Annotated in this window: 48 protein-coding genes and 2 pseudogenes; 25 read left to right on the top strand and 25 right to left on the bottom strand. The window is 75.0% G+C overall.

Annotated elements, in window-relative coordinates; all coding sequences use genetic code 11:
* Positions 1 to 357: 357 nt before the first annotated feature.
* Entirely contained in the window at positions 358 to 2,625 is a 2,268-nt protein-coding gene (locus ACY1JF_RS29910) for a serine/threonine-protein kinase (RefSeq protein WP_462708397.1), read from the bottom strand.
* A gap of 214 nt (positions 2,626 to 2,839) precedes the next feature.
* On the bottom strand, positions 2,840 to 3,223 hold the full coding sequence (locus ACY1JF_RS29905; RefSeq protein WP_462708396.1) for a ferredoxin: 384 nt from the start codon (positions 3,221 to 3,223) through the stop codon (positions 2,840 to 2,842).
* A 135-nt stretch (positions 3,224 to 3,358) separates the two neighbouring features.
* Here ACY1JF_RS29905 and ACY1JF_RS29900 point away from each other — a divergent pair, with 135 nt between their 5' ends.
* The 3 genes from ACY1JF_RS29900 (at position 3,359) to ACY1JF_RS29890 (ending at position 4,606) form a co-directional block, all read left to right on the top strand.
* The gene (locus ACY1JF_RS29900) at positions 3,359 to 3,763 is read left to right on the top strand and encodes a ChaB family protein (protein WP_462708395.1); all 405 of its coding nucleotides are present in this window, start codon (positions 3,359 to 3,361) and stop codon (positions 3,761 to 3,763) included.
* A 36-nt stretch (positions 3,764 to 3,799) separates the two neighbouring features.
* Positions 3,800 to 4,159 (top strand): DUF6479 family protein, encoded by a 360-nt coding sequence (locus tag ACY1JF_RS29895; protein WP_462708394.1) that lies wholly within the window; start codon positions 3,800 to 3,802, stop codon positions 4,157 to 4,159.
* Between the two features lie 96 nt (positions 4,160 to 4,255).
* Positions 4,256 to 4,606, top strand: a complete 351-nt coding sequence (locus ACY1JF_RS29890) for a hypothetical protein (protein ID WP_462708393.1) — start codon at positions 4,256 to 4,258, stop codon at positions 4,604 to 4,606.
* A gap of 320 nt (positions 4,607 to 4,926) precedes the next feature.
* Here the strand turns inward: ACY1JF_RS29890 and ACY1JF_RS29885 are convergent, their stop codons facing one another.
* Positions 4,927 to 6,249 (bottom strand): MFS transporter, encoded by a 1,323-nt coding sequence (locus ACY1JF_RS29885; RefSeq protein WP_462708392.1) that lies wholly within the window; start codon positions 6,247 to 6,249, stop codon positions 4,927 to 4,929.
* A 103-nt stretch (positions 6,250 to 6,352) separates the two neighbouring features.
* A complete protein-coding gene (locus ACY1JF_RS29880; protein ID WP_462708391.1) occupies positions 6,353 to 8,344 on the bottom strand; it encodes a LamG-like jellyroll fold domain-containing protein in 1,992 nt (663 codons plus the stop codon).
* A gap of 186 nt (positions 8,345 to 8,530) precedes the next feature.
* On the opposite strand from ACY1JF_RS29880, the gene ACY1JF_RS29875 reads away from it, so the two are divergent.
* Positions 8,531 to 9,478: a methionyl-tRNA formyltransferase gene (locus ACY1JF_RS29875; protein ID WP_462708400.1), complete on the top strand. Its 948-nt coding sequence runs from the start codon at positions 8,531 to 8,533 to the stop codon at positions 9,476 to 9,478.
* 72 nt (positions 9,479 to 9,550) lie between these two features.
* Here the strand turns inward: ACY1JF_RS29875 and ACY1JF_RS29870 are convergent, their stop codons facing one another.
* Positions 9,551 to 10,282: a glycoside hydrolase family 75 protein gene (locus ACY1JF_RS29870; RefSeq protein WP_462708390.1), complete on the bottom strand. Its 732-nt coding sequence runs from the start codon at positions 10,280 to 10,282 to the stop codon at positions 9,551 to 9,553.
* 350 nt (positions 10,283 to 10,632) lie between these two features.
* Here ACY1JF_RS29870 and ACY1JF_RS29865 point away from each other — a divergent pair, with 350 nt between their 5' ends.
* Complete coding sequence (locus tag ACY1JF_RS29865) at positions 10,633 to 11,637, top strand: fibronectin type III domain-containing protein (protein WP_462708389.1); 1,005 nt, start codon at positions 10,633 to 10,635, stop codon at positions 11,635 to 11,637.
* A gap of 450 nt (positions 11,638 to 12,087) precedes the next feature.
* Positions 12,088 to 12,639, top strand: a complete 552-nt coding sequence (locus ACY1JF_RS29860) for a hypothetical protein (protein WP_462708388.1) — start codon at positions 12,088 to 12,090, stop codon at positions 12,637 to 12,639.
* An 11-nt stretch (positions 12,640 to 12,650) separates the two neighbouring features.
* Here the strand turns inward: ACY1JF_RS29860 and ACY1JF_RS29855 are convergent, their stop codons facing one another.
* The 6 genes and pseudogenes from ACY1JF_RS29855 to ACY1JF_RS29830 form a co-directional block, all read right to left on the bottom strand.
* Complete coding sequence (locus tag ACY1JF_RS29855) at positions 12,651 to 13,205, bottom strand: PadR family transcriptional regulator (protein WP_462708387.1); 555 nt, start codon at positions 13,203 to 13,205, stop codon at positions 12,651 to 12,653.
* Between the two features lie 31 nt (positions 13,206 to 13,236).
* Positions 13,237 to 15,252: an oxidoreductase gene (locus tag ACY1JF_RS29850; protein WP_462708386.1), complete on the bottom strand. Its 2,016-nt coding sequence runs from the start codon at positions 15,250 to 15,252 to the stop codon at positions 13,237 to 13,239.
* Positions 15,253 to 15,352: 100 nt separating this feature from the next.
* Complete coding sequence (locus ACY1JF_RS29845) at positions 15,353 to 15,727, bottom strand: hypothetical protein (protein ID WP_462708385.1); 375 nt, start codon at positions 15,725 to 15,727, stop codon at positions 15,353 to 15,355.
* A gap of 110 nt (positions 15,728 to 15,837) precedes the next feature.
* Complete coding sequence (locus ACY1JF_RS29840; RefSeq protein WP_462708384.1) at positions 15,838 to 16,731, bottom strand: hypothetical protein; 894 nt, start codon at positions 16,729 to 16,731, stop codon at positions 15,838 to 15,840.
* Between the two features lie 392 nt (positions 16,732 to 17,123).
* Positions 17,124 to 17,930, bottom strand: a complete 807-nt coding sequence (locus ACY1JF_RS29835; RefSeq protein ID WP_462708383.1) for a putative protein N(5)-glutamine methyltransferase — start codon at positions 17,928 to 17,930, stop codon at positions 17,124 to 17,126.
* A gap of 160 nt (positions 17,931 to 18,090) precedes the next feature.
* Positions 18,091 to 18,396: pseudogene (locus ACY1JF_RS29830) on the bottom strand (hypothetical protein); the annotation flags it as partial.
* A gap of 347 nt (positions 18,397 to 18,743) precedes the next feature.
* Between ACY1JF_RS29830 and ACY1JF_RS29825 the strand changes: the two are divergent.
* From ACY1JF_RS29825 to ACY1JF_RS29805, 5 genes are all read left to right on the top strand, one after another.
* Entirely contained in the window at positions 18,744 to 19,205 is a 462-nt protein-coding gene (locus tag ACY1JF_RS29825; RefSeq protein ID WP_462708399.1) for a MarR family winged helix-turn-helix transcriptional regulator, read from the top strand.
* A 103-nt stretch (positions 19,206 to 19,308) separates the two neighbouring features.
* Positions 19,309 to 19,914 (top strand): sulfite oxidase-like oxidoreductase, encoded by a 606-nt coding sequence (locus ACY1JF_RS29820; RefSeq protein WP_462708382.1) that lies wholly within the window; start codon positions 19,309 to 19,311, stop codon positions 19,912 to 19,914.
* The gene (locus ACY1JF_RS29815) at positions 19,907 to 20,671 is read left to right on the top strand and encodes a ferredoxin reductase (RefSeq protein WP_462708381.1); all 765 of its coding nucleotides are present in this window, start codon (positions 19,907 to 19,909) and stop codon (positions 20,669 to 20,671) included. Before ACY1JF_RS29820 ends, ACY1JF_RS29815 begins: the two co-directional genes overlap by 8 nt.
* Positions 20,672 to 21,047: 376 nt before the next feature.
* Entirely contained in the window at positions 21,048 to 21,632 is a 585-nt protein-coding gene (locus ACY1JF_RS29810; RefSeq protein ID WP_462708380.1) for an Rv1733c family protein, read from the top strand.
* Between the two features lie 224 nt (positions 21,633 to 21,856).
* Positions 21,857 to 22,825, top strand: a complete 969-nt coding sequence (locus tag ACY1JF_RS29805) for an acetylxylan esterase (protein ID WP_462708379.1) — start codon at positions 21,857 to 21,859, stop codon at positions 22,823 to 22,825.
* 7 nt (positions 22,826 to 22,832) lie between these two features.
* Here the strand turns inward: ACY1JF_RS29805 and ACY1JF_RS29800 are convergent, their stop codons facing one another.
* Positions 22,833 to 23,555 carry a class I SAM-dependent methyltransferase gene (locus tag ACY1JF_RS29800; RefSeq protein WP_462708378.1) on the bottom strand — a complete coding sequence of 241 codons (723 nt, stop codon included), beginning with the start codon at positions 23,553 to 23,555 and terminating at the stop codon, positions 22,833 to 22,835.
* Positions 23,556 to 24,141: 586 nt separating this feature from the next.
* Here ACY1JF_RS29800 and rho point away from each other — a divergent pair.
* Positions 24,142 to 25,281: a transcription termination factor Rho gene (gene rho / locus ACY1JF_RS29795; RefSeq protein ID WP_462708377.1), complete on the top strand. Its 1,140-nt coding sequence runs from the start codon at positions 24,142 to 24,144 to the stop codon at positions 25,279 to 25,281.
* Between the two features lie 157 nt (positions 25,282 to 25,438).
* Positions 25,439 to 26,278, top strand: a pseudogene (locus ACY1JF_RS29790) (D-alanyl-D-alanine carboxypeptidase family protein); the annotation flags it as partial.
* A gap of 59 nt (positions 26,279 to 26,337) precedes the next feature.
* Here ACY1JF_RS29790 and ACY1JF_RS29785 read toward each other — a convergent pair.
* Entirely contained in the window at positions 26,338 to 27,714 is a 1,377-nt protein-coding gene (locus ACY1JF_RS29785; RefSeq protein ID WP_462708376.1) for a glycosyltransferase family 87 protein, read from the bottom strand.
* Positions 27,711 to 29,117 carry a polyprenol phosphomannose-dependent alpha 1,6 mannosyltransferase MptB gene (gene mptB / locus ACY1JF_RS29780; protein WP_462708398.1) on the bottom strand — a complete coding sequence of 469 codons (1,407 nt, stop codon included), beginning with the start codon at positions 29,115 to 29,117 and terminating at the stop codon, positions 27,711 to 27,713. Before mptB ends, ACY1JF_RS29785 begins: the two co-directional genes overlap by 4 nt.
* Positions 29,118 to 29,326: 209 nt before the next feature.
* Between mptB and ACY1JF_RS29775 the strand changes: the two genes are divergently transcribed.
* Complete coding sequence (locus ACY1JF_RS29775) at positions 29,327 to 30,397, top strand: fatty acid desaturase family protein (RefSeq protein WP_462708375.1); 1,071 nt, start codon at positions 29,327 to 29,329, stop codon at positions 30,395 to 30,397.
* Between the two features lie 16 nt (positions 30,398 to 30,413).
* Here the strand turns inward: ACY1JF_RS29775 and crcB are convergent, their stop codons facing one another.
* The gene (crcB, locus tag ACY1JF_RS29770) at positions 30,414 to 30,788 is read right to left on the bottom strand and encodes a fluoride efflux transporter CrcB (RefSeq protein ID WP_462708374.1); all 375 of its coding nucleotides are present in this window, start codon (positions 30,786 to 30,788) and stop codon (positions 30,414 to 30,416) included.
* Positions 30,785 to 31,249 carry a FluC/FEX family fluoride channel gene (locus ACY1JF_RS29765; RefSeq protein ID WP_462708373.1) on the bottom strand — a complete coding sequence of 155 codons (465 nt, stop codon included), beginning with the start codon at positions 31,247 to 31,249 and terminating at the stop codon, positions 30,785 to 30,787. The genes crcB and ACY1JF_RS29765 overlap by 4 nt, the downstream gene beginning before the upstream one ends.
* 257 nt (positions 31,250 to 31,506) lie before the next feature.
* Between ACY1JF_RS29765 and ACY1JF_RS29760 the strand changes: the two genes are divergently transcribed.
* A complete protein-coding gene (locus ACY1JF_RS29760; protein WP_462708372.1) occupies positions 31,507 to 31,905 on the top strand; it encodes a MarR family winged helix-turn-helix transcriptional regulator in 399 nt (132 codons plus the stop codon).
* 7 nt (positions 31,906 to 31,912) lie between these two features.
* Here the strand turns inward: ACY1JF_RS29760 and ACY1JF_RS29755 are convergent, their stop codons facing one another.
* Positions 31,913 to 32,311: an SseB family protein gene (locus tag ACY1JF_RS29755; protein WP_462708371.1), complete on the bottom strand. Its 399-nt coding sequence runs from the start codon at positions 32,309 to 32,311 to the stop codon at positions 31,913 to 31,915.
* Between the two features lie 352 nt (positions 32,312 to 32,663).
* On the opposite strand from ACY1JF_RS29755, the gene ACY1JF_RS29750 reads away from it, so the two are divergent.
* The 7 genes from ACY1JF_RS29750 to ACY1JF_RS29720 all read left to right on the top strand — a co-directional run bounded on the left by ACY1JF_RS29750 (position 32,664) and on the right by ACY1JF_RS29720 (position 40,813).
* Complete coding sequence (locus ACY1JF_RS29750) at positions 32,664 to 34,427, top strand: glycoside hydrolase family 35 protein (protein ID WP_462708370.1); 1,764 nt, start codon at positions 32,664 to 32,666, stop codon at positions 34,425 to 34,427.
* A 99-nt stretch (positions 34,428 to 34,526) separates the two neighbouring features.
* The gene (locus ACY1JF_RS29745; RefSeq protein ID WP_462708369.1) at positions 34,527 to 35,570 is read left to right on the top strand and encodes a LacI family DNA-binding transcriptional regulator; all 1,044 of its coding nucleotides are present in this window, start codon (positions 34,527 to 34,529) and stop codon (positions 35,568 to 35,570) included.
* Positions 35,571 to 35,658: 88 nt separating this feature from the next.
* Positions 35,659 to 36,924 carry an amidohydrolase gene (locus tag ACY1JF_RS29740; protein WP_462708368.1) on the top strand — a complete coding sequence of 422 codons (1,266 nt, stop codon included), beginning with the start codon at positions 35,659 to 35,661 and terminating at the stop codon, positions 36,922 to 36,924.
* A gap of 117 nt (positions 36,925 to 37,041) precedes the next feature.
* Positions 37,042 to 38,487: a glyceraldehyde-3-phosphate dehydrogenase gene (locus ACY1JF_RS29735; protein WP_462708367.1), complete on the top strand. Its 1,446-nt coding sequence runs from the start codon at positions 37,042 to 37,044 to the stop codon at positions 38,485 to 38,487.
* Between the two features lie 274 nt (positions 38,488 to 38,761).
* Positions 38,762 to 39,181 (top strand): CBS domain-containing protein, encoded by a 420-nt coding sequence (locus ACY1JF_RS29730; protein WP_462708366.1) that lies wholly within the window; start codon positions 38,762 to 38,764, stop codon positions 39,179 to 39,181.
* A 112-nt stretch (positions 39,182 to 39,293) separates the two neighbouring features.
* Positions 39,294 to 40,139, top strand: a complete 846-nt coding sequence (locus ACY1JF_RS29725) for an MBL fold metallo-hydrolase (protein WP_462708365.1) — start codon at positions 39,294 to 39,296, stop codon at positions 40,137 to 40,139.
* 215 nt (positions 40,140 to 40,354) lie between these two features.
* Positions 40,355 to 40,813, top strand: coding sequence for a DUF6098 family protein (locus tag ACY1JF_RS29720; RefSeq protein WP_462708364.1), 459 nt, complete (start codon positions 40,355 to 40,357; stop codon positions 40,811 to 40,813).
* A 69-nt stretch (positions 40,814 to 40,882) separates the two neighbouring features.
* Here the strand turns inward: ACY1JF_RS29720 and ACY1JF_RS29715 are convergent, their stop codons facing one another.
* From ACY1JF_RS29715 to ACY1JF_RS29700, 4 genes are all read right to left on the bottom strand, one after another.
* On the bottom strand, positions 40,883 to 41,473 hold the full coding sequence (locus ACY1JF_RS29715) for a hemerythrin domain-containing protein (RefSeq protein WP_462708363.1): 591 nt from the start codon (positions 41,471 to 41,473) through the stop codon (positions 40,883 to 40,885).
* An 11-nt stretch (positions 41,474 to 41,484) separates the two neighbouring features.
* A complete protein-coding gene (locus ACY1JF_RS29710) occupies positions 41,485 to 42,684 on the bottom strand; it encodes a hypothetical protein (RefSeq protein ID WP_462708362.1) in 1,200 nt (399 codons plus the stop codon).
* Between the two features lie 229 nt (positions 42,685 to 42,913).
* Positions 42,914 to 43,831, bottom strand: coding sequence for a Rieske (2Fe-2S) protein (locus ACY1JF_RS29705; protein WP_462708361.1), 918 nt, complete (start codon positions 43,829 to 43,831; stop codon positions 42,914 to 42,916).
* Between the two features lie 76 nt (positions 43,832 to 43,907).
* Positions 43,908 to 44,996 (bottom strand): sulfite oxidase, encoded by a 1,089-nt coding sequence (locus ACY1JF_RS29700; RefSeq protein ID WP_462708360.1) that lies wholly within the window; start codon positions 44,994 to 44,996, stop codon positions 43,908 to 43,910.
* 153 nt (positions 44,997 to 45,149) lie between these two features.
* On the opposite strand from ACY1JF_RS29700, the gene ACY1JF_RS29695 reads away from it, so the two are divergent.
* Positions 45,150 to 45,953: an SDR family NAD(P)-dependent oxidoreductase gene (locus ACY1JF_RS29695; RefSeq protein WP_462708359.1), complete on the top strand. Its 804-nt coding sequence runs from the start codon at positions 45,150 to 45,152 to the stop codon at positions 45,951 to 45,953.
* A 653-nt stretch (positions 45,954 to 46,606) separates the two neighbouring features.
* Here the strand turns inward: ACY1JF_RS29695 and ACY1JF_RS29690 are convergent.
* Together ACY1JF_RS29690 and ACY1JF_RS29685 are read right to left on the bottom strand one after the other, a co-directional pair.
* The gene (locus ACY1JF_RS29690) at positions 46,607 to 48,379 is read right to left on the bottom strand and encodes a glycoside hydrolase family 3 protein (protein WP_462708358.1); all 1,773 of its coding nucleotides are present in this window, start codon (positions 48,377 to 48,379) and stop codon (positions 46,607 to 46,609) included.
* Positions 48,380 to 48,390: 11 nt separating this feature from the next.
* On the bottom strand, positions 48,391 to 49,677 hold the full coding sequence (locus tag ACY1JF_RS29685) for an MFS transporter (protein ID WP_462708357.1): 1,287 nt from the start codon (positions 49,675 to 49,677) through the stop codon (positions 48,391 to 48,393).
* Positions 49,678 to 49,824: 147 nt separating this feature from the next.
* Here ACY1JF_RS29685 and ACY1JF_RS29680 point away from each other — a divergent pair, with 147 nt between their 5' ends.
* Complete coding sequence (locus ACY1JF_RS29680) at positions 49,825 to 50,484, top strand: TetR/AcrR family transcriptional regulator (RefSeq protein WP_462708356.1); 660 nt, start codon at positions 49,825 to 49,827, stop codon at positions 50,482 to 50,484.
* 660 nt (positions 50,485 to 51,144) lie between these two features.
* A complete protein-coding gene (locus ACY1JF_RS29675; protein ID WP_462708355.1) occupies positions 51,145 to 51,999 on the top strand; it encodes a phosphotransferase in 855 nt (284 codons plus the stop codon).
* Positions 52,000 to 52,050: 51 nt separating this feature from the next.
* Here the strand turns inward: ACY1JF_RS29675 and ACY1JF_RS29670 are convergent, their stop codons facing one another.
* Together ACY1JF_RS29670 and ACY1JF_RS29665 are read right to left on the bottom strand one after the other, a co-directional pair.
* A complete protein-coding gene (locus tag ACY1JF_RS29670) occupies positions 52,051 to 52,818 on the bottom strand; it encodes a class I SAM-dependent methyltransferase (protein ID WP_462708354.1) in 768 nt (255 codons plus the stop codon).
* 80 nt (positions 52,819 to 52,898) lie between these two features.
* Complete coding sequence (locus ACY1JF_RS29665; protein WP_462708353.1) at positions 52,899 to 54,107, bottom strand: aminotransferase class V-fold PLP-dependent enzyme; 1,209 nt, start codon at positions 54,105 to 54,107, stop codon at positions 52,899 to 52,901.
* Positions 54,108 to 54,210: the final 103 nt, after the last annotated feature.

Below are 54,210 nucleotides of genomic sequence, written 5' to 3'. Positions count from 1 at the left end.
GTCTGCGGGGAGGCGCCGGCCAGGACGTGGCGGGCGGCGGCGACGCCCTCGCCGCCGCCCGTGCGCCAGATGGCCCCGGCCGGCCGTCGGTGTCGACGCGTACCGCCTCGTGGCCGGCGCCGTCTGCGGCTCCCGCGTCGCGGGCCGCCGCGGCCGGCGCGTCGGTGAGCGCGCCCACGCCGCCGGGCGGTCCGTCCCCGGCGCCGGTGCCGCCGTCGGCCCCGTGGTGCCAAGAGCGGCGGTCCGGTCCGGGTAACGGCCGCGGGCGGCGGCGAAAGCGCCGGTCAGGGCGTCGGTGCCGACCACGCCGCGTACCGGGTCGTCGGCGAAGCGCTCCCCGAGCGCGACGCCGCCCCGTCAGTGGCCCTCCCGCGCCTCCCGGCGCCGCAGCTCCCTCGCCTCGGCGGTCCGGCCCAGTTGGTCCAGGCAGTGCGCCTCGTCGTCGCGGGCGGCGGCCGTGTCGGGGTGGTCGGTGCCCAGGACCCGGGCGCGGGCGGCGGTCACCCGGCGGTACTCGGTCAGCGCGGAGTCCCAGCGGCCCAGCCAGCCCAGGCCGACGGCGACCTCGCGGCGGCTGACCAGGGTGTCGGGGTGGTCGGGGCCCAGGACGCGTTCCCGGGCCGCCACCACCGCGCGGGACTCGGTGAGCGCCTCCTCCCAGCGGCCGAGCCGGCCGAGGTTGACGCCGATGCCGTGCCGGGCGCGCAGGGTCTCGGGATGGTCCGCGCCCAGGACGCGGGCGCGGTCGTCGGCCAGTTCGCGGTAGAGCGCGAGCGCCTCGGCGCCGCGGCCGAGCCGGCCCAGGCTGATGCCGGTCTCGTAGCGCGCGGCGAGGGTGTCGGGGTGGTCGGCGCCCAGCACCCGGGCGCGCGCGGCGGCGACGCCCCGGTAGGTGGCGAGCGCCTCCTTCCAGCGGTCCAGCTGGCCGAGCGCGTACGCCACCTCGTACCGGGTGACGAGGGTGTCGGGGTGGTCGGCGCCCAGCACCCGGGCGCGCGCGGCGGCGACGTCGGCCGCCATCCGGTGGGCGTCCGCCCAGCGGCCGAGCCGGCCGAGGCTGAAGGCGAGGTTGTGGCGGCAGCGCAGGGTGTCGGGGTGGTCGGCGCCCATGGTGTGCTCCCGGGCGGCGAGGACGACGGCGTACACCTGGTGGGCGTCCGCGTGCCGGCCCAGCCGGCCCAGGACGTACGCCATCTCCTGGCGGACGGCGAGGGTATCGGGGTGGTCGGGACCCAGGACGCGGATCCTGGCCTCGGCCACCCGCTTGTAGACGCGCAGGGCGTCGGCGGGCCGTCCGGTGCGGCTGAGGACGAAGGCGGCCTCGTAGTGGCTGGCGAGGGTGTCGGGGTGGTCGGGGCCCAGGAGGCGCTCGCGGGCGGCGGCGACCGCCCGGTGCACCTGGCCGGCCTCGGTCCAGCGGCCCAGGCGGCCCAGCCGCAGGCCGGCCTCGTGCCGGGCGGACAGGGTGGCGGCGGTCTCCGCCGACGGGCCGGGGCGCCGGCCGGTGACGGGCTCGTCGGCGGGCCGCGCGAGCCGCCCGTCGGGCGCTCCGTCCGCCTCCTTGCCCGTACCGGACGCCCCGGCGCCGCCCGCCTCCTTGCCCGTACCGGACGCCCCGGCGCCGCCCGTCACCGCGCCGGGCCCGTCCCCTCCGGAGCCGCCGGCCGTGCCCCGGGCGTACGTCCAGGAGGGCGGGCCCGCCGCGCGCCCGGCCGGCTGGGGTGCTCGCGGCCGGGCCGTGACGGCGGTCGGCACATACGCCGGCGCGGTGCGGCCGGCCGCGATCCGGCGGCCCAGCTCCCGGGCGTCGCCGGGGCGCTGCTCGGGCCGTTTGGCCAGCAGGTCCAGGATGATCCGCTCCAGGTAGCCGGGCAGGTCGGGCCGGCGGCCGCGGGGCGGCGGCGGTGGGGTGTCCCGGTGGCCGGCGAGCACCGCCCAGGGGTCGTCCAGGTCGAACGGCGGTACCCCGGTGGCCAGTTCGTACAGCACGCAGCCCAGGGAGTAGAGGTCGCTGCGCCGGTCGACCTCCGTGCCGCCGATCTGCTCCGGGGACATGTAGTGCGGGGTGCCCATGGCGATGCCCGTGCCGGTGAGCCGGGCGGTGAGGCCCACGTCGTGGCCGAGCCGGGCGATGCCGAAGTCGCAGATCTTCACCGTGCCGTCGGCCAGCCGCACCATGTTGGCGGGTTTCAGGTCCCGGTGCACGATGCCCTGCTCATGGGTGTAGGCGAGGGCGGCGGCGACCTGCTCGGCGATGTCCACGATGTCGGCGACCGCCAGCGGATGGTGCTTGTTGTCCTCCAGGAGCTGGCTGAGGTTGCGGCCCTCCAGCAGTTCCATGACGAGGAACAGCACTCCGCCGAAGTCACCGAAGTCGTGCACCACGGTCACCCCGCGGTGCTGGAGCGCGGCGGCCACCCGGGCCTCCCGGCGGAACCGCTCCCGCATCACCCGGGTGAAGGAGTGGTCCTCCTGCGCGGCGAGCGGTTTCAGGCACTTGACGGCCACCCGGCGGCCCAGCGACTCGTCGCGGGCCCGCCACACCTCCCCCATCCCGCCGCGTCCGATCAGGTCGAGCAGCCGGTACCGGCCCTGGATCAGCGTGCCGTCCCCCGTGGACCCCATGGACCCCATAGAAGCGCGCCCCCGTCGCTGTCGCTCCGCCCTCCCCTGGCCCGTCCAGTATGGCGGTCTATGCGCCGGGTTTGTACGGGGCGGGAGGCGTCCAGGGTCCGACGTCCACGGCACGAGGCACCGCACGGGCGGACGGTGTGCCGGGGCGGCGGTCGCCGACGCGGCCGGGCGGGGCGCGCGGCCGGGCGGGGCGCGCGGGCGCGGGTCAGCGCAGGGTGTCGAGGAACACCCCGCACGCCCTGGCGCAGTCCCGGCACGCCGCGGCGCTGTCCTCCGCGCCCGGCTGCCGGTCGAAGACCTGCGCGCTCTCCAGGCACACCTGCCGGCACCACTCCAGCTGGACGCGTATCGCCTCCTCGTCCACCTGGGTCTGCTCGGACAGCACCCGGCAGGTCGCGTCGCACACCTCGGCGCACATGATGCCCTTGCGCCGCACGAGTTCCTGGTTCTCCGTGCCGTCCGGGTCCACGAGGCTCGCCCGCAGCGCGCACACCCGGGCGCACTCGGTGCACGCCTGTGCGCATGCGAAGCGGTCCTCGAGGAACTGGAACAGCTCCTGCTGCGAAGTGGTCGAAGTCGTGGAATTCACACCGGGCGGGTTGCCTCCGCGGGCCGCGCCAAACCCGCCGAGCCCGGTGTTCCCAAGGCCTGCGGCCCGTTTTCCGCCACCCGCCCCGGGCACTCGCCCGCCCTTCGGAAGCGACGATGAACGCAGGCGCGGGACATGCCGGGGCGCCAGGGACCGCCGTCGGCCCCGGAGCGGTCTGCCCGGGAGGCCCGGCGCACCTGGATCAAGGCGGACGACTCGGCCGTGCGGGAGTACGGCGAGGGCGAGCGCGCGCACCGGGCGGCGTACGGTGCGCCGAAGCACGAGTACGAGAAGGCGGGTGATCGCTGGGAGCGCCAGGAGGGCGGCCGCGAGGGCCCCTCGGACCCCCGCTCCGGCCGGCCCCGGGGACGGGGCGGGCGCAGCGGCTGGGGCGCCGCCGAGGAGGCCGCCGAGCGACGCCTGTGCGACGTCGCCGAGCGGCTCGGCGTCGAGGGGCGGTCACGGATGTCGAGGGAGGGGCCGCTCGGCGCGATCCGCGAGGCGAGCCGTTCGCGGACGCGATCGGCGCGATCGGGCTGAGGGGTTCGTGGCGGGTACCGGGGGTACCCGGCGCCCATGACTAGCGCATGGATGGAGATGGCCGCGAGCAACGGCGCCATGGGCGCCGGGCTGGTCGTGGCGGCTTTCGTGGTCGTGGCGTTGCTGATCGGCGCCTTCGCTGTCGGCATCCGCGTCAAGCGTCGGGAGTCGCCGCCACCGACCCCTGACGAGCAGCCGCACATGCCCGCGGGCGGCCCGGTCCGCGAGACGCGGGAGAGCAGGGCGCCCGAAGAGGTGCCCCACGGTGACGAGCGGCTGCTGCCGCACGACCTCCATCGCCAGGGCAGCCGCTCCGCCCCGGAGCAGCCGCGGCGCCGCTGGGACGAGGGCAGCAGCGGTTCGTTCGGCAGCGGCGGGCCGGGCGGTGGCCACTGAACGACGAGGTCACCGACGGACGAGGTCACTGACGACGAGGTCGCCCGGTGACGAGGTGACCGGCCGGGGAAGTGACTGAACGAGGAAGTGAGAACCATGGCCGACCCCGCTCACAACGCCCTGCCGTTGCCCGACTACGACCATCTGCCGCTGGGCGGCCTGGAGAGCCGGATCCGGTCGCTGGGCACGGACGAGGTGGAGGAACTGCTCGCCTACGAGCGGTCGCACGCCGACCGGCTGCCGGTGACGGAGCTGCTGACGTCCCGTCTGGAGCAGTTGCAGGCGGGCGCGGTGCCGACCTCCGGCGACCCCGGTGCCCTGCGCCCCGAGCAGAGCCGGGGCCACGGCGGCTCCCCCGTCTCCCCCGCGACCTCGCCGCAGCCCTCCAGCGCACCACCGCACGGCACCCCGGACCAGCGGGGCAAGCCGAAGGGGAACCGGACCTAGGCCCGGCGCCGCCGTTTCGGGTACGGGACCCGGAAGGCCCGTGGTCCGTGCCGCTGTGGAGGAGAGGGGCCCGCGCCGGTGCGCGGGCCCCTCGCGCGGGTGGAGGTCTCACCGGCCGCGGGCGCGTCGCCCGCCCTCGGCCGAGGGCGGGCGACGCGCCCGCGGCCCTGCCGCTCGGCGGTGTCCGGCCGGCCCTGTCCTCCGACGTTCTTCGGCTTCTCGACGGCCGGGAGCGTCCGCGCCGGTTCCCACAACCGCTGCTCGGGGCGCGGAGGTCGCAGGCGTGCCGCCCGACGCCGGACATCGGCCGCGGCTCCGGGTCAGGCGTGGCCCGCCGGGGCCGGCCGGCCGTCGGCGGCGGTGGTGTCCTGGCCGGTGGTGTCCTGGCCGGCACCGGCCCGCAGGGTCGGCGGGGCCAGGGACACGACGACCGCGCCCACCGCCGCGACCACCGCGAAGAGGGCGAAGCTCCAGCCGATGCCGGCGTCGGAGGCGAGCAGCAGGCCGCCGATCGACGGGCCGAGGATGCCGCCGAGCCGGCCCACTCCGAGCGACCAGCCGATACCCGTGGCGCGGGCCGGTGCCGGGTAGGAGCGGGTGACGTGGGCGTTGAGCATGTTCATCGTGCCGATCGCCCCGAACCCGCTGACGGCGACGAGCACGTACGTCAGCGCCACGGGGCCGCGCACGCTCAGCAGGGCCACGCACAGCGCGCCGAGCGCGAAGGCGCCCACGACCACGTACTTGGAGCCGATCCGGTCGGCGAGCCGGCCGGCCGCCAGCGAGCCCACGATCGAGCCGAGGTTGAACACGAGCAGGAAGGACAGCGCCGAGCCCAGCGGGTAGCCGGCCTCCCGCATCAGCTCCGGCAGCCAGGTGTTCATCCCGTACACCAGCAGCAGCGCGGCGAAGGCGGCGGTCCACAGCAGCAGGGTGCGACGGGTCAGACCGCCGGTGAACAGGGCCCGGACGCCCGCGTGCCCGGTGCCCGGCCGGGGGTCGGGGACGGTGCGGCCGAGCCGTGCGGCCAGGGCGCGCGCCTCGTCGAGCCGCCCGCGGCCCACCAGGTGCTCGACGGACTCCGGGAGGAAGACCAGCGCGAGGGGCACCACCAGGACGAGCGGGGCGGCGCCGATGACGTACATCACGCGCCAGCCCGCGTCCTCCACCAGCCGGATGGCGAGCGCGGAGGCGAGGATGCCGCCGACGGCGTAACCGGACTGCATCGCCATGTAGGTGAGGTTGCGCCGGCGGGCGGGCGCGTACTCGATGGTCAGCGCGGTCGCCGCGGGCAGCACGGCGCCCAGGCCCAGGCCGGTGAGGAAGCGCAGCACCAGGAAGGTGTCCGGGTCCTGGGCGGCGGCGCACGCCGCGGTCAGCAGGGAGAAGGCGGTGAGCCCGCCGATCAGGGTGCGGCGGCGGCCGAGCCGGTTCGCGAGGGAGCCGGCGAGCAGGGAGCCCAGCAGCATGCCGACGAGTGCGCTGGACGCCAGCCGCCCGGCCTCGGCCGGTCCGATCCCCCACTCGTCCATCAGCGCGGAGACGGTGGTGCCGTAGACGACGAGGTCGTACCCGTCGAACGCGACCGCGGCCCCGCACAGACCGATGACCAGTGGCGTACGCAGTCGGCGTGCGACCAGCATGCTCGCTCACCCTCCCAGGGGGACGTGGACAGGCATGCCGAGGAGGCGGCTGTGAGCCGCCACCCCCTCGGCATGAAAAGTAAGGCTAGCCTAAGCTAATAAGTCAGGCGTTCATGAACTGCCCCGGCTTCAGCGCCCGGCCGCTGATCCGTACGTCACCGAGGGTGCCGTGGAACACCTGGTCGACGGCGTCGGCCCACTCGTAGCCGCCCAGCAGGAACGGCCGGCCGAGGGTGGTCAGGCCGACGGCCTCGCTGGTGGGGTTGCGGCCCTCCTCGCAGCCGTTGACGTAGAGCTTGCTGGTCCGGCCGTCGTTGACGACGGCGACGTGCCACCACTCCTCCTTCCGGAGCAGGTGGCTCCAGGCGGTGGTGGCGCCGTCCTGGTTGAGCGGGTAGGCGTTCCACTGGAGTTCGATGGAGCTGGACAGGCCGAGGCTGAGGACGGGCTCCTCCGCGGTGGCGGTGGGTCCGTTCTTGCCGGCCGCGGCGGCGGTGCCCGCGCGGCTGAGCATCGCCGACCAGCCGTTGCGTCCGCCGTCCCAGTCGGCGGGCACCTTGAAGAAGACCTCGAAGGTGTACCCGCGTGCGAAGGTCTCGCGGTCGAGGGGGGCACCGTCGACCGTGCGCAGATAGCTGCCGCTGACCGGGTTGCCCTGGCCGGCGAAGACCAGGCCGGCGTGGGCCGGCTGGTCGGGGTGGTGGTCGTCGGTGCGCACGAGGGCGTGCGCGGGGGTGCCGGGGACGGTGCGCAGTTCGAGGTCGTTGCCGTTGCCGCTCTGGTCTGTGAACACCGTGCCCGCCGCGACGTCGGTGCCGGCGGCGCCCTCGTCGAACCGCCAGTAGGCGAGCGTGCCGGGCAGCAGCATCCGGCGGGCGGGGCGGGCCTTGCGGGGCGGCACCGGGGCGAAGCCGGAGAACCGCTCGTCGAAGTCGATCTCCAGGGAGAACCGGTCGACGGCGGAGGTGAGTTCCAGTTCCTGGGCGGCAAGCGCGTTCAGCTCCCCGTCCGCCGCCAGTTCGCGGATCCACGGGGAGAAGGTCGCGACGTCGATCCGGCCGCGGTCGAGGTCGAAACGGTAGGAGCGGACCATGCCGGCGCCGCCGTAGTAGCGGTCCTGGTAGTTGGTGATGTGCAGGTGCACGTCGTGACCGGCGTCGTTCTTCATGACGGTGCTGCCGGGCGGCCAGTAGTGCCCGTTGAGGGTGAGGAAGATCTGGTCGTTGCCCTTGATGAGCCGGTCCCACAGTCGCTGCCCGTAGTCGGACAGGCCGGCCGTGCCGTCGTCGTAGGAGCCGACGATCTCGTGGGTGGTGACGATCACCGGGAGCGTCGGGTTGTCGGCGATGACCGAGCCGGCCCAGGCGAAGCCGGACTCCGACAGCCGCCAGTCCAGGGCGAGCAGCATCCAGTCCCGGCCGCCGGCGCGGAAGACGTGCGCGGTGCTGTAGCCGTCGGGGCTGGAGGAGTGGTGGCTGGGCCGCTTCTTCGCCCGGGCGACTCTGAAGGTGTCCAGGTAGGGGGTGTCACCGCGCTGGTCGTCACCGCTGACGTCGTGGTTGCCGGCCAGCACGCCGTAGGAGGCGCCCGCGCGGTCCAGCAGGCCGAAGACCTCGGTCGCCGCGGCGTACTCCGCGGCGAGCCCGTTGTTGGTCACGTCGCCCAGGTGGGCCAGGAAGACGATGTTCTCGTCGTTGCCGCCCGCGCGGCCCTCGGGGTCCAGGACCCAGCGGAAGGACGCCTCCACCGGGGCCGGGTGGATGCGGTCCTGGTCGAACAGGTACTGGGTGTCGGGCATCACGACGACGGTGAACCGGGGACTGTCCGGGTCCGGGCGCCATGTGCCCCGCGGCCCGCGGGACGCCGTGGTCCGGCCGTAGGGGTCGTCGTCGTCCGCTCCCCGGCCGCTCCGGTCGGCACCGGCCGCGTGCGCGGGGCCCGGTGCCAGCAGCCCGGCCGCGCCCGCGCCCGCGCCGAGCGCGCTCGCCCGCCGGAGGAAGGCGCGGCGGCTCGACGCGGCGACGCCGTCGCCGTCGGGGTCCGCGGTGACGGGGCAGGCGCAGCCGGGTGTGTGCGCGCCGGTGGGTCTCTGCATGATCGCTCCCCTGCTCGTCGTTGGAACGGGCGCACGCTAACGACGGCCCGGGAACGGCAGACCCGTACACCGGAGTCCGGATACCGAACACTGCCCCAACAGCACACCGCGGCTGCCCCATTGCTCCGTTAGGTAAGGCTTGCTTTACTCACATTCAGTCGAGTGCCGTTCCTGGGAGAGACCTCCATGCGGGTCGTCATGTTCGGCTACCAGACCTGGGGGCACCGGACGCTGCGGGCTCTCCTGGACTCCGGCCACGACGTGGCCGCGGTCGTGACGCACCCCAGGAGCGAGCACGCCTACGAGAGGATCTGGAACGACTCCGTCGCCGATCTGGCCGCCGCCCACGGCGTTCCCGTCGTCATCCGCGACCGGCCCGACGACGAGGAACTGGCCGGCCTCCTGGAGAAGGCGGAGCCGGACATCATCGTGGCCAACAACTGGCGCACCTGGATTCCCCCGCGGATCTACTCCCTGCCCCGCCACGGCACCCTCAACGTCCACGACTCGCTGCTGCCGCAGTACGCCGGCTTCTCGCCCCTCATCCGGGCGCTCCTCAACGGCGAACCGGAGGTCGGGGTCACCGCCCACATGATGAACGAGGAACTCGACGCCGGGGACATCGTCGTCCAGCGTGCCGTCCCCGTCGGGCCGGCGGACACGGCGACCGACCTGTTCCACAAGACCGCCGACCTCATCGCCCCGGTCACCATCGGCGCGCTGGAGCGCATCGCCGCCGGGGAGACCGAGTTCACCCCGCAGGACCGCTCCCGGGCCTCCTTCTTCCACAAGCGCGCCGAGGAGGACATCCGGATCGACTGGGGCTGGCCCGCGGAGGACCTCCACCGCCTGATCCGCGCCCAGTCCGCCCCGTATCCGGCGGCGTTCACCTTCCACAGGGGCAGGCGCCTGGAGGTCCTCGCCGCCTTCGTGTCCCGGGGCCGCTACGGCGGCACCCCCGGCCGCGTCTTCCACCGGGAGGGCGACGGTGTCGTGATCGTCGCCGGGGCCGACGCCCGCCGGGGCCGCAACCACGGCCTCGCCCTCACCCGCGTACGCACCGAGGAGGGCCACGAGTGCCCCGCGACCGAGTACTTCACCACGATGGGCGGCTACCTCACCGCCCGGCCCTGACCGCTCCCGGCGGGTGGCGGCGGCGCGGCGCGTCCGTGGTCGCTCCGTGGCGCGGCGGTGCCGGATCAGCGCCTACGGCGCCGTCAGGAACCGGCGTGCCAGCCGTTCCCCCGTCCGCTCGGCGGCCGACCGGTCCTCGACGGCGTCGATCCGGCTGTCCTTGAAGACGATGTACGTGACGCCCGAGGGCGCCCCGCCGGCGCGCGGGTCGGGCCGGATGCCGAGTTCCTCGGCCAGGGCGTAGGACCCCTCGCCGACCACGCCCCGCGGGCCGACGTCGCCGACGACCGCGTACCGCACCCGGTCCCGGTAGACCACGGCCGCGACCGAGCCGCCGGTGACGCCGTGGTCACGGTGGTTCCAGGCGGCGTCGGGACCGGGCACGACGATGTACGGCAGGTGTTCGGCGTCCAGCGGGCGGCCGTCCGACTGCGTGACGGCGGTGGAGGCGGTGAAGACCGGGTCGGTGCCGCGGTTGCAGCGGGCGCCGGGCCGGCCGTCGCAGTCGACGTCCAGGTCCGCCGTCCAGAACACCGCGCCGGCCGTCCCGCACACCGGGATGTCGGCCGGCTCGCCGGCGTCGCCGCGGTAGCGGCCGGGCGCGACGGGGTCGCAGTCGCGCACCTTGGCCAGCAGGCCGGCGGCGGTGACGGCGTCGTCGCCCGGTTTCTCCCGGACTTCCTCGAAGGCGGTGCGGGCATGGGTCGCGGCGCCGGGGCGGGGCGGGGCCGCGTCGGGAAGCGTCGTCGGGGCGAGCAGGGCGGCGCCGGCCGCGACGAGCGTGAGGGACTGGACGCGCTTCATGGGGCTCTCCTGGACCTCGGCGGGAACTGACGGGTACTCAGCTCCACTGTCCGGCCGCGGCCACCGCGCGGCCACCGGAGGGGGGCCAGACGGCGCACGCCGGACACGCCGACGGGAGGCGGGCGGCCGGCGCCTGCTCGGCTCCGGCCGCCCGCACGGCGCGGCACAGCGACGACAGCGGTTCGCGCCTTGGACCCAACTGACCGGTCGAGCCGGGGAGTTGGGCCGTCATGGACATCAGCATACGTAACCCTTCCGAGTGACCGCGACCTCCGCCCTCTTGTCGTGACCGCGCCAACGAGACCATATTGGTCCGGACCGTTCCGCCGGACCGTCCGGGAGGCAGCGCCGTGCCAGCCGTATCCGCTCCCGCCGGCCGCCCCCGGCCGCGCCCCCTCCCCCGCGCCGCCCTGCTCTGCGCCGCTTCGGCGCTGGCCGCCTCCTGCGGCTGGGGAGGCGCGGCCGGGGGCGGAAACGAGCCGCCGCCCGGGGCGCCGACGGGGGTCACCGCCGCGGCCGGGACCGCGACCAGCGTGCACGTGATGTGGAACACGGTCGCCGGCGCCGACGGCTACGAGGTCTACCGCGGGCGGACGAGGGTGCGGGAGGTGCCCGGCTCGCAGCGCATGGTGGACGTCACCCGGCTCCGGCCGTCCACCGCGTACGCCTTCACCGTGCGGGCGCGCGACGAGGACGGGCGTACGGGGCCGCCGAGCGCACAGGCGCGGGCGACCACGCCCGCGGCCGCCGCGGAGGACCACGCGCCGCCCGCCCCGCCCTCCGACGTCCGGGGGCGGGCCGCCGGCGGCCGTGCCGTCCGGCTCTCCTGGAGCGCGGCGGCGAACGACCGGGGTGTGGTCTCCTACGACGTCCTGCAGGGCGACAGCAGGGTCCACAGCGTGGGCGGGGACCGGACGGCGGCCGTGGTGACGGGGCTGCGGCCCGGTCACCGCTACGCCTTCACGGTCCGGGCCCGGGACGCGGCCGGCAACGTCTCGGCGGCCGGCGGGGCCGTCCGGATCACCACGCCGGGCGCCGACGACGGGCGGGCCACCGCGCCCACCGCGCTGCGCGCCGGCAGCCACCGCGCGGACGGGGCGTACCACATCGACCTCAGCTGGGTGCCGCCGGTCACGGACGGCGTGGTGACCGAGTACCGGATCCAGCTCGACGGAGCGCCGGCCACCTCACTGGTCTACGGCGGTGCCGCCCCGCGCGACCGGGCGGAGCACAGCTTCTACGCGGGCCGCGAGCCCGGCGTCAGGCACCGGGTACGGGTGCGGGCGAAGCTGCCCGACGGCACCTGGGGCGGCTGGTCGGCGGAACGGACCGTCGTCACGGGCGCCCAGGGGTGACCGTACGGCTCCGGAGCGCCCGCCGACGGGCGCTCCGGGGCGACGGGGTGCGTGCCGTCGAGGCCGCTCGCCACCACCGCGCCGAAGCGGCGCTCCCGGACGCGGCCGCCCTCCTGCGGTCCGCACGCGCTGGAGGCGAGGCGGGCCGTGCACGGCGGTGGGCGCCGGACGGCGGACCGGGCCGCTGTGCCGCGCGGTCCCGGACGGGAAGGGGCCCCGCCGGCCGGGCCCGGCACCGGGCGGGTCCCGGAGGTGGCCGGCACGCCGGGGCCGCCCGTGCCCGCCCGCGGGATCCGGCGCCGTACCGCCGCGCACGTCACCTGCCCGGCTGCGCCGGGCATGCGGCGTCGGCCGCGGTCCTGTTGGCTGCCCGTGAGACGGCACGGGCCGCCGCCGGTCCGGCGGCGCAGGGGACGTGCCGCCGACCGTGCTGTCGAAAGGGCAGTCCACATGCGCATCTCCCAGCCGCTCCTTTGCTCCGGGCCGCTCGTGGCAGCCGCCGCGCTGCCCCTCGCCCTGACCGCCGGTCCGGCCGCCGCCGGCCCCGGCATCTCCGTGAGCACCACCGGGGCCACGGTCTCGGTCTCCACCTCCGCCTGCGCCCAGCTCAACGGCAGCTGGGGCACGGCCTCCCTGCTGGGCAGCGGCCAGTCCAGCTTCGCCCAGGGCCGTCAGGTGGCGCTGTCGGGCACCAGCGCGAGTCAGACGGCCGCGTGGTCGAACGTCAGCCCCGGCACCTACACGGTCGTCGTCATGTGCTCGAACAACAGCACCGCCGGCACCCAGAGCGTCATCGTGTCCCGCACCGCCTCCCCCTCGCCGTCGAACAGGCCGACGATCTCCGCGACGGCCGCGCCGTCCCGGGGCGTCATGGGCGGCGTCGGCGGCGCGGTCAGGGACTACGGCACGGCCACGCTGGCGGCGGGCGGCGCCCTGGTGGGTTCCGGTGTCATCGCCGCGTCCTGGTTCCTGCGCCGCCGCGCGAAGCCGTACCGGTTCTGAGCCCGTACGCCTCAGACCTCGCGCCCGGGGTCCGGCGGCTGGGGGAAGTCGGTGAGCGCGTGCCGCAGCCACCGTGTCCAGAAGGTCTCCAGATCGATCCCGGCCCGCAGCACCAGATGCCGCAGCCGGTCCTCGGCGCCGTCCCTGCCCGGCGGGAAGTCGCGCCGCTCGATCTCCCGGTACTCGGCCAACTGCGCCTCGTGCAGCTCCAGGTGGCGGCGCAGATCCGCCTCGATCCCCTCGGTGCCGACCACCGCCGCGGCCCGCAGCCGCAGCAGCATCGCGTCCCGCAGCGGCTTGGGGTCCTGCGCGGCGGCGGTCCAGCGGGCCAGTTCGGCGCGGCCCGCGGGCAGCACCTCGTACGCCTTCTTCTGGCCGCGGGCCGGCTGCTCGGCGGGCAGGGCCCGGATCAGTCCCGCGTCCTCCAGTCTTCCCAGCTCGCGGTAGATCTGCTGGTGCGTCGCCGACCAGAAGTAGCCGATCGACCGGTCGAACCGGCGGGTCAGTTCCAGTCCCGACGACGGCTTTTCGAGCAGGGCGGTGAGGATCGCGTGCGGGAGTGACATGGGCTCATCCTAGGGACGGCCGCGGGCGGTCCTACAGGCTCGCCGCCAGCTCGGTGCCCCGCGCGATCGCGCGCTTGGCGTCCAGTTCGGCGGCCGCCTCGGCGCCGCCGATCAGGTGCGCGCGGCGGCCGGCGGCGACCAGGTCGTCGTAGAGGTCCCGGCGCGGTTCCTGGCCGGTGCACAGGACGACGGTGTCGACCTCCAGGACCGTGCTCGCGCCGCCGACGGTGACGTGGAGCCCGGCGTCGTCGATCCGGTCGTAGCGGGCGCCCGGGACCATGGTGACGCCGCGGTGCTTCAGCTCGGCGCGGTGGATCCACCCGGTGGTCTTCCCGAGTCCGGCGCCCACCTTGGCCGTCCGGCGCTGGAGCAGGTGGACGGTGCGCCGGGGGGCGGGGCGCTCGGGGGCGGCCAGGCCGCCGGGTGCGCGGTAGTCCGGGTCGACGCCCCAGTGGCGGAAGTACGTCTCCGGGTCCTCGTGGGCCCGGTCGCCGGCGTCGGTGAGGTACGCGGCGACGTCGAAGCCGATGCCGCCGGCGCCGAGGACCGCGACGCGGTCGCCGACGGGGGCGCCGCCGTGCAGGACGTCCAGGTAGCCGACGACGCTCGGGTGGCCGACGCCGGGGATGTCGGGGACGCGCGGGGTGACGCCGGTGGCGACGACGATCTCGTCGTAGCCGTCGAGGCAGGCGGCGGTGACGGTGGTGTTCAGGCGGACGTCCACGCCCTCGTCGTCGAGCCGGGTGCGGAAGTAGCGCAGCGTCTCGTCGAACTCCTGCTTGCCGGGGACCCGGCGGGCCACGTCGAGCTGGCCGCCGATCCCGGCCGCGGCGTCGAACAGGGTGACCCGGTGGCCGCGTTCGGCCGCGGTCACGGCGCAGGCCAGCCCGGCCGGTCCGGCGCCGATGACGGCGACGCGCTTGCGCAGCCGGGCGGGGGCCAGGACGAGTTCCGTCTCGTGGCAGGCGCGCGGGTTGACCAGACAGGAGGTGATCCTGCCGCTGAAGGTGTGGTCCAGGCAGGCCTGGTTGCAGCCGACGCAGGTGTTGATCGCCTCGGGGCGGCCGGCCGCCGCCTTGGCGACGAAGTCGGGGTCGGCGAGCATCGGGCGGGCCATCGAGACCATGTCGGCGGTCCCGTCGGCGAGCAACCGCTCGGCCAGCTCCGGGGTGTTGATGCGGTTGGTGGTGACGAGCGGTACGGACACCTCGCCCATCAGCCGCCTGGTCACCCAGGTGAAGGCGCCGCGCGGCACGGAGGTGGCGATGGTGGGGATCCGGGCCTCGTGCCAGCCGATGCCGGTGTTGATGAGGGTGGCTCCGGCGGCCTCGACGGCCCGGGCGAGGGTGATCACCTCGTCGAGGGTGGAGCCGCCGGGGACCAGGTCCAGCATGGAGAGCCGGTACACGAGGATGAAGTCCTCGCCGACCGCCTCGCGCACCCTGCGGACGATCTCCACGGGGAAACGCGTCCGGTTCTCGTAGGAGCCGCCCCAGCGGTCGGTGCGGTGGTTGGTGCGCGCGGCGGTGAACTCGTTGATCAGATAGCCCTCGGAGCCCATGATCTCGACGCCGTCGTAGCCGGCCGCGCGGGCGAGGCGGGCGGTGCGGGCGTAGTCGTCGATGGTGCGCTCGACCTCGGCGCCGGTCAGCTCGCGGGGTACGTGGGCGCTGATCGGGGCCTGCAGCGGGCTGGGGGCGACCAGGTCGCGGTGGTAGGCGTACCGGCCGGAGTGCAGGATCTGCAGGGCGATCCGGCCGCCCTCGCGGTGCACGGCGTCGGTGACGGTCCGGTGCCGCTCCGCCTCCGCCTCGGTGGTGAGCTTGGCACCGCCCTCGTAGGGGCGGCCCTCGTCGTTGGGGGCGATGCCGCCGGTGACGATCAGGCCCACTCCCCCGCGGGCCCGGGCGGCGTAGAAGGCGGCCATCCGCTCGAAGCCGCGCTCGGCCTCCTCCAGGCCGACGTGCATGGAACCCATCAGGACCCGGTTGGGCAGCGTGGTGAAGCCCAGGTCGAGCGGGCTCAGCAGGTGGGGGTAGCGGCTCATCGGGCCCTCCGTGCGCGGTGACGTGCCTCTGTTGTAGAGGACGTCCACCACGTTTTGCAACTAGTTGCATAAAGTGGTGTCGCGCACAGGGGCCCGCCGGTCAGCGGCGGTTCTCCAGGCGGACGTGCAGCTCCCGCTCCTGGTCCCCGGAGGCCGTGCACAGGTCCCGCACGGTGAACAGGGAGTCCAGGGTGGTGCGGAACCGGTCGATCGCCCAGTAGCCGCCCTGCACGTCGGCGTCGACCGTGGCGTCCAGCCGGGTCGGACCGCACTCTCCCCGCAGGTCGTCGGCCACGTCGAAGGTGCCGAGCCACACGGTGGGCCGCACCTCGTGGTACTCCCGGGGGACGTCGTCCGCGCACCGGTCGGACGCGTAGCAGGCGCACAGGGTGTCGAAGACGGTCCGGGCGTCTTCCTTGCTGCATCCGCTCAGCTCCACCGAGACGGATTCCGGGTGGCTTCGCTCGGCGTCCATGGTGTTCGCTCCTCTCGGGCCGTGCCCCCCCCACCCACCAAGAAAAGCACCACCCCGGGCGGAGCACTACCGCGCGCCGTCCGGGGTGGCGCACCGGGAGGCGGCGCGGCTCAGCCGCGGGTGAGGCGGTACGTCCTGCTGTCGGTCAGCACGCAGAAGCCCGGGGAGACGACGATCACGCGCAGGGTGCCGGTGCGGCGGTCGTAGTCGACGCCCTCCGCCTCGAAGGTGCCCGAGCAGGCGCTGCGCAGCGGCAGCTGCCGCAGGGCGGTGACCTGGCCGGTGACGTCGGCGGTGCCGCTCGGGGCGGCCGACAGGTCGATCTGGAGGAGCGGCTTGGTGATGCCGAAGAGGGCGCCTTCCGGGTCGTCGGAGGAGCACAGCAGCCGGGTGGCGGTGACGAAGTCGCAGCCCTGCACGTCGCGCACGGGGCGGTCGAGGCGCACGGTGGCGGCCTGCGGGAGGTTCGCGGAGGGCGAGGTGGCGGGGTTGACGCCCGGGGTCGGGAAGACCAGCAGCCGGTTCATGGTGCCCCACTCGCCGGACAGCATCCACTGGCCGTCCGGTGAGATCGCGGCCCAGGAGTTGTTCAGCGCCTCGCCGGAGCCGAGCGTGTGGGTGTACTCCGTCCAGGTCCCGTCGGGCGCCTGCACCCGGAACATCTTCGCGGCCCCGTCGTCGCGCTGGTACGGCTCGACGTAGTGGCCGTCGTAGGAGGCGTCGGGGTCGCCGACGTGGTTCCAGCCGCGGGCGGAGAGGCCGAGCGGGATGGTGCCGATGCCCGTGTAGCGGTTGGGGCTGTTCGCCGGGACCTCCACGGAGGCCAGCCCCTGGCTCTCGGTCAGCGGGTCGGCGCGGTCGGAGCCCACCTCGGTCCAGGTGTCGGCGGTGGCGGCCGACGAGGCGGCGGAGGCGGGCGGGGCGGCGGCGAGGACGGCCGCGAGGGCGCTGGCGGCGATCCCGGAGAGGACGGCCTGACAACGTTGCCGGGCGTCGAAGGGCATGGGTCGGCTCCTCGGTGGGGGCGGAGGGGAGTGGTGTACGGCGCACAGTGTGGCCCGGCCCGACAGGTCATGTACAGACCAACCTCGGCTTTCACGGCCCCCGCTCCGCCCCCCGCCGTCCTCGGCGCACGGCCTGCCGCCCGCCGCCCGCCCACGGCCCGCCGCCCACCGCCCCCGCGCGAGCTGTGCGCCGCCAGGCCGCGCCCCGCGCCGGGCCGTGCGCCGCGGAGCCCCTCCCGCCCCGCGGGCGGGCGGCGCACGCTCTCGCGCCGCACCGCCCGAAGGCCCGGGCAGGCCCGGTGCGGGGGGTTCCGGGCGGCGCGCGACGAAGAGCGCGCACGGCTCCCCGGGGCCCGCCCTCGGAGCGGACGGAGGCGCTCCGCGGGCACGGCCTAGCGCCGCACCCCCATCACCACATGGGCGTACAGCTCCTCGGACACCGCCACCCGGGCCACCAGACCGGCCCGGGCGAGGATGTCGAGGGCGGCGGGGACCTGGCGTTCGCTCGTCTCGGCCAGGAGACAGCCGCCGGGAGCGAGCCAGTGCCCGGCGCCCTCGGCGACCCGGCGCAGCACGTCGAGCCCGTCGGCGCCGCCGTCCAGGGCGAGCGGGGGCTCGTGGTCGCGGGCCTCGGCGGGCAGCAGGGGCACCTCCGCGGTCGGCACATAGGGCACGTTGGCCGCGAGGAGGTCGACACGGCCCCGCAGCGCGGTGGGCAGCGCCTCGAACAGGTCCCCCGCGTGGACCCGGCCGCCGGCCGCGGCGAGGTTGCGGCGGGCGCAGCGCACCGCCACCGGGTCCATGTCGGCGGCGTGCACCTCGGGCGCGTCGAGCCCGGCGGCCAGGGCCGCGCCGACCGCGCCCGAGCCGCAGCACAGGTCGACGACGACGGAGGCGTCCGGGGCGTGTGCCAGGGCCTGCTCGACGAGGAACTCGGTGCGGCGGCGGGGGACGAAGACACCGGGCTCCACGGCTATCCGCAGACCCCGGAACTCGGCCCAGCCGACGACGAGTTCGAGCGGAAGACCGGTGACCCGGAGGTCCACCAGGGCGGTGATCTGATCGGGGGTGCGGGCCGCGGAGAGGATCAGCTCCGCCTCGTCCTCGGCGAAGACGCAGCCCGCGGCGCGCAGCGCGGCCACGATCCGGTCACGGGAGGAAGGCGGTGCGGAAGGGGAGGGAGAAGACGGTGAGGACATGGAGGACGAGGAGCCTTTCGGGTACCGAAGGGCGCTCTCGCGGTCATCTGCCGGGGGTGACCCGGCCGCCGAGGGATGAGAACGCCCGCGCCGACACAGCGGTGATGGGTCCCACCTCCTCGGCCACGACGGCCGGGACGGTCCGCGGCCGTCGGTCACACTACCGTCCCTGGCCGGTGAGCGGGAGTGAGTCCTGGACCCGTTCCCGGTCGCCTGGTCGCCGCGGCCGTCCCGAACGGTGCCGGATGTCCTGGCCGCCCGCGCCCTCTCCGCGTCCGGCGCACGGGGCGCGTCCGGCGGCACGGGGCGCGTCCGTGGTCCGGGAACGCGGCGACAGCTCCCCTCACGCCCTGGCGTCCCCGGTCCGGTCCGAACGGTCCGACGCCCGCGACGATCACCCGCGACGATCACTCCGGTCGCCGCGGGGAGGCGCCGTCCGACGCCGGACCGGGTGCCCCTGGACGCGTCACCCGATCGCGACGCCCGCCCCCGGGACGACGGACGCCACCCCGCCTCACGCGACCCACCGGCACCCCCGCCCCCGCCCCCGCCCCCGCCCCCGAGGTCCCCTGCCGCCCCGACCGGCCGGCCCTTCCCGCAGAGGTCACTCACTCGGCACAGGGACTCCCGTTCCACCACGCCCCTCGCGTCACCGCAGCACCCGCCCGTACACACGCGCGTGCGCACGCGTATGCGCACGCCCACGGCCGGACGGCGACGGCTCCGGACCCCACCGGCACCCCACACGAAGTTGTATGATGCAACCAAGTGCGTGAAGGAGGTCCCGTGACGGCACCCGACAGGTCCGAGGAGATGCCGGCCGCCCCCGGGGCGGGCGACGCGGAGGAGGTCATCCACCGCGAGCTGACGGTCTTCGCCCGGCGGGCCCGCTCCTCGGCGGGCCGGATGCATCCCGAGCTCTCACTCGTGTCGTACACCCTGCTCGGGCACCTGGAGGAGCGGGACGGCTGCCGGGCCACGGACCTGGCCGCGCACTACGCGCTGGACAAGTCCACCGTCAGCCGCCAGGTGACCGCCCTGGAGCGGACCGGCCTCGTCGAGCGGCGCCCGGACCCCGACGACGCCCGGGTGCAGGTCCTGCACCTGACGGAAGCGGGACGGCGCATCCTGGCCCAGGTCACCGAGAGCCGCCGTGCCGCGTTCCGGGAGCGTCTCGCGGACTGGCCGGAGGAGGACCTCGTACGGTTCGCCCGCTACCTGGCGCGGTACAACGCGTGGCCCGCGCCCCACCGGCGTCCCGGCCCGGGCGCGTAGTCCCGGCCCGCGCCCGTACCCGTACCCGTACCCGTACTGTGGAAGACCACTCCCGCACGGTTCGCACGCCGCCCTTCCCCGGCGGCCCGAAAGGCACCACCGCATGAACACCACCCGAGGCTTCACCGGACGCCCCCGCGCCGTCCGTCCGGGGCTGCCGCCCGGCCAGTACGACGCGCGCGACGACTGGCCGGTGCTGTCCGCCGAGGTCACCCCCGACCTGGCCGCCGCCGACTGGTCCTTCCGCGTCGGCGGACTGGTGGCCGAGCCCCGCGTCTGGACCTGGGAGCAGGCCCACGAGCTGCCCGGGGCGGCGTACGAGGGCGACATCCACTGCGTGACGGGCTGGTCGAAGTTCGGGATGCGGTTCGAGGGCGTGTCCCTGGACTCCTTCCTGGCGGCGGCCGGTCCGCTGCCGTCCGCCACGCACGCCGTGGCCTACGCGCACACCGGCTACACGGCGGGCCTGCCGCTCGCCGACCTGACCGGTGGGCGGGCCTGGATCGTCTGGTCGTCCGGCGGCCGGCCGCTCGACCCCGAGCACGGCGGCCCGGCGCGGCTGATCGTGCCCCACCTGTACTTCTGGAAGAGCGTGAAGTGGGTCGCGGGCCTGGAACTGCTCGACCACGAGGAGCCGGGCTTCTGGGAGGGCAACGGCTACCACGCGCGCGGCAACCCGTGGGAGGAACAGAGGTACTCCGGTGACTGAGACGACGGCGGCCCCCGTGCCGCGCACGCGGTTCGCCGTGCCCGGGCGGATCGCCGTGGACGAGCGGGTCGCGGCCCGCTGGCAGACCGCCACGCTCACCGAGATCCGCCGGGAGACGCCGCGCGCGGCCACGTTCCGGTTCGCGGTGCCCGGCTGGGCCGGTCACCTGCCCGGTCAGCACCTGCTGCTGCGGCTCACCGCCGAGGACGGCTACACGGCCCAGCGCCACTACTCGCTGGCCTCCGCGCCGGACGGCTCCGGGCACATCGAGCTGACCCTGGACCGGGTCGCGGACGGCGAGGTCTCCGGCTGGTTCCACACGGTGGCCCGGCCCGGTGACCGGGTCGAGGTGCGGGGGCCGCTGAGCGGGTTCTTCGCCTGGCCCGGCGACCGGCCCGCGCTGCTGGTCGGCGCCGGTTCCGGCGTCGTACCGCTGATGTCGATGGTGCGGCACCACCGGGCGCGGAACCTGTCGGTGCCGCTGCGGCTGGTGGTGTCCGCGCGCAGCCCCGAGGACCTCCTCTACGCGCGGGAGTACGGCGCGGAGACGACGCGGGTGTTCACCCGGTCCGCGCCGCGGGGGTGGCCCGTGGGCCGGCTGACCGCCGCCCACCTGGCTCCGCTGCTGGCCGAACGGCCGGACGGTGGCTGGGAGGCGTACGTGTGCGGGTCCAACTCCTTCGCCGAGCACGCCTCACGCCTGCTGGTGGCGTCCGGGCAGCCGGTCGACCGGATCCGCGTCGAGCGCTTCGGCTGAGCGGAGGCGCGGTGGGCGCTTCGGCCGAGCGGAGGCGCATCAGGCGCTTCGGCCGAGCGGAGGCGCGGCGCCTCACCGCACCGCACCACCCGGATTCTCCGGCGGCGCCCTTCGGCCCGGTTTCCCGGTCGCCTCTTCGGGTCTCGTCCCGACCACGCCTTCCGGTCCCGTCCCGGCCGCGTTTTCCCGCCCCGCGGCTGGGCACCTGACCGGCGGCGCGGAGCGGTCGTCCGGCGGTGGCGGGCGGCGCGGTGAACGGACCGGCCGGACGGGGTACCAGGACCGTGCGCGTACTCGTACGCGGGCGGGACGCCGAGGGGCCGGGAACCCATGTGGCCGGCCGGCCTCCGGCCGCGGTGACGGCGAGGAGGACGAGATGCGAACCCGGGTGCGCGGCTGGCGCTGGCGGCGCAATCCACTGCGGCGCCGGTGCGACGTGATCGAGGCGTGGACGGTACTGGTCGTGGCCGTACTGCTGCTGGTGGGCGCCCCGGCGCTGGGAGCGGCCACGGCGTGCTGGGCGCACGGCCAGGCGCAGGCGGTCGCCGCCGAGCAGCGGGCCGAGCGCCGGCAGGTGCGCGCCGAGGTGGTCGGCGCGACTCCCGAGACGCTGCCCTCGGTGCAGTCCGGCGGGCAGCACTCCTACCGGACCACGGTGCGCTGGAGCGAGCCGGACGAGACGCCGCGGACCACCACGGCACGGCTGCCGGCCGAGACCCGGTACGGCGAGACCGTGACCGTGTGGCTCGACGCGCGGGGCCGGAGCGTGCCGCCGCCGGCCGACGGTGCCACGGTCTGGCGGCACGCGGTCACCATGGGCGCGTGCGCCACGGCGGTCTCGGCGGCCGTGGTCCTGCTGGGGCACTGCGCGGTGCGCCGGGTGGCGCTGCGGCACCGGATGGCGGAGTGGGACCGCGCCTGGGCCCGTGCCGAACCGCAGTGGACGCACCGTGACGCCTGATCCGATCACCTTCGCCACCGAGGTACCCCACCGAGACCGCACTCCGGACCGGCCTCTCTCCCGCGAAACCTCTGTGACCAGTCACGACGCTTGAGGTCGGATCTGCCGGAGCAGCTTCGGGCACGGTTGTTTTCGGTCAGGACCTGGCGAGTCCTCCGATCACTCACGTACGGTGTGATCATCCGGACGGTCCGGCGCCGTCCCTCACCCGAAGGCGGTTCTCGATGGCCCTGTTCGACCTTCCGCTCGACGAACTACGCGACTACCGCAGCGCGGCGACCGAGCCGGAGGACTTCGACGCGTTCTGGAGCAAGACGCTCCAGGAGTCCCGCGAACACGACCTGGACGCCCGCTTCGAGCCGGTCGACACGGGACTGACCGAGGTGCGGACGTACGACGTGACGTTCGCCGGGTTCGGCGGCCACCCGGTGAAGGGCTGGCTGAACCTGCCGGCCGGCGCCGAGGAACCGCTGCCGCTGGTCGTCGAGTACATCGGCTACGGCGGCGGACGCGGCCTGCCGCACGAGCACCTGCTGTGGGCCGCCACCGGCCGGGCGCACTTCGTGATGGACACCCGCGGCCAGGGAAGCGGCTGGGGCGGCGGGGGCGACACGCCCGATCCCGTCGGCGGCGCCCCCTCGTACCCGGGGTTCATGACCAAGGGCGTGGACGCGCCGGAGAACTACTACTACCGCCGGGTGTACACGGACGCGGTGCGCGCCGTCGAGGCGGCCCGCTCGCACCCGCTGACCGACGCCGCGCGCACCGTCGTCCTCGGTGCCAGCCAGGGCGGCGGCATCACCGTCGCCGTGGGCGGCCTGGTACCGGACCTGACGGCGGTCGCGCCCGACGTGCCGTTCCTGTGCGACTTCCCGCGCGCGACCACGCTCACCGACCGGCACCCCTACCGGGAGATCGGCCTGTACCTGAAGACGCACCGGGGCCGCGCCCAGGACGTCCAGCGGACGCTGTCCTACTTCGACGGGGTGCACTTCGCGGCCCGCGGCCGGGCTCCCGCGCTGTTCTCGGCGGCGCTGGAGGACCTGACCTGCCCGCCCTCGACGGTGTTCGCGGCCTTCAACGCCTGGGCCCACGAGGACAAGGACATCGAGGTCTACGAGTTCAACGACCACGAGGGCGGCGGGCCGTTCCAGCAGGCCGCCAGGGTGCGCTGGCTGAGCGGCCGGCTCTGACGGAGCCTCAGGGCTTGCGGGCGGTGACCAGGCGGGCGCGCGGAGCGCCGTCGGGCCGCCGCCCGAAGCCGGGCAGGGGACGCAGGTCGACCCGGAAACCGGCCCGGACCAGTTCCCGGCGTACGTCACCGAGCCGGAAGGTCCGGTAGTACATGACGAACGGCGGTCGCCACACGGCGTTGCGCACCCGCATCGCCGTGTCGAAGCCGAGCAGTGCCCAGTAGGCCCGGGAGCCCGGCCGGGGCGGTGCCGCGACGGGGAAGGCGAAGCGGCCGCCCGGCCGCAGCGCGCGGTGCACTTCGCCGAAGAGTCCCGGCAGTTCACGGGGGAGGAAGTGGCCGAACCCGCCGAAGCTCACCACGAGGTCGAACGCCCCGGTGAACGGCAGGGCGCGGGCGTCGGCGCGGACCCAGGAGACCGTGGGCCCGGCGGGGCGGACCGGCCGCCGGGCGACCTCCAGCATGCCCGCGCTGAAGTCGACGCCCGTGGCGCTCCCGCGGCACAGGCGGGTCAGGACGTCCATGCCCGCGCCGGTGCCGCAGCACAGGTCGAGGCCCGCCTGGAAGGGACCCAGCGGCAGCAGCGCGGCGGCGACGGCGTCCAGCACCCGTTGCGGGGTGCGGTACGGGGTGTGGTCGAACTTCGGGGCCAGCAGGTCGTAGCCGTGCTCGACCGACGACAGCGCCTGGACGGCGAGTTCACGCAGGGTGGGAGCCTGGGAGCGGGACATCCGGTCAGCTTAGGGCCTGTCGCCGAGGCGGACGGGAAGGTGGCGGCGGGCCCTCACGGCGCCCCCGGCCGGACCCGGGCCGGGAGACGAAACAGGGGACAGGCCAGGGGACAGGCCGCCTTCGCCGTGGTACGCTGACTTCAGCACTCGTGTAAGCCCCCCTCTCTTTCGGGGCGCCGGTGCAGTTCTTCTCCCGGTTCGCCGGAACCGTCCGTCCGTTCCGTTCGGAGCGGCGGCCTTCCCACACCACCCCGCGAGCGGGTCCTCCCGTCGTCGCCGGGGTGCTGTTCCCCGCCGCCCGCGGATGTGCCCCCTGGGCCCGGCCCGCACGGCCTCCCCCTCCCCCACGCGCTCCTCCCGTCCGCCGTCCTCGAAAGGACCCCCGCAGACGACCTCGCCGACGTTGTCCTACAGCAGCGATCGAGTCGCGTCTCCCAATCGGCGGTCGAGTCGTCGCGGGGCTCCGGGCGGCCAAGTCCTTTGAGCCTTGCCAACGGCGCCCACATGACAGCCATACCCAGAACCCCTGGGCCCTCCGATCTTACGAATGACCAGAGCGACCACCCTTGAAAGGTAGGACCCCCTCATGACCACCACACTCGAACGCCCTCCCGTCCAGCAGGCCCCGGCCCAGACCGTCAGCGGCGTCCTCGACCTGGACGCGGGCGGCAGGGGCCACCTGCGCGGCACCGGTCTGCTGCCCGCCCCCGCGGACGCGCGGCTCCCCGCGGCGCTGATCCGCCGGTACGGCCTGCGGGTGGGAGATCTCGTCGAAGGCGTACGCGACGACCGGCACACCCTGACCGACGTCGTCCGGGTCGACGGCCGTACGCCGCAGCGGCCGGCCGCGCGGCGGCGGTTCGCCGATCTGACGCCGCTCCATCCGCACCGGCGGCTGCGCCTGGAACACCCGGCGGCGGGCCTGGCCGGACGCGTCCTCGATCTGATGGCCCCGGTCGGAAAGGGCCAGCGCGGTCTGCTCGTGGCCCCGCCGAAGACCGGCAAGACCGTACTGCTCCAGCAGATCGCGGCCGCCGTGTCCGGCAACCACCCCGAGTGCCGGCTGATGGTCCTGCTGCTCGACGAACGGCCCGAGGAGGTCACCGACATGCGGCGCTCGGTGCGCGGCGAGGTCTACGCCTCGACCTTCGACCGCACACCCCGGCAGCACATCGCGCTGGCCGAGCTGGTGATCGAACGGGCCAAGCGGCTCGTCGAGGCCGGTGAGGACGTCGTCGTCCTGCTCGACTCGCTCACCCGGCTGTGCCGGGCGCACAACAACGCCGCGGGTCCCGGCGGGCGCACCCTCAGCGGCGGTGTCGACGCGGGCTCGCTGACCGGGCCCAAGCGTTTCTTCGGCGCCGCCCGGCAGGCCGAGGAGGGCGGCTCGCTCACCATCCTCGCCACCGCGCTGGTGGAGACCGGTTCCCGGGCCGACGAGTTCTTCTTCGAGGAGCTCAAGAGCACCGGCAACATGGAGCTGCGGCTGAGCCGCGAGCCGGCCACCCGCCGGCTCTTCCCGGCCGTAGACATCGACGGATCCGGTACCCGGCGGGAGGAACTGCTGCTGCCCCCGGCCGAGTCGGCGGCCGTGGCCGGACTGCGGCGGGCGCTGCGGACGCGGGACGGGCACGGCGCTCTGGAGACGCTCATCGAGCGCCTGCGCGAGACGCCGGACAACGCCGCCTTCCTGCGGCGCGTCCAGCCGACGCTGCCCACCGGCTGACGGACCGCCACCGGGCCGCAGCCCGGCAGCCCCTCCCCCGGCCGCCGCCCGACGGCCCCCTGCGGCCCCCTGCGGCCCGTGCGGCATCCGGGTGCCCGCCCCCGCCACTCGGCCCTGGCGGGGTGGCGTGGAGCCGACCCATTCCTACGTTTGCGGTATGACTATCGGACTTTCTTCCCGGCTGGTCCTGTCCGGATGCGCGCTGTGCGCGCTGGGGCTGCTGGCCCTGGCGCCCGCCGCGGCGGCGGTCCGCACCCGGCCGCCGGACCCCGGCCCGGCCGTCGGGCCGGGGGCGGTGGCCCCGCAGCCCGGCCTGCTGCACCGCTCCGGCACCCAGGTCCGCCCGCGTCCCGGGGCGCCGGGGCTCCCCGATGTCTCCGCCCTGTCCTGGGTGGTGGCCGACGCCGGCAGTGGTCAGGTGCTGGCCGCGCACGACGCGCACCGCAGGCTGCCGCCCGCCTCCACCCTGAAGACCCTGTTCGCCCTCACCGTGCTGCCCGTGCTGCCGGGCGGCATCCGCCACGAGGTGCGCCCCGGGGAACTGGCCGAGGTCGGTCCGGGCAGCAGTCTGGTCGGGGTCGCCGAGGGGCGCTCCTACCGGGTCGCCGACCTGTGGAACGGGGTGTTCCTCAACTCCGGCAACGACGCCGTGCACGTGCTGGCCGCGCTCAGCGGCGGCTGGCGCGAGACGGCCGCCCGGATGCAGGCCAAGGCCCGCGCGCTGGGCGCCCGCGACACGGAGGTGCGCTCGCCCGACGGCTATGACGCGCCGGGCCAGGTCTCGTCCGCCTTCGACCTGACGCTGTTCGGCCGGGCGGGGCTGCGCAGCCCGGAGTTCGCCCGGTACTGCGCCCGGGCCGCGGCCCTCTTCCCGGGCGGCGGCGGGGAGGTGTATCCGATCGAGAACACCAACCGGCTGCTGACCGGAGCGGACGGGGTCGCCGCCTACCCGGGGCTGGTCGGCGTCAAGAACGGCTACACCAGCGGCGCCGGGCACACCCTCGTCGCCGCCGCCCGGCGGGACGGACGGACCCTGGTGGTGACGGTGATGAACCCTCAGGAAGGCGGTGCCTTCGCCGTGTACGAGGAGGCGCGCTCGCTGCTGGACTGGGGGTTCGCGTCGGCCGGGCGGGTCGATCCGGTGGGCTCGCTGGACACCCCCCGCGCGCGGTCGCGGCCGGGACCGGAGGCGTCGGCGGGACCTGTCGCGGCGCGGGCCGAGGACGGGCCGGGCTGGACGGAGGCCGGGGCGGTCACGGCCGCGGCCGGCCTCGGCGCGGGCGCGGTGGCGCTGGTGCTGCGGCGGGTGCCGGTCCGGCCGGCCGGGGAGTGACCGGCCGGCAGCGCCAGCAGCAGGCCGAGGGTGATCCAGACGTAGGCGTTGCCGCCGAGGAAGCCCGCCACACCCGAGGCGTCGTCGCTCCACAGCCAGACCACGCTGGTGCACAGCACCGCGTACAGGGCGCCCGCGAGGCGCGGGTGCCCGGTGCGCAGCAGTACCGCGAACGACGGCAGCAGCCACACCAGGTGATGCACCCAGGTGACCGGGCTGACCAGGCACGCGGCCAGTCCGGTCAGGGCGAAGGCCGCCGTCCAGTCCGCCGCGGCCAGGGCCCGGCGGGTCCGCCACGCCCACCCGCCGAGGACCAGCAGCACCGCCGCCGCCCACACCGCCCGGTCCGGTTCGCCGAGCCGGGCCAGCACCCCTTGGAGGGACTGGTTGGAGACGTAGTCGAGGCGGCCGACGCGGGTGGTGTCCCACACCGCGTGGGTCCAGTAGAAGCGGGAGGCGTCCGGCACCGCCCAGGCGGCCAGCGCGGTCGCCCCGGCGGCCACGGCCGTCGCGACACCGGCCGCCCGCCACCGCCGGGCGAGCAGCAGCAGGCCGATGAAGAGCGCGGGCGTGAGCTTGACGGCCGCGGCGAGACCGATGCCGACGCCCGCCCACCGTCCGCGCCCGGTGGCCAGCAGCCGTCCGTCGGCGAGCACGAGGGCCAGCAGGATCAGGTTGACCTGCCCGAAGCTGACGGTGTCGCGCAGCGGCTCGAACAGGGCGAGCAGGCAGACGGTCAGGGCCCAGCCGTAGCCGCCCGGCCGCCGCCGGGCGCCGTCCGCCAGGACGCGCAGCACCACCGCGAGGGCGATCAGGTCCAGCAGCAGGCAGACGGCGACCGCGGCGGGCAGGCCGAGCAGCGCCATCGGCAGCATGGCGAGGGCCGCGAACGGCGGGTAGGTGAAGCCGTACGCCGTGCCGGGCACCCGGTAGTCGTAGATCCGGCCGCCGTGGTGGATCCAGCTGTCCACGGTGCCGTGGTAGACGCGCAGGTCGAACCAGTCGCGCAACAGGGGCACCGTCGCGGTGAAGACGGTCACGGCGGCGGCCAGGGCCAGGACCAGGACCAGCTGGCCGCGGTCGGTGGACGGCCGCCTCATCCGACCGGGTCCAGCGCCGGGGCCGGCCGGGTCTGCCGGAACTGGTGGGCCTGCCACAGCACGACCGCGGCGAGGACGCCGCCGCAGACGGCCAGGGCCAGCTGGCCCGCGTCCGCCGGTCCGCCGCCGGGCAGGGCGGCCAGGGCCAGCACCCCGGCCACGGCCGCCGCGCGGTGGCGTACGGCGACGGGCGCGGCGGCGGCGATCAGGTAGAGGCCCCACAGGGCGTACCAGGGGCGGATCGCCGGGCCGAGGGCCGCGATCGCGGCGAGGCTGAGGCCGGCGGCGTAGACCGGGCGGTGCCGCAGCCGGATCCAGACCAGGAGCACGGCCACGGCGGCGCAGGCCAGGCCCAGGGTGTGCCAGGCGGGGACGGCCAGGTGGGCGAGGCCGCTGCCGACGCCCTCCAGGAGGTCGCGGGTGGCGCCGCCGAGGAGGCTGGTCAGGGCCCAGTTGCCGGTCGAGACGGGGGTGTCGAGGGCGGTGGTCCAGCCGTATCCGGTGCCGGCCGCGGCGGTGGCGGCGACGGTGGTGGCCGCGGCCGTGAGGAGGGTCGTCAGCAGGGCGCGCGCCGGGCGGCGGCCCGCGCGGAGCTGGAGGGCGACGACGGCGGCGAGCCCCAGCGCGGCGGGCGCCTTGACCAGGGCGGCCAGGGTGACCAGCGCGGCCCCGGCGGCGGGCCGGCGGCCCAGCGCGGCGACCAGGCCGGCGCCGAGCAGCCCGAGCATGACGGCGTCGTTGTGGGCGCCGGCCACCAGGTGGAGCAGGACCAGCGGGTTGAGCGCGCCGAGCCACAGCGCGGCGGCCGGGTCGGCGCCGCTGTGCCGGGCGAGCCGGGCCAGCGCCGGCGCCATCAGCGCGACGCCGGCCAGCGCGACCAGCCGCATCCCGGTGACGCCCGCCGCCAGTTCGCCGCGGGTCAGGCCGGACAGGACGGCGCAGACGCCGATGAAGACCGGCCCGTACGGGGCGCTGGTGTGCTGCCACAGGGGTGCGACCTCGTCGGCGAGCGGTCCGCCGAGGCGGGCCGGGCCGTAGGTGTACACGTCGATGCCCGCGTCGGCCATGGCGCCCTGCGCGAGGTAGCTGTAGACGTCCCGGCTGAACAGCGGCGGGGCGAGCAGCAGCGGCGCCGACCAGAGCGCCAGGACCAGCAGCAGGGCGCGCGGCGACGGCGGTTCGGGGCCGCGCACCAGACGTCCGAGCAGGGCCCAGGCGGCGATCAGCAGGACGATGCCGAAGTAGACGGTGACCAGGCCCAGGGCGGCGGCCGGGGAGGCCGGGGCGAGCAGGTCCCGCACCGGGAGGGCACCGGCCGTCTCACCGCCCGTCGCGAGGGCGGCGGTACCTGCCAGGCCGAGCAGCCGGCAGCGGCGGAGGTCGGCGGAGAGGACGGCGGACAGCACCCGGGCAGCATGTCGGCGCCGGGTGGCCGGGAACCGACGTACCGCCCTCCCCCCGGGGGACCACGTGTGACCGCCTGGTGATGCCGGCGCCGGTGGCCGCGGCGGCGACGGGGGCAGGCCCCACCCCGGGCAGGGGGGTGAGCACCTGCCGGGGCGGGGGGAAGGCATCATTCCGCTGCCGCGGGGCCGTTCACATAGTGAGGCACATGGTCGATCCGACGGCGCCCGTGACGGTGCGCACAGACAACACGTCCATACGCCGGCCCGCGCGGGGAGGGGAAAGGGGCAGCGACTTCGCCGAACTCTCCCGCCGCGTCACCGCGGCGGGACTGCTGCGGCGGCGCCCGCTGTACTACACGGTGCGTTTCGGCACGGTGGGGGCCGCGCTCGCGGGGAGCGTGGCGGCGTTCCTGGCACTGGGTGACAGCTGGGGGCAGTTGTTCGTCACCGTCGCCCTGGCCGTCGTCTTCGGCCAGCTCGGACTGGCCGCCCACGACCTCGCCCACCGCCAGGTGTTCTCCCGCCGGCGCCCCAGCGAGGCCGGCGGTCTGTTCACCGCCGACCTGCTGCTCGGCATGAGTTACGGCTGGTGGATGAAGAAGCACACGCGTCATCACGCCGACCCCAACCACGAGGAGAAGGACCCGGACGTCTCGCCCGACATCCTGGTGTGGTCCCGGCGGCAGGCGCGCCGCGCCCGGGGCATCGCGCGGTTCGTCGGCAAGCACCAGGCCGCGCTGTTCTTCCCGCTGCTGACCCTCGAAGGCCTCAATCTGAGTTTCCACAGCCTCAAGGCGCTGCGCGGCCCGGCCGTGAAGCGGCCGGTGCTGGAGGGCACGCTGCTGGTGGCGCACTTCGCGCTGTACTTCGGCGGGCTGTTCACGGTCCTCTCCCCCGGCAAGGCGCTCGTCTTCGTCGCCGTCCACCAGGGCCTGTTCGGGATCTACCTGGGTTCGGTCTTCGCGCCCAACCACAAGGGCATGCCGATGATCGAGGAGGGCACGCGTCTGGACTTCCTGCGCCGTCAGGTGCTCACTTCGCGCAACGTGCGGGGCGGGGCGTTCACCGACGCGCTCATGGGCGGCCTCAACCACCAGATCGAGCACCACCTCTTCCCCAGCATGCCGACGCCCGCCCTGGCCCGGGCGCAGCGGATCACCGAGCGGTACTGCGCCGAACTGGGCGTCCCCTACCACCGGACGGGGCTGCTCGCCTCGCACCGGGAGGCGCTGCGGCACCTGCGCGGCGCCGGGGAGCCGCTGCGCGTCGCCGGGTGACCGGCGGGAGCGGGGCTCAGCCCCGCAGGAGCCCGCCCAGGGCCGTGCCCGCGAAGGCCGCGCCGACGCCGGCCGCCACGCTGAGCAGCACATTGCCGAGGGCGTGCCGGCCGGCCCCGGCCTCTGCCAGCCGCAGGGTCTCGTACGAGAAGGTCGAGTACGTGGTGAGGGCTCCGCACAGGCCGGTGCCGAGCAGCAGCTGGAGGCGGGAGCCCGCCGCGCCCGTGAGGGCCGCGCCGGTGAGCAGGCCGAGGACCAGCGAGCCGGTGACGTTGACCAGGAAGGTGCCCCAGGGCAGGGACGAGCCGTACCGGGCGCGCACCGTGCGGTCGGTGAGGTAGCGGAGCGGGGCGCCCGCCATGGCGCCCACGACGACGAGCAGCCAGTTCACCGGGACCGCCCGCCCGCCGCCGACAGGACCCGGCGGGTGACCGAGGCGGCGAGCCAGACCGCGGCGAGCGCCGCGAGCGGGGTGGCGGCGAGGTAGGCCGCCGCGACGCGGAGGTGCCCGGCGCCGGCCAGTTGCCGGAAGTCGGCGGTGAACGTCGAGAAGGTGGTGAAGCCGCCGAGCACCCCGGTGCCGAAGAAGGGGCGCAGCAGGCGGTGGACGGGCCACACCTCGGTGAGGGTCATGAACGCGCCGATCACGGCGCAGCCGGCCACGTTGACCCAGAAGGCGGTCCAGGGGAAGCCGCCGGGTCCGGCCGGCCACTGCAGGGTGGCCGCGTAGCGGGCGGCGGCTCCGGCGCCCCCGCCGAGCGCCACGGCGGCCACCACGGGCGGCCCGCTCCGGTCGGGGCGGGCCGGGGCGGCGGGAGGCGCGGCGGCGCCCTCGGTCTCGGGGGTGGTCATGAGGCGGTGCGTCTTCCTACTCGCCGGCGTGGGATGCCCTCGTGCGCAAGCGGGGACCGTCGGCGGCGCCCGTGCCGCGGTCCGGGTGCGGCGGGCCCCTCTGCCGCGCCGCGCGAGGGGGGGCGCGGCCGGTGACCAGCGTAACGCGGGCGGCGCCGCGGCCGGGGCGGGCGGGGCACGGGGCACCGGTGGTGTGCCGGCCGCCGCGCGGCCGCGGTCCGGCGGATGCGGGCACGGACCGGTACTACCATGCGGATATGGCAGCGAAGACGGCCGGTGTGCGGCTGGAGGACCGGTGGCGGGAGATCCTCGCGGTGCACGCGCGCACGTCCTGTGAGATCGACCGGGTACTGCACCCCTACGGCCTCGGCGCGAGCGACTTCGAGGTGCTCGACCTCCTCGCCGCCGCCGCGCACGGGGAGGGGGACCACTGCCGGGTGCAGAACCTCGTCGGCCGGGTCCACCTCAGCCAGAGCGCGCTGTCCCGGCTGATCGCCCGGCTGGAGCGGGACGGCCTGGTGCGGCGCACCGTCTGCCTGGAGGACCGGCGCGGCGTGTGGGTGGAGCTGACCCCCGAGGGCCGCGACCGGTACGCCCAGACCCTGCCGTTGCAGCGGGCGGTGCTGGCCCGGACGCTGGGCGACGACTGCCCGTAGGGCCCGGTCAGGGCCGGGCCAGCAGGGTGCGGACGCCGTCCGAGGTGAGGGTGAGCCGGTGCTCGGAGCCGGCGTCGATGGACAGGGACAGGTCGTCGGCCGGCCACTGCGCGGCGAGGGCGCCGAGCGGCACCAGGCGGTACCGGGAGACGAACGGCAGCAGGCCGGCCATCTCCAGCTCCGAGGTGAAGACGGGCACCACCTGCCCGCCGCCCGACTGCTCCAGCACGGGCAGCGCCAGCGTGGTCGCGCCGGCGTCCTCGTCGCTCGCGTCGTCCGGCACCGGCACGAGCACCTCGCTGCCCGCCAGGGTGTCGAACGCCGCCGTGTCCGCGGTGTTCCCGGCGAGGGTGTCCAGCGCCCGCTGCGCGGGGGTCGCGGTGTTGTCGTTCGCGGGTGTCTCCATGGCGGTTCCCTGGTAGCGGCGGTGTGCTGCCCGTTCCCGTGATGACCGGCACGGGCGTGGTCCCGCCTCGCGTACCCGGCCGGGGCGGCGGCAATCCCGCCCGGGGCGCGCGGCTCGCGCACCGGCCGCCGGGGAGGAGGCCGGCCCTGGGGAAAGACGGCGCGGGGGTTGACCCGGGGCCCGGCCGACGGTGTCATGTTACCGGTAACACGATCCGTGGGCGCCCGCCGGGCGTCCGACGCGGCACGCTCGCGCACGGCGGTGCCCGGCGGGTCGTGTCACCGGTGACACGTCCCGCGGCCCATCGGTCCCGCGTCCCGCCCCGCCCCGTCCCCTCGAAGGGAACCCCCGTATGCCCGCCCTGACGACGACGTCCGACGGATTCCTGCTCCACGGCGAGCCGTTCCGCATCATCTCCGGTGCCCTGCACTACTTCCGGGTCCATCCGCGGCAGTGGGCCGACCGGCTGCGCAAGGCCCGCCTGATGGGGCTCAACACGGTGGAGACGTACGTCCCGTGGAACCTGCACCAGCCGGACCCGGACGGTCCACTCGACCTCGGCGGCATCCTCGACCTGCCGCGCTTCCTGCGGCTGGCCGGCGAGGAGGGGCTGCGGGTGCTGCTGCGGCCCGGCCCGTACATCTGCGCCGAGTGGGACGGGGGCGGGCTGCCCGCGTGGCTCACCGCCGACCGGGACATCCGGCTGCGCAGCGGCGACCCCCGGTTCACCGGCGCCGTCGACCGCTACTTCGACCTGCTGCTGCCCCCGCTGCTGCCGCACCTCGCCGCGTCCGGCGGGCCGGTGATCGCGGTGCAGGTGGAGAACGAGTACGGGGCGTACGGCGACGACACCGCGTACCTGGAGCACCTGGCCGAGGGGCTGCGGGCGCGCGGCGTCGAGGAGCTGCTGTTCACCTGCGACCAGGCCGACCCGGCGCACCTGGCCGCCGGGAGCCTGCCGGGCGTGCTCACCACCGCCACTTTCGGCAGCCGCGTCGAGGAGTCGCTCGGCAGGCTCCGCGCCCACCGGGGCGAAGGGCCGCTGATGTGTGCCGAGTTCTGGATCGGCTGGTTCGACCACTGGGGCGGGCCGCACCACGTGCGGGACGCGGCGGACGCCGCCGCCGACCTGGACCGGCTGCTGTCGGCGGGTGCCTCGGTGAACCTGTACATGTTCCACGGCGGCACCAACTTCGGCCTCACCAACGGCGCCAACCACCACCACGCCTACGCCCCCACCGTCACGTCGTACGACTACGACGCCCCGCTCACCGAGTGGGGCGACCCCGGGCCGAAGTACCACGCCTTCCGCGAGGTCATCGCCCGCCACGCCCCGGTGCCGGACGAACCCGTCCCGGCCGCCGGGCCCCGGCTGCCGCCCACGGAGGTGGAACTGGACCGGCGCGTGCCGCTGCTGCCGTACGCCGCGGCCTCGGGGGCGGCGGCGCGCGGCGACGATCCGCTGCCGATGCACCGGCTGGGGCAGGCGTCCGGCCTGGCCCTGTACCGCACCACCGTGCCGGCCGCCGGCGACGGACTGCTGCGCTTCACCGGCGGGGTCGGCGACCGGGCCCAGGTCTTCGTCGACGGCGCCCCGGCGGGGGTGCTGGAGCGCGAGCGCGGCGAGGAGACGCTGCCGGTGCGCGTCCCCCGCGCCGGCGCCGTGCTGGACGTCCTGGTGGAGAACCTGGGCGGGGTCAACTACGGGCCGCGCATCGGGGATCCCAAGGGCCTGCTCGGACCGGTCCTCCTCGACGGGACCGCGCTGCGCGGCTGGGAGTGCCGTCCGCTGCCGCACGGCGTGCCCGGCCCGGCCCGCTTCGCGGCCTCCGGTACCGGGCCGTCCGCCGCTCCGGCCTATCACCACGGCACCTTCGAGGTGGCAGAGCCCGCCGACGCCTTCCTGGCGCTGCCCGGCTGGACCAAGGGCCAGGCGTGGGTCAACGGCTTCGCCCTCGGCCGCTACTGGAACCGGGGCCCGCAGCGCACGCTGTACGTCCCCGCGCCGGTGCTGCGCCCGGGGACCAACGACCTGGTCCTGCTGGAGCTGCACGGCGCGGTCGCCGGACGGGCCCTGCTCACCGACACCCCCGACCTCGGGCCGGACAAGGTCTGACCCGTGTCGCCGCCCGTCCCGCCCGGCCTATGCTGTGCTTCTGCCGGGCGGGACGGGTCCGCCGTACCGCCGCCCGCCGACACGGAGGTACGGACCCGTATGAGCCCGAGCGCGCCCCAGGGGCCCGCGCGGCGCAGCCGGCGGGGCTTCGCCGGGGCACGTCCCGTGATGGACGACGTGGCACGCCGCGCGGGTGTCTCCAAGCAGACGGTCTCCCGCGTGCTCAACGACCATCCCGCCGTCCGTCCGGAGACCCGGGAGGCGGTGCGGGCGGCCATGCGGGCGCTCGGGTACCGTCCCAGCCGCAGCGCGCGGTCCCTGGCCAGCGGGCGGACCCGGATGCTCGGTGTCATCTCGTTCGACGCCGCGCGCTACGGGCCGGCCGCCGTCCTGGCCGCGATCGACACGGCGGCGCAGAAGGCCGGTTACCTGGTCAGCTCCATCGCCCTGGACACGGCCGACCGGGAGACGGTGGCCGAGGCGGTGGAGCGGCTGTCGGCCGAGGGCGCGGACGGGGTGATCGCCATCGCGCCGCAGCGATGGGTGGGCCGGGCCCTGGCGGACACCGGTCCGGCCACGCCCCTGGTGGTGCTGGACGACACCCCCTCGGCCGCCGGTGACTCCGGCGGCGGGGCCCGCGCGGCCACCGGGCATCTGCTCTCCCTCGGCCACCGCACCGTCCACCACATCGCGGGGCCGGCCGGCTGGACCTCCGCCGAGCTGCGGCTGGCCGCCTGGCGGGCCGCTCTGCGGGAGACCGGGGCCCCGGTGCCCGAGCCGCTCGTCGGCGACTGGAGCGCGGACGCCGGGTACGAACTGGGCCGGCGGCTGGCGCGGCGGGCGGACACGACGGCCGTGTTCGTCTCCAACGACCAGATGGCGCTGGGCGTCCTGCACGCCCTGCACGAGGCCGGGCGGTCCGTCCCGGACGAGGTCAGCGTGGTCGGCTACGACGACATCCCGGAGGCGGCGCACTTCCTGCCCCCGCTGACCACGGTGCGCACCGACTTCGCCGAACTCGGCACCCGGTCGCTGCGGCTGCTCCTCGACCGGATCGACGGCGCCGGGCCGCCGCCGCCCGGCACACCGGTCCCGGCCGGGCTGGTGGTGCGGCGCAGCAGCGGGCCGCCGCCGGCGCGGTAGGCCCGGCGCGGTCTGCCGGCCGATTGCGGCGCCGCCCCCGGGGGTGTTTCGCTGACGCGTGGAGATCAACCGAGTGGGAGGCACCGCCATGACCGTCGAGACCGCAGCGCGGGCCGTGTTGTCCGGGCTGGACGACATCCGGCCCGGCGTCGAGGACCTGTACCGCGACCTCCACGCCCACCCCGAGCTGGGCTTCCAGGAGCACCGCACCGCCAAGAAGGCCGCCGAGGCCCTGCGAAGCTGCGGTTACGAGGTGACGGAGGGGCTGGGCGGGACCGGGGTGACCGGAGTGCTGACGCGGGGCACGGGCCCCGCGGTGCTGCTGCGCGCGGACATGGACGCCCTGCCGGTGCGGGAGGCGACCGGTCTGCCGTACGCGTCGACGGCCACGGCGAAGGACGCGCAGGGCCAGGAGCTGCCGGTGATGCACGCCTGCGGGCACGATGTCCACGTGGCCTGCATGGTCGGGTTCGCCCGGCTGATGGCGTCGGCGCCGAAGGACACCTGGCGGGGCACCCTGATCGTGCTGTTCCAGCCCTCGGAGGAGAACGGTGACGGCGCCCGGGCCATGATCGACGACGGTCTGACGGAGAAGGTGCCGCGGCCGGACGTGGTCCTCGCCCAGCACGTACTGCCGTACCCGGCCGGATACGTCGGCACCCGTCCCGGCTCCTTCCTCTCCGCCGCCGACAACCTGCGGATCACCCTGTACGGACGGGGCGCGCACGGCTCGGCCCCGCAGACCGGTGTCGACCCCGTCGTCATGGCGGCGATGTGCGTGGTCCGGCTCCAGACGGTGGCCTCCCGCGAGACCGGCGCCACCACGCCCGTCGTGGTCACCGTGGGCAGCGTCCAGGCCGGCACCGGGCCGAACATCATCCCCGACCACGCCGTCCTCCAGCTCAACGTGCGCACGTACGACGAGGCGGTCCGGAAGCAGGTGCTGGCCGCGGTCGAGCGGATCGTGCGCGCGGAGGCGCAGGCGTCCGGGGCGCCGCGGGAGCCGGAGATCGAGCACCTGCGGTCGTTCCCCCCGACGGTCAACGACCCCGGTGTGACCGGCACGGTCACCCGCGCCTTCGCGGAGCACTTCGGCGACGCCCTGCACACGGTCGAACTCCAGACGGCCAGCGAGGACCTGAGCGAGATCCCGGCGGCGTTCGGCGTGCCGTACACCTACTGGGGCATCGGCGGCATCCCGCCGCGGGCCTATGCCCGGGCCGAGCGGCGGGGCACCCTGCGGCAGGACGTCCCGTCCAACCACAGCCCGAGGTTCGCCCCCGCCCCGCAGCCCACGCTCGACACCGGCGTACGGGCGCTGACGGTGGGCGCGCTGGCCTGGCTGGCGGGGTAGCGCGGGTCCGCCCTCGAGTCCGGACGGCGCTCATCCGATCACCCCTCCCCCCACTTGATCGATCATCGGGACGGTGTGGTTAACATATGAGCGCCGCCTAGCTCGAAAGATGGAACCGTGACTGTCAACGACGACTCGTTCACCGACTGGAAGAACCGCGAGGAGATCGCGGAATCGATGATCCCGATGATCGGGAAGCTGCACCGGGAGCGGGACGTGACGGTCCTGCTGCACAGCCGCTCCCTGGTGAACAAGTCGGTGGTCAGCATCCTGAAGACGCACCGCTTCGCCCGGCAGATCGCCGGCGCGGAGCTGTCGGTCACCGAGACGCTGCCCTTCCTCCAGGCGCTCACCACGCTCGACCTCGGCCCGTCCCAGATCGACATCGGCATGCTCGCCGCGACCTACAAGGCCGACGACCGGGGGCTGTCGGTGGCCGAGTTCACCGCCGAGGCCGTCGCCGGGGCCACGGGGATGAACAAGATCGACCGCCGTGAGCCGCGGGACGTCGTCCTCTACGGCTTCGGCCGCATCGGCCGGCTGCTGGCCCGGCTGCTGATCGAGAAGGCCGGCTCCGGCAACGGACTGCGGCTGCGCGCCATCGTCGTCCGCGACAGCGGGGGCGGCGACCTCGTCAAGCGCGCCTCGCTGCTGCGCCGGGACTCCATCCACGGCCAGTTCCAGGGCACGATCACCGTCGACGAGGCCAACAGCGCCATCGTCGCCAACGGCAACGCCATTAAGGTGATCTACTCCGCCGACCCGACGACGGTGGACTACACGGCGTACGGGATCAAGAACGCCATCCTCATCGACAACACCGGCCGCTGGCGCGACCGGGAGGGCCTGTCGCAGCACCTGCGCCCGGGCATCGACAAGGTGGTGCTGACCGCGCCCGGCAAGGGCGACGTCCCCAACATCGTGCACGGCGTCAACCACGAGACCCTCAAGCCGGACGAGCGGATCATCTCCTGCGCCTCCTGCACCACCAACGCGATCGTGCCGCCGCTGAAGGCGATGGCCGACGAGTACGGGGTGCTGCGCGGGCACGTGGAGACGGTCCACTCGTTCACCAACGACCAGAACCTGCTGGACAACTACCACAAGTCCGACCGGCGGGGCCGTTCGGCGCCGCTGAACATGGTGATCACCGAGACCGGCGCCGCCTCGGCCGTCGCCAAGGCGCTCCCGGACCTGAAGGCGCGGATCACCGGCTCCTCGATCCGCGTCCCGGTGCCGGACGTGTCGATCGCGATCCTCAACCTCCAGCTCGCCCGCGAGACCACCCGCGAGGAGGTCCTGGACCACCTGCGCGAGGTGTCGCTGACGTCGCCGCTGAAGCGCCAGATCGACTTCATCACCGCCCCGGACGCGGTCTCCAGCGACTTCATCGGCTCCCGGCACGCCTCGATCGTCGACGCCGGCGCGCTGAAGGCCGAGGGCGACAACGCGATCCTCTACCTCTGGTACGACAACGAGTTCGGCTACTCCTGCCAGGTGGTCCGGGTCGTCCAGCACGTCTCCGGCGTGGAGTACCCGACCTACCCCGCGGTCGAGGTCTGAGGGCTCCGCGCCCGGCCCGGCGGTGGCGCACCGCCGGGCCGGGCGCGAGGGGCGCGGACCCGGCCGGGGCACCGGTGTTCCGCTCCGACGCGTTGCCGGCCGGGCCGCCGGCGCCGGGGCCGCCGCCGGCCGTGGCGGGCCTCAGGACACCGGCCCGCGGCTGAGGGGCGCGTCAACACCCATGTCGGGCGGCCGGGTCGGCGCGCTCCAGGGTTCGACCCGCCCCAGGAGTGGTACCTCCCCTTCACGTCCGCTGTCCGGCGAGGAGGAGGAAATGGCTCCACAGGTACGCGAGGTGATGACCCTCGGCCCGGTCACCGTGGCTCCGGACACCCCGGTCACGGAGGTGGCCCGCGTCATGCGCGACAAGGACATCGGCGCCGTACTGGTGGTGGACGACGGGCGGCTGCGCGGGCTGGTCACCGACCGTGACCTGACGGTGCGCATCCTCGCCGACGCCCGGGACGCCTCTACCCGGACGGTCGCCGAGGCGTGCGGCACCGACGTGGTGTGCGTCGCCCCCGAGGACGACGTCGACCGGGCGGTGCAGCTGATGCGGGGCAAGGCCCTGCGCCGGCTGCCCGTGGTCGACGACGGCCGGCCGGTCGGCATCGTCACCCTGGGCGACGTGGCCGTCGACCAGGACCCCACGCGCGTCCTGGCACGGATCGGCGCGGCCGGGCCGGACCGCTGAGGGCGCCGCGACGGGACGGGGCCGGGTGAGCCGTCTTGCGACGGGTACTCCGTCCTTGTCCGAGGACCCGGACGACCGGGCCCGGCCCGCTCCCGGACAGGATCGATCGCCCATGGCCCCGCCCTCCCCCGACGACTCGCTGCGGCTCCACTTCATCGGCAACGCCACCGTGCTGCTCCGGTACCGCGGGCTGGCTCTGCTCACCGACCCGAACTTCCTGCACCGCGGTCAGCGCGCCCACCTCGGTCACGGGCTGGTCAGCCGCCGTCTGACCGAACCCGCCCTGGACCCGGGCGACCTGCCGGCCCTCGACGCCGTGGTCCTGTCGCACCTGCACGGCGACCACTGGGACCGCCGGGCCAGGCGCCACCTGCCCCGGTCGCTGCCGGTCGTCACCACCCCGCACGCGTCCCGCCGGCTCCAGGGCGTGCACGGCTTCCACCGGGCCGTGGGACTGCGCACCTGGCAGGAGGAGACCGTGCGGCACGGGGACGCCCAGGTGCGCGTCACCGCGCTGCCCGCCCGGCACGCCGGCCACCCGGTGCTGCGGCGTCTGCTGCCGCCGGTGATGGGGAGCCTGCTGGAGTTCGGACCGCCCGGCGAACCCGCGCGGCACCGTCTCTACCTCTCCGGCGACACGCTGCTCTTCGACGGCCTGGACGAGATCGCCCGGCGCTTTCCCGCGACGGATCTCGCCGTGCTCCACCTGGGCGGTACGACGCTGCCGGGCGGATTCATGGTGACCATGGACGGACGCCAGGGCGCGGAACTCGCGCGACGGCTCGCTCCCCGGCTGATCCTGCCGGTGCACTACGACGACTACACGGTCTTCCGCTCACCTCTCGACGCCTTCCTGGCCGAAGCCGGCCGCGCGGGGCTCGCCGACCGGATCGTGCACTGCCGCCGCGGCCAACGGGCGGTCCTGCGCCCCGACGGCGGGCCGCCGGACGTCACGTAGCACGGAGGCGTCCTGGGCGACCGCGAGCGCCGGACGGGACGAGGTGAACGGACGGGGGCGCGGGTACTCGCGGCGGTATGAGGAAACGCCTGTTGTGGCAGGGGCCGGCCGCCGCTCCGGCGCGGGGCCCGTGTCCCGCGCCGGGCACAAGGACGGTGACGCGGCCCGGGCCCGTGCGGGCAGGCCCCCCGACCCAGCGGCAGAACGGCACGACCATGACGAGCACCCCCCGCATGACCACCTTCACCACCCTGCGCGCCCTGACCGGCCTGGTGACCACCCGCCGCGGCCTCTACGTGCGCTGGTCGCTGGGCCCCGACAAGGACCTGTCGGCGATCTCCAGCACGGACGATCTGACCGGCGTGGCGATGCCCGGTCTGTCGGCCAGCCCGCTGGACGTCGAGGACTGGTGGGGCGACCGGCCGCCGGGCGTCTGGGTCGCCCGGCGGCTGTACGACTACTCCCATCTGCCGCGGGTGAAGGACGCCGGCACCCGTCCCTGGGTGCTGGCCGGCCGGGAGGTGGCCCGGGGGCCGGACAACGAGCCGCTGGTCAGGGACGTGGAGCCGCTGGGATGGATCGACGCACGGGTGATCGACGAGGCCGGTGAGATCATTCGCCGGCAGCGCGGGCCATGGGGGCCGCTGAACCGTGACGGCGCCCTCGGGGCGTGAACGCCGGTCCGGGTCCCCGTTCGCGTGTGCTCACCGTCTCCGGGCCCGGCGTCCGTCCCGAGCCGGCGTTCAGTCCTTGCCCATGGCCCTGCGGGCGGCGTCCTTGGTGCGGTCCATGAGGGCGGCGACGGGACCGAGGGCCATGTTCTTGGCCCCCGACTCGACCCCCGGGTGCGGGCGGGTGGGCGCCATCGCCTCGGCGGCCTTGACCGCCCGCGCCATGGCGGCGAGGCCGGCGGTGTCCGTGCTGCGCCGGATGTGGGTGAACTCGTAGCGCTCCTCGGCCCGCGCGTGCTCCTGGACGTCGGTGCGCAGCCGCATCAGCCGGGGCATGAACTCGGGGTCGTCGGTGTCCATGTCGTCCAGGGCCGAGAGGGTCTCCTTGGCGGCCTTCTCCTCGGCGAGGCGGTCGGCGACGACCTGCTCGCCGCCGTCGAACGCGCGCCGCGCGAAGGGATGGATCACCTCCTCCTCGGCGGTCTCGTGCACCGCCAGCAGCCGCACCAGCCGGCGGAAGGCGTCCCGGCGTTCCTCTCCGGTGCTGGCCTCGACCTCGTCGAAGAGGTTGCGGATGTCGCCGTGCTGGCGCATCAGCAGGGCGACGACGTCGTCGTCCTTGGCCTGGTCGTCCCCGGCCTGCGGGGTGTGCAGCTCGGTCATGTCGGGCCCCCTCACTTCTCGCGCTGCGCCGGGTCGGGGTGCTCGCCCTCGGACTGGACGCGGTACTCGCGGCCGAACATCTGGTCGTGCTCGTGCATGACGCGGTCGCTGGGCGGGGCCTCGCCGCCGTGGATCTGCTCCTGCATCGCCTCGAACCGCTCGTGCGCCTCGCGCACGTATCCGGCACCGAGCGTGGTGAGGTCCATCTGGGTGTCCAGCAGCTCCCGCACGTAGCCCTTGTTCGGCTCGAAGGTGAGCACGTTGGGCAGCTCCGGGGCCAGCACCGAGGCGGGGTCCCGGCCGTCGTGCCGGCGCATCAGGTCGCAGGCGGCGTGCAGGTGCTCCAGCTCCATGTTGAGGTGCAGCTCCCAGATCGCCCTGACCTTGGGGTCGCTCTCCTGCTCCATGAAGGAGTGGTACAGGTAGCACTCGTTGTACTCGTGGTTGACCAGCTGCTCCCACCACGTCTCGCCCGGGTCCACGAGGGACTCGTAGTGGGTGACGTGCTCCTCCTCGATGAGCCCGATCTCCTGGTAGAGCTGGCGGGCGATCGGCTCCATGTAGGTGGGGCCGGTGTTCATGTAGAAGTTCATGGTCTGCTGCTCCGTCGACATGATGGTCAGCGCGTGCAGCTTGGACAGCGGGTTCGTCGTGTCCTTGTCGTAGGGGTCGCGGACGTTGTCGACCGGATCGCGGTGGTGGAACCGGGTGGGGCGGCCGGGCATGACCTCGGTGAGGTTGTCGACGATCGACTCCGCCTTGCGGTGCTCGATCATCTCGTACAGGTTCGCGTACCGGTACAGGTGGTCGAAGTCCTCCAGCACCCCGAACTGGTAGGCCTGCTTCAGGTACGGGTCCGGCTCCATCCGCGCCACCCACGCCGTCAGGTCGACGGCGACCTGCTCGTAGGCGATGGTCGTCTCCAGTACCGACGACACGCCGGGGAGCAGCCAGTTGACGGCCTTCTGCTGCTGCGCCTCGATGTACCGGGTGCGGGCCAGCTGCCGCTTGATCTCGGGATCCGGACAGTGCCGGGCGAGCTGGTGACTGAAGAGGATCGCCTCCACCTCGATGCCGTTCATGGTGATGATCCGGCACCGGGTGTACGGGTCGCACCGGTCGGGGTCGATGGGCTCCACGTTCAGCTCGCGCCAGTTGCGCAACTGGCGGTCGAGCGGGATGCCCCGCTGCTCCAGCGGATTGAACGTCATACGTCTGCCTCCTGGGGACGTGGGGGGACTCACGCGTCGCCGGGGTACCCGGTCTCCGGCGGTGAGCACGGATGTGCTCTCGCAGTCTTTCCGCCGGGGGCGGTTTCGAGCCACCGCTCACGTCCACGGGCCGCAGGGTTCCCCCTGGTGGCTCAGTGCAGGAGGCGGCCGGACACGTCGTACAACGTGTCCGGCGTACGACGTGTCCGGCGGCCGTCGCGCGGGGCCGTCAGGCGCCGGGACCGCGGGTCTGCCCACCGGGCCGGGCGGCTTCCGGCTCCGGGCCGTCCTGCCCGCGCAGCCGCACCTCGACGTGGCCGTCGACGACGCGGGTGTCGAAGGCGGGCTGCGGCGCGGTGGCGGGGCCGCGGACGTTCCAGCCGTCGGAGAGCCGGAAGACGCTGCCGTGCCAGGGGCAGGTGACGCAGCCGTCGGCGACGGTGCCCTCCGACAGGGGTCCGGCGAGGTGGCTGCACCGCTCGGCCAGCGCGTGGACGGTGCCGCCGGTCTCGCGGACGACCAGCACCGGCACGTCGTCCACGGTCCGCCGTACGGGCTCGCCGGCGGGGAACTCCGCCACGTCGCCGACCCGGTGCCAGCCCGGTGTGACGACGTGGGGCACCTCCTCGGCGTGGTTGGCGCCGGCCGCCTGGCGGTAGGCCAGGTGACCGCCGAGCATGCCGCCCACGCCGACCGCCGTCAGGCCGAGGAACCCGTACGCCCGTCCGGCCGCCTGCCTGCCCGTGAGGCGGCAGGCCAGGGAGGCGCCGTAGAGGCCCACGGCCGCCGTGTTGGCCAGGGCGTGCACCAGGCCGACCCGCTGCTGCTGCGGGCGCAGTTCCGCCCAGTCGACGGCGCCCGACACGGCGGCGGGGGCGGCGGTCGCGAGCCCGACGCCGACCAGCAGACCCGCCTCCCGGGAGCGGCCCGGGCACAGGTCGAGCACCGCGGCGGACAGCCAGCTGCCGACCGGCAGCTGCACCATCAGCGGGTGCACCGGGTGTCCGAGCCACCGTCCGTGCAGCGCGTCCCGCGCCGGTCCCAGGGGCAGCGCCCGCACTCCTCTGCCCACGGCGTCGATGACCGTGTCCGCCCTGGTGGTGCGTTCCAGGGCGTCCAGCAGCCACAGGACGCGGTTCTGCCTCATCCGGCGGTGACCTGGCTTTCTGTTCATGAGCGCTGAGTCCCCCGGGACACGGGGCGAAAACGCCCGGCCGTCCGGGTCAGCCGCAGCGCAGGCGGACACGTGCCCAGGAGTTGTTGGCGTACCCCTTGGGGTTCCACACGGTGGCGGGTGACTCGGGGGTGGTGGCACCGGCGCAGTCCCAGGCCCGGGCGACGACCTCCGTCTCGCCGGCGGGCAGGTCCAGTACGGTGCGCCAGTGCTGCCACACCCACGGCCCGGCCGCCTCGTCCACGTCGGCCCGTGTCCAGGAGCGGCCGCCGTTCGGTGACACGTCGACCCGGGCGACGGTGCGGTCCTCGCCGGCCAGCGCGTAGCCGGTGATCCGGGTCGGGCCGGCGGGCGGGCGGGAGCCGTCGACGGGGGACAGGACGGCGCAGGTCAGGGCGAGCGGACCGAGCGGGATGCCGGCCCCGGGTCCGGTGCGGCCGGGGTCCGCGTCGGCCGGGAGCAGCCGGTAGGCGGTGGCCTGGAAGTAGGCGTCGGACGGTGTGGCCCGGGCGGTGACGCGGTGCAGCCACTTGACGCTGCGGGCGCCGATCCAGCCGGGCACCACCACGCGCAGCGGCGCTCCGTGCACCCGGGGCAGCGGTCGGTCGTTCATGGTCGAGGCGAGCAGGACCTCCGGCCCGAGTGCCTTGCCGAGCGGGATCGAGACGCCGTAGGGCTGCGGCGGGTCGGCGAGCGGACAGACGTCGGGTGCGGTGAACTCGATGTGCGCCGCGCGGGGGTCCAGACCGGCGTGGGCGAGGACGTCGGCGAGCCGGACGCCGCGGAAGCGGGCGGTGGAGAGGGCGCCCGGCCCCCACGGTGTCTCGCCGGGGATGTCGCGCACGCCGGTCAGTTCCGTCCGCCGGTTGCCCGCGCACTGGAGGGTGGCCGTCACCTCCGCCTCCTCGAACCGGGCCCGCAGTCCGGCCATCGACAGGCTCAGCCGCCGTTGGACCAGGCCGTCCACCTCCAGCCGCCACCGGGCCGGGTCGATGTCGGGGACGGGGCCGTGGTTGCGGCTGTAGAAGGCGTCCGGGGGCGTGGTGCCGCCGCCGGTCAGCGCGGCGGGCGGTGGTTCGGCGTTGAACGGCTCCCGTTCGTGCACCACCATGTCGTCCCGTTTGCCCCACAGTCCCATACGCCGTGATTATCCGCCTTCCCCCCGGTGCCCGCCCGGCAGCGCCCCGGGGGCCGGTCCGGGCGACCATGGACACGAGACCCGCCGGGGCGTCCGGCGCCGATCAGGGCGTCACCGGCCGGACGGACCGGACGTACGGAAGGCGGCACACGGATGAGCGCGGAACGCGGCACGGCCCTGGTGACGGGCGCCTCCTCGGGCATCGGCGCGGCCTACGCGCGACGCCTCGCGGAACAGGGCTGGGACACCGTCCTGGTGGCCCGCAGGGCGCAGCGGCTCGACGACCTCGCGGCGCGGCTGCGCGCGGAGACGGGCACGACGGCGGAGACGCTCGTGGCCGACCTGTCCGAGCCGGACGACCTGGCCCGGGTGGTACGGCGCGCGGCCGGCGACGACATCGGGTTCCTGCTCAACAACGCGGGGATCAACGGCTACGGTCCGTTCGCCCGGCTCGAACCGGAGCTGATGGCGAAGGTCCTCGGCGTCAACGTCCTCGCCGTCACCGCGCTCACCCGGGCGGCGGTTCCGGCCATGCTGGAACGCGGGCGGGGCACGGTGGTCAACGTCGCCTCGCAGCTGGCGTTCGCGGGCGGGCTGCCGCCGCGTCCGCTGCCCGAACGCGCGGTGTACGGCGGCACCAAGGGCTACGTCGTCACCTTCACCCGCACGCTCGCCGCCGAGCTGGCCGGTACGCCGCTGCGGATGCAGGTGCTGTGTCCGGGGCTGACCGCCACCGAGTTCCACCGGTCCCGGGGGCAGGAGCCGGTGCCGGGGCGCGAGCAGTCCGTGCACGAGGACGGCGGCACGCCGGTGGACCAGGTGGTCGACGCCTCGCTGGCGGCGCTGGACACCGGCGCGGTGGTGTGCGTGCCGGGGCTCGCGGACCAGGCACCGCTGATCCGCCTGGCCGAGGCCGAACTGGCGGTCCGGGCGGCGGCCCGCGGGGAGGGCGGCTGACCCCCGGCGGGTGGCGCGGGAGCGCCGGCCCCGACCGCACCGGGCCGGGGAGGGCCGGCGGCCGTCAAGCGCGTGGTGCCGGTCCACGATCCCCCGACGCCGCTGGTCAGCCGGTCCCCGGCCCGGTCGACGCCGCCGTTCCGGGTGCCTTCTGACACAGAAGCGGCCGCGGTCCGCCCGGGGGCGGGCGGGCCGGCCGGCCCGCGGGTCCGGCGGACCCCGTGCTGCCCGTTCACCCGCCGTGCGGGGCGGGAGCGGTGGCGGTTCGGCGAGGGGGCCGGTGAACGGGCGGTCCCGGTGCGAGACCTCCGGCGGCCCCCGGCGGCGGGACGGGCCGGGCCCGGGATCTGGTCCCCGGGCCGTCCGGCGTGTTCCGCCTCGGCCCGGTCGAAGGCCGCCCGGTGGCCGGCGGCGGTCCGCGGCCGCTCCGCGACCAGCGCGTCCCCGCTCTCCGCGGGCCGGCGGACCGCCGCTTCGGTGGTCCCGGCCCGCTCGGCGCTCGCCCGGACGCCGGCCCGCCGGTCACGGCCGTGAGGACGGACCCTTCCGTCTCGCCGGCCGGCCGGGCGGGCGAGCCCGTGGCCGGACCGCGGCGGCGCGGGCGGAGGACCGCGCGGGCCGCCGGGGCGCGGCCCGCGCCGGGCCCCCGCCGGTCACAGCCGCAGGCCGGCCCCGTAGGGGAAGAGCGGGTCGGCGGTGTCGTCGGGGACGTCGGGACGGGACGCCTCGACGGCCGCCATGGAGCGGGGCAGTTCGAACGGCAGCCGGCCCTCGGGCCTGGCCCGGCCGAAGATCACGTCCAGTACCGCCGCGTCGTCGGCGCCGTAGTCGGCGATCAGCGCGGCGGCCCGGTCGGCGATCTCCGGGATGACCGCGGCCCGCTCCAGGTTGATGCAGACCACCGTCGGCACCGTGTCCAGCAGGTCGAGGATCGGCTTCAGTTCCTCCTCGGTGAAGTCGAGCCGGCCGGAGTGGAACAGCGACTCGAACCTGCCCGGGCGGGGCTCGTAAGGGGTGCGCAGCCGCAGGAGGGCGAGGTCCGCCCGGGCCGGGTCCGCCACCACCTCGCCGTACCCGGCCGCCGTGCCGGCCGCCACGTTCTCCACGTACAGCCTGGGGCGTCCGGCCGCCGGGAGGGTGTTCCCCCGGTTGGTGAGGAGGGTCAGGGAGCGGCGCTGGGCGCGGGCACCCGCCTCGGCGAAGTCGGCGCGGCCGACGGTCTCGGCGGCCCGGTCGGCGTCGACGTAGGGGTCGTCGAACAGGCCGAGGACGAACTTCTCCCGCAGGACGCGGCGCAGGGACGCGTCCAGGCGGTACTCGGGGACGCGGCCCGAGGCGACGAGTTCCTCGACGAGTTCGGGGCGGGCCTCGCCGCCGAACTGGTCGCAGCCCGCCTCCAGCACCCGGGCCGCCCGGTCCGCCTCCGACAGCGACTCCAGGCCCCAGGCGCGCGCCTCGTGCCGCTCGCCGAAGATCTCCGCGTCGCTGATCAGCCCCCAGTCGGTGCAGACGATGCCGTCGAAGCCGAGCCGGTCCCGCAGCAGGCCCTGGACGACGTCCTTGTTGAAGCCGAAGCCGACCTCCTCCCAGTCGGTGCCGACGGGCTGGCCGTAGTACGGCATCATCTGCGCGCACCCGGCGGCGATCGCAGCCTTGAACGGCTCCAGGTGCAGGTCGCGCATGCCGCCGGGGTAGACCTGCTCCTTGCCGTGCGGGAAGTGCGGGTCCTCGCCGTCCTTCTGCGGGCCGCCGCCCGGGAAGTGCTTGACCATCGCCGAGACCGAGTGCCGGCCGAGCTTCTCCCCCTGGAGTCCGCGGACGTAGGCGCGGACGAGCCGTGCGGTGAGGGCGGCGTCGGAGCCGAACGTGCCGCTCTGGCGGGACCAGCGGGGTTCGGTGGCGAGGTCGATCTGCGGGTGCAGGGCGACGCGCAAGCCCACCGCCAGGTACTCGCGCCGGACGGTGTCGGCGAACGCGTGCACCAGGTCCGGGTCGCGCAGGGCGGCCAGGCCCAGCGGTTCGGGCCAGGCGGAGAACGCGCCGGCGCCGAAGGAGGCGCCCACGTTCTCGGTGAAGGCGTGGCGGGGGTCGGTGGAGAGGGTGACGGGGATGCCGAGGCGGGTGTCGGCGGCCATCGCCTGGAGGGTGTTGTGCCAGCGCGCCATGGCGCCGGGCTCATGCGTGCCCAGGAGGTTGAAGTGGGTGAGGTACTGCGTGTGCAGCATGCGGGTGGTGTCCAGCTCCACCATGCCCGCGTCGCCCTTCTCGACGGTCGAGCCGTCGGGCTTCATGGCGATCATGGTGTGGAAGAGCTGGCCCGCCTTCTCGGCCACCGTCATCCGGGAGATGAGGTCCTCGACCCGCTGCTCCACGGGGAGTTCGGGGTTCTGGTAGGGGTGGCCTTCGTCGCGGACCTGGGGCTTCATGGCGGGCTGCCTCACTTGACGCTGCGGATGAACTGGACGGCGAGCGCGCCGAGTACGCACGCGACACCGCCGAAGAGGAAGAGGGCGCTGTAGTTCCCGCCGCCGCCGAGGGCGAGCAGGGAAGGGGCCATGATCGGCACGAGGGACTGCGGGAGGGCGTTGCCGATGTTGAGGACGCCCATGTCCTTGGCGGCTTCCTCGGGGTTGGGCAGGACGGCCGCCGCGAGGGCGACGTCGACCGAGAGGTAGAGGCCCTCGCCGAAGCCGAAGACGACCATGGCGAGGACGAAGAGCGGGAAGGAGTGCGCCGTCGCGACGAGGAACAGGCCGAGCGCGAGGACGAGCGAGGAGCCGAGGACGTAGGGCTTGCGGCGGCCCGAGCGGTCGGAGAGGGCGCCGCCGAGGAGCGAGCCGACGACGATCGCCGCGACCATGGCGACCGTGCCGACCAGGACCTTACCGGAGACCTCGTCCTCGCCGTACCCGAGGCGGTCCATCAGGAAGTACACCTGGTAGCTGGTGACGCAGGAGGCGCCGATGAAGACCAGGAAGCGGCCGGTGAAGTTCCAGGCGAAGTCCGGGTGCCGCTTCGGGTTGACCCAGAAGGAGCGCAGGAACTCGCGCGGACCGTACGGCGCGAAGGCGCCCGGCGTGGCCGGGCGGTCCTTCATCACGCAGGCCAGGCAGATCACCCCGGCGAGACCGACGACGGCCGGCACGACGAAGGCCAGCGCGAGGTTGTCGTCGAAGACGTTGGCCAGCACGGTGCCGACGACCATCGCCACCGAGGTCATCATGCCGATGACGCCGGAGACCTTGCCGCGCTGCTGCTCGGGCACCAGGTCGGGGACGCCGGCGACGACCGCGGACAGGGCCGCGTTGCCGCCGAGCTGGGCCAGTGCCCAGCCCAGCATGAGGACCGGGACGCTGCCGCCGAGGGCGACCACGAGCAGTCCGAGGAACCCGGCCGCCATGCCGCCGACCAGCCAGGGGCGGCGGCGTCCGAAGCGGCTGCGGGTGCGGTCGGACAGGGAGCCGAAGACCGGGTTGCCGATCATCGCGAGGATCGCGCCGAGGGAGAGGACCTGGCCGAGGGCGGCGCCCCGGTCGGCCTCCGGGACGATCTGCGCGACCCGCAGCGCCAGGGTGACCATCACCGGCGTCAGCAGCGAGAGCATGACGCCGAACTGGGCGAAGGCGAGGCCGAAAACCAGCGTTCCGGAAGCGGGCTGGGGTGGCGTGGACAGGGCCGGAGCGGAGGATTCGGCGTCCGGCGCGGCGTCGGGGATGACGGCCATGGCGGCTCTCCAGTGGGGAGGGGGACGGCTTCGTCGCCGTCCGACGCCCTCACGTTAAGCGCACAAACCGAGTAGGTACTATGTTTTTGCGAGTGGCTTGAATCACACCCCCGTAGGGCTTGCCGGGACGCGGACTAGGGTGAGGAAATGGACCGAACCCAGGACCCGAGGCCCCGTAGACCTACGGCTCGCGGCGGTTACGCGGTGGGCGACGAGCGCCGCGCCCGCATCCTCGACGTGGCCGTCGAGCACTTCGCCCAGTGGGGTTTCCACGCCTCCTCGCTCGCGCGGATCGCGAAGGACGTCGGCATCACCCAGGGCGGTCTGCTGCACCACTTCCGCAGCAAGGAGGATCTGCTCGTCTCGGTCCTGCGGCACAGCGACGAGCAGGACGTCGCCCGGTTCTTCGCGACCGAGGCGCGGTCCGCCGTCGAGGCCTTCGAGACGCTGGTCGCCCTCGCCGCGTACAACGCGACGCGGCCGGGCCGCACCAGGATGTTCAACGTCCTGGCCGCCGAGGCGGGCGAACGGGGGCACCCCGCGCACGAGTTCTTCACCCACCGCTACCGTACGGTCATCGACCACTCCGCCCGGCCGCTGCGCGCCGCCGTCGAGCGGGGCGAACTCAAGGCGGGCACCGACTGCGAGGGCATCGCCTGCGAGGCGGCGGCCGTCATGGACGGGCTCCAGTTGCAGTGGGCGCTCGCCCCGGACACGTACGACATGGCCGGGCGGCTGCACGCCTACCTCGACCGGCTGCTGCGGTCGGTCACGGTGGACGGCTCCGGGCTGCCCGCACGCCCCTGAGGGCGGCTCCCGAGGGGGACCGCCCCGTGCCGGGCCGCTCCTCGTCGCGCAGGCGGGCCCGCCGCGGTCAGGGGTTCGGTCTCCGCGGTGCGGTCCGGGGCCGTGAGACGGGCGACGTCCGCGTCGAGGCGCGTCAGGGCGGGCGGGGGGGCGTTCCAGGCGGACCCCCCACCGCGTCCGCGAGCCGGACGCCCCACCGGGTCCGGGGCCGGACGCGCTCGGCCCACCCGCCGGCCCCGTCCGGCTCCGGACCCGGCCAGCCGTTCAGGGCGGGGCCTTCTTCAGGGCGGCCCGGGCCTCCTCGCACGCGGCACGCACCCGCGTGGGCGTCGCCCCGCCCGTGCCCGTAGGCCAGGGCGGTGTCCAGGGAGCGGCCGTGGGACACCCGCCCGGCGGCGCGGGGCTCTTCGGCGCCCGGGCGGGTGCCGGCGAGGAAGGCCCGTCAGGAACCGCTGATCAGGGACGGTGTCCGGCGACGCGGCCTGGCGTCCGTCACATACGGTTCTCCCTCGGGCGGCGAGATGACGTCGGGTACCGCCCCTGCAAGCCCTGCTGAAAACGGCCGTCGACGCCGTCGGCCGGTCCGTGGGTACAGTCGCCGGGGAGGAGCGCCGCCCCGGAGGGTCCGACAGCGCTCGAAGGAGAGGGGAGCGGACGACGATGCGCGCTTCAGAGGTCCGGCGCGCGACGGCCGCGGCCTGGTCGGCGGTCTCGTCACTCGGCCTGGCGGTCGACGACGCGATCGTCCTCCACGACTCGAACAAGCTCACACTGCGTCTGTTGCCGTGTGACGTCCTGGCCCGGGTGGCCCCTGAGACGGACCAGGTCGCGCGGTTCGAAGTCGACCTCGCCCAGCGGCTCGCCGCGTCCGGGTGCCCGGTGGGCACCCTCGACCCTCGCGTGGAGCCCCGCGTCCATGAGCGCGACGGCTTCGTGATCACGCTCTGGACCTACTACGCACCCGTGACGCCCGCGGAAGTCCCACCAGACGACTATGCCGGCGTGCTCGCGCGGCTGCACTCCGGCATGCGCGGACTCGACGTGGCGGCACCGCGCTTCACGGACCGGGTCGAGCGGGCGCAGCGACTCGTGGCGGACCGCGACCGGACCCCGGAGCTCGCCGACGCGGACCGGGAACTGCTCGGCCGCACGCTGCGGAACCTGAGCCGGACGATCGGCGAGCACGGCGGCGCCGAGCAGCCGCTGCACGGCGAGCCGCACCCGGGCAATCTGCTCACCACGCGGCACGGGCCGCTCTTCATCGACCTGGAGACGTGCTGCCGCGGCCCCGTCGAGTTCGACCTCGCCCACGCGCCCGAAGCGGCCGGCGAGCACTACCCCGGCGCCGATCAGGACCTGCTGCGCCGGTGCCGGATCCTCGTCCTGGCGATGATCACGGCCTGGCGCTGGGACCGGGACGACCAGTTCCCGGACGGACGCCGGCTGGGCCGGGAGTGGCTCGGCCGGATCCGCGCGGCGCTCGCGCGCGACGACGGCCCGGACGCACGCGGCTGACCGCGGACCTCCGGGGCCCAGGCGCCGCTCCGCCCTCGCACTCGCCCCTCCTCACCCCTTGACCGCCACCAGCACACAGCTGTCCCCCACCTGCCACACCGGTGTGACCTGCCCAAAGCCCGCCTGGTGCAGCAGTTCCGCGTGGCGGCGCACGGAGAGGTGCCGGTTGCCGCCGCCCCCGCCGGACGAGGGGCGGCACCGCTCCCGCCGCTCGAACAGATCGGACAGCTCCGGGTCGGCGGCCACCGCCTCCCACCAGGAGTCCCAGTCCTCCTGGCCGTGGTCACCGGCGCGCTCGGCCCGGCAGCGCCCCACATGGGCGGTCAGGTCGGAGCAGGACCGCGCGTCCGGCGGGAAGTGGTCCCCGTTGATCAGAGCCCCGCCGGGACGGAGCAGGGAGCCGAGGCCGCGGTAGGTCTCCAGCAGGACGGGTTCCGGAAGGTAGTGCAGGGCCGTCGTCGAGACGGCGACGTCCAGGCCGCGGCGCAGCCCCAGGGCGTCGGTCCAGCCGTCCTCGCCGATGACCGCGTCCACGTACCGCGCGGCGTCGGCGTGATGGGTGCGCCCCAGCTCCAGCAGTACGGGGTCCCTGTCGACCGCGACGATCTCCGCGCCGGGCAGCCGGCGGGCGAGCCTGGCCGACAGGGACCCCGGTCCGCAGCCCAGGTCGAGCAGGAGCGGCCGGGAGCGGCCGGCGCAGAGGTGCTCGACGACGTCGGAGATCACGGTGAACCGTTCCTCACGGTCCACCGCGTACAGCCGCTGCTGCCGCTCCCAGCGCTCCACCCACGTCCTGGCCGTCTCCATGCTCACGCCCATCTGGTCGCGCCACCTCTTTCGTCTCTCATCTGTCGCGACTACCACGCAATCTACAGATGGAAACGATTGTCAGTAGCCATTCAGGCCAGCGACTCGAGTACGGACAGCAGGCGGTCGATCTCCTCCTCCGTGTTGTGCACGTGCAGGCTCACCCGTACCACCCCGTCCTTCTCGTCCGCGCCTGCCTGGCAGAGGCTGTCGGCCCGGACCATGAACCCGTGGCTGAACAGGATGAACCCGAGGTCGTCGGAGGGGATGTCCCGGTGCCGGAAGGTGACGATGCCCTGTCGCCGCTGGCCCTGCGGCAGGGATGAGCCGGCGGCCAGGCTCGCGGCGCAGCCGAGGATCTCGTACGCGTCCAGCAGCCGCAGCCGGTCGGTCAGCCGGGTGGCCAGACGGACGGCGTGCCGCGCGACGCGGTCGACGCCGGCCGCGTCGAGCCAGTTCAGCGCGGCCAGCAGCGACACGATGCCCACCGTGTTGGGGGTGCCCTCCCACCCGGCGGGGGCCAGGACCGGGCCGCGGGTGTTGCGCGCCCAGACCGCCCCGGTGCCGGGCAGGGCCATCACCTTGTGCCCGGAGAAGACCACGAAGTCGACGTCGAGGTCCGGGTCGCCGACGTCGACGGGGAGGTGGCCCACGCTCTGGGCGGCGTCCAGACAGATCGGCACCTGCGGGCCGACGGCGGCCCGCAGGCGGTGGACGTTCATGTCGCCGCCGTAGACGTGGTGGACGTGGGTGGCGGCGACGAAGCGGGTACGGGGGCCGACGGCCTCGGTGAGGGCGCGGTGGTCGTAGTCGCCGGAGGCCGCCTGGTACGGCAGCGCCCGCAGGCGCACGTCGACGCCCCGGGCGGCCAGCAGCCGCTGGGTCTCCCGCCAGGGCTCCAGGTTGGCCTGGTGGTCGGAGAAGGGGACGAGGATCTCGTCGCCGTCGGTGAGCCGGGGCGCCAGCCAGTCCCGGGCTATGGTGCGCAGTCCCTCGGTGGTCCCGCTGGTGAAGTGCACCGAGGAGTGCTCCGGCCGGGGGTCGCCGAGGAACTCCTTGACGCGCCGCCGGGCCCGTTCGACCAGCTCGGTGGTCCTGTTGGCCCAGGGATAGGTGCCCCGGCCCGCGTTGGCGTTGGACGTGGTCAGGTAGGTCTGCACGGCGTCCAGCACCGCCTGCGGCTTCTGCGCGGTCGCCGCGCTGTCCAGGTACGCCAGGTCCGGATGGGCGGTGATGATCGGGAACTGCTCCCTCAGCCGCCGCTGCCACAGGCGGTCTTCGTCAGGCGTGTGTCCGTCCATGACCTCACTCCCGTACCAGTGGGGCGCCCGCGTCCCGCCAGGCGACGATCCCGCCCGCCAGGCTCCGCACGTCCGGATGCCCCATCCGCGCCAGCGCCGCCGC

The sequence above is a fragment of the Streptomyces sp. SYSU D01066-1 genome (assembly GCF_054956795.1).
Note: the sequence above shows the minus strand (reverse complement) of the source record. Positions and strands in the feature narration are given on the sequence as shown.

Excerpts from the sequence above, each read along its gene's own strand:
- ACY1JF_RS29900 (WP_462708395.1), top strand. The coding sequence starts at position 3,359 with ATGCCGGGGCGCCAGGGACCGCCGTCGGCCCCGGAGCGGTCTGCCCGG.
- ACY1JF_RS29840 (WP_462708384.1), bottom strand. The coding sequence starts at position 16,731 with ATGCCCTTCGACGCCCGGCAACGTTGTCAGGCCGTCCTCTCCGGGATC.
- ACY1JF_RS29825 (WP_462708399.1), top strand. The coding sequence starts at position 18,744 with ATGCCGGCCGCCCCCGGGGCGGGCGACGCGGAGGAGGTCATCCACCGC.
- ACY1JF_RS29810 (WP_462708380.1), top strand. The coding sequence starts at position 21,048 with ATGCGAACCCGGGTGCGCGGCTGGCGCTGGCGGCGCAATCCACTGCGG.
- ACY1JF_RS29760 (WP_462708372.1), top strand. The coding sequence starts at position 31,507 with ATGGCAGCGAAGACGGCCGGTGTGCGGCTGGAGGACCGGTGGCGGGAG.
- ACY1JF_RS29860 (WP_462708388.1), top strand. The coding sequence starts at position 12,088 with ATGCGCATCTCCCAGCCGCTCCTTTGCTCCGGGCCGCTCGTGGCAGCC.
- ACY1JF_RS29730 (WP_462708366.1), top strand. The coding sequence starts at position 38,762 with ATGGCTCCACAGGTACGCGAGGTGATGACCCTCGGCCCGGTCACCGTG.
- ACY1JF_RS29875 (WP_462708400.1), top strand. The coding sequence starts at position 8,531 with ATGCGGGTCGTCATGTTCGGCTACCAGACCTGGGGGCACCGGACGCTG.
- ACY1JF_RS29740 (WP_462708368.1), top strand. The coding sequence starts at position 35,659 with ATGACCGTCGAGACCGCAGCGCGGGCCGTGTTGTCCGGGCTGGACGAC.
- ACY1JF_RS29720 (WP_462708364.1), top strand. The coding sequence starts at position 40,355 with ATGACGAGCACCCCCCGCATGACCACCTTCACCACCCTGCGCGCCCTG.
- ACY1JF_RS29745 (WP_462708369.1), top strand. The coding sequence starts at position 34,527 with ATGAGCCCGAGCGCGCCCCAGGGGCCCGCGCGGCGCAGCCGGCGGGGC.
- ACY1JF_RS29850 (WP_462708386.1), bottom strand. The coding sequence starts at position 15,252 with ATGAGCCGCTACCCCCACCTGCTGAGCCCGCTCGACCTGGGCTTCACC.
- ACY1JF_RS29705 (WP_462708361.1), bottom strand. The coding sequence starts at position 43,831 with ATGAGGCAGAACCGCGTCCTGTGGCTGCTGGACGCCCTGGAACGCACC.
- ACY1JF_RS29870 (WP_462708390.1), bottom strand. The coding sequence starts at position 10,282 with ATGAAGCGCGTCCAGTCCCTCACGCTCGTCGCGGCCGGCGCCGCCCTG.
- ACY1JF_RS29725 (WP_462708365.1), top strand. The coding sequence starts at position 39,294 with ATGGCCCCGCCCTCCCCCGACGACTCGCTGCGGCTCCACTTCATCGGC.
- ACY1JF_RS29910 (WP_462708397.1), bottom strand. The coding sequence starts at position 2,625 with ATGGGGTCCACGGGGGACGGCACGCTGATCCAGGGCCGGTACCGGCTG.
- ACY1JF_RS29775 (WP_462708375.1), top strand. The coding sequence starts at position 29,327 with ATGGTCGATCCGACGGCGCCCGTGACGGTGCGCACAGACAACACGTCC.
- ACY1JF_RS29690 (WP_462708358.1), bottom strand. The coding sequence starts at position 48,379 with ATGAAGCCCCAGGTCCGCGACGAAGGCCACCCCTACCAGAACCCCGAA.
- ACY1JF_RS29855 (WP_462708387.1), bottom strand. The coding sequence starts at position 13,205 with ATGTCACTCCCGCACGCGATCCTCACCGCCCTGCTCGAAAAGCCGTCG.
- ACY1JF_RS29695 (WP_462708359.1), top strand. The coding sequence starts at position 45,150 with ATGAGCGCGGAACGCGGCACGGCCCTGGTGACGGGCGCCTCCTCGGGC.
- ACY1JF_RS29820 (WP_462708382.1), top strand. The coding sequence starts at position 19,309 with ATGAACACCACCCGAGGCTTCACCGGACGCCCCCGCGCCGTCCGTCCG.
- ACY1JF_RS29700 (WP_462708360.1), bottom strand. The coding sequence starts at position 44,996 with ATGGGACTGTGGGGCAAACGGGACGACATGGTGGTGCACGAACGGGAG.
- ACY1JF_RS29890 (WP_462708393.1), top strand. The coding sequence starts at position 4,256 with ATGGCCGACCCCGCTCACAACGCCCTGCCGTTGCCCGACTACGACCAT.
- ACY1JF_RS29835 (WP_462708383.1), bottom strand. The coding sequence starts at position 17,930 with ATGTCCTCACCGTCTTCTCCCTCCCCTTCCGCACCGCCTTCCTCCCGT.
- ACY1JF_RS29765 (WP_462708373.1), bottom strand. The coding sequence starts at position 31,249 with ATGACCACCCCCGAGACCGAGGGCGCCGCCGCGCCTCCCGCCGCCCCG.
- ACY1JF_RS29680 (WP_462708356.1), top strand. The coding sequence starts at position 49,825 with ATGGACCGAACCCAGGACCCGAGGCCCCGTAGACCTACGGCTCGCGGC.
- ACY1JF_RS29750 (WP_462708370.1), top strand. The coding sequence starts at position 32,664 with ATGCCCGCCCTGACGACGACGTCCGACGGATTCCTGCTCCACGGCGAG.
- ACY1JF_RS29755 (WP_462708371.1), bottom strand. The coding sequence starts at position 32,311 with ATGGAGACACCCGCGAACGACAACACCGCGACCCCCGCGCAGCGGGCG.
- ACY1JF_RS29710 (WP_462708362.1), bottom strand. The coding sequence starts at position 42,684 with ATGACGTTCAATCCGCTGGAGCAGCGGGGCATCCCGCTCGACCGCCAG.
- ACY1JF_RS29845 (WP_462708385.1), bottom strand. The coding sequence starts at position 15,727 with ATGGACGCCGAGCGAAGCCACCCGGAATCCGTCTCGGTGGAGCTGAGC.
- ACY1JF_RS29785 (WP_462708376.1), bottom strand. The coding sequence starts at position 27,714 with ATGAGGCGGCCGTCCACCGACCGCGGCCAGCTGGTCCTGGTCCTGGCC.
- ACY1JF_RS29685 (WP_462708357.1), bottom strand. The coding sequence starts at position 49,677 with ATGGCCGTCATCCCCGACGCCGCGCCGGACGCCGAATCCTCCGCTCCG.
- rho (WP_462708377.1), top strand. The coding sequence starts at position 24,142 with ATGACCACCACACTCGAACGCCCTCCCGTCCAGCAGGCCCCGGCCCAG.
- ACY1JF_RS29715 (WP_462708363.1), bottom strand. The coding sequence starts at position 41,473 with ATGACCGAGCTGCACACCCCGCAGGCCGGGGACGACCAGGCCAAGGAC.
- ACY1JF_RS29885 (WP_462708392.1), bottom strand. The coding sequence starts at position 6,249 with ATGCTGGTCGCACGCCGACTGCGTACGCCACTGGTCATCGGTCTGTGC.
- ACY1JF_RS29895 (WP_462708394.1), top strand. The coding sequence starts at position 3,800 with ATGACTAGCGCATGGATGGAGATGGCCGCGAGCAACGGCGCCATGGGC.
- ACY1JF_RS29665 (WP_462708353.1), bottom strand. The coding sequence starts at position 54,107 with ATGGACGGACACACGCCTGACGAAGACCGCCTGTGGCAGCGGCGGCTG.
- ACY1JF_RS29800 (WP_462708378.1), bottom strand. The coding sequence starts at position 23,555 with ATGTCCCGCTCCCAGGCTCCCACCCTGCGTGAACTCGCCGTCCAGGCG.
- ACY1JF_RS29805 (WP_462708379.1), top strand. The coding sequence starts at position 21,857 with ATGGCCCTGTTCGACCTTCCGCTCGACGAACTACGCGACTACCGCAGC.
- ACY1JF_RS29670 (WP_462708354.1), bottom strand. The coding sequence starts at position 52,818 with ATGGGCGTGAGCATGGAGACGGCCAGGACGTGGGTGGAGCGCTGGGAG.
- ACY1JF_RS29880 (WP_462708391.1), bottom strand. The coding sequence starts at position 8,344 with ATGCAGAGACCCACCGGCGCGCACACACCCGGCTGCGCCTGCCCCGTC.
- ACY1JF_RS29675 (WP_462708355.1), top strand. The coding sequence starts at position 51,145 with ATGCGCGCTTCAGAGGTCCGGCGCGCGACGGCCGCGGCCTGGTCGGCG.